Source organism: Companilactobacillus formosensis (assembly GCF_005405305.1).
GTDB classification, from domain to species: domain Bacteria; phylum Bacillota; class Bacilli; order Lactobacillales; family Lactobacillaceae; genus Companilactobacillus; species Companilactobacillus formosensis.
In genome coordinates this window covers 173,014-230,684 of record NZ_BJDU01000004.1, presented here as the reverse complement: position 1 = coordinate 230,684, position 57,671 = coordinate 173,014, and the positions used below count along the sequence as shown (strand labels likewise).

57 protein-coding genes and 1 pseudogene (2 of these 58 only partly in view) are annotated in these 57,671 nt (G+C 35.4%); 19 read left to right on the top strand and 39 right to left on the bottom strand.

Going from position 1 to position 57,671, the window contains the following annotated elements; translation table 11 throughout:
• From FFM65_RS06450 to ntdP, 12 genes and pseudogenes are all read right to left on the bottom strand, one after another.
• On the bottom strand, positions 1-564 hold the start of the coding sequence (locus FFM65_RS06450) for a glycoside hydrolase family 1 protein (protein ID WP_119318185.1). The gene continues 846 nt to the left of window position 1, outside the view; the window shows 564 of its 1,410 coding nt (coding positions 1-564); it begins with the start codon at positions 562-564; its stop codon lies beyond the left edge, outside the window.
• Positions 565-578: 14 nt separating this feature from the next.
• Positions 579-2,429, bottom strand: coding sequence for a beta-glucoside-specific PTS transporter subunit IIABC (locus FFM65_RS06445; protein WP_119318184.1), 1,851 nt, complete (start codon positions 2,427-2,429; stop codon positions 579-581).
• Between the two features lie 196 nt (positions 2,430-2,625).
• Positions 2,626-3,501: a MurR/RpiR family transcriptional regulator gene (locus FFM65_RS06440; RefSeq protein ID WP_119318183.1), complete on the bottom strand. Its 876-nt coding sequence runs from the start codon at positions 3,499-3,501 to the stop codon at positions 2,626-2,628.
• 28 nt (positions 3,502-3,529) lie between these two features.
• A pseudogene (locus FFM65_RS06435) lies at positions 3,530-4,117 on the bottom strand (histidine phosphatase family protein).
• Between the two features lie 2 nt (positions 4,118-4,119).
• A complete protein-coding gene (locus tag FFM65_RS06430) occupies positions 4,120-4,689 on the bottom strand; it encodes a histidine phosphatase family protein (protein WP_119318182.1) in 570 nt (189 codons plus the stop codon).
• An 11-nt stretch (positions 4,690-4,700) separates the two neighbouring features.
• A complete protein-coding gene (locus FFM65_RS06425; protein ID WP_119318181.1) occupies positions 4,701-5,612 on the bottom strand; it encodes an amidohydrolase family protein in 912 nt (303 codons plus the stop codon).
• Positions 5,603-6,244 (bottom strand): SDR family oxidoreductase, encoded by a 642-nt coding sequence (locus tag FFM65_RS06420; RefSeq protein ID WP_119318180.1) that lies wholly within the window; start codon positions 6,242-6,244, stop codon positions 5,603-5,605. Before FFM65_RS06420 ends, FFM65_RS06425 begins: the two co-directional genes overlap by 10 nt.
• A 9-nt stretch (positions 6,245-6,253) precedes the next feature.
• Positions 6,254-7,264, bottom strand: a complete 1,011-nt coding sequence (locus FFM65_RS06415; RefSeq protein WP_119318179.1) for an aldo/keto reductase — start codon at positions 7,262-7,264, stop codon at positions 6,254-6,256.
• 17 nt (positions 7,265-7,281) lie between these two features.
• Positions 7,282-8,238, bottom strand: a complete 957-nt coding sequence (locus FFM65_RS06410; protein WP_245954240.1) for an aldo/keto reductase — start codon at positions 8,236-8,238, stop codon at positions 7,282-7,284.
• Between the two features lies 1 nt (position 8,239).
• The gene (locus FFM65_RS06405) at positions 8,240-8,593 is read right to left on the bottom strand and encodes a MerR family transcriptional regulator (RefSeq protein ID WP_119318201.1); all 354 of its coding nucleotides are present in this window, start codon (positions 8,591-8,593) and stop codon (positions 8,240-8,242) included.
• Positions 8,594-8,680: 87 nt separating this feature from the next.
• Positions 8,681-9,565: a LysR family transcriptional regulator gene (locus FFM65_RS06400; protein ID WP_119318178.1), complete on the bottom strand. Its 885-nt coding sequence runs from the start codon at positions 9,563-9,565 to the stop codon at positions 8,681-8,683.
• 61 nt (positions 9,566-9,626) lie between these two features.
• Positions 9,627-10,160 (bottom strand): nucleoside tri-diphosphate phosphatase, encoded by a 534-nt coding sequence (gene ntdP / locus FFM65_RS06395; protein ID WP_119318177.1) that lies wholly within the window; start codon positions 10,158-10,160, stop codon positions 9,627-9,629.
• A gap of 464 nt (positions 10,161-10,624) precedes the next feature.
• Here ntdP and FFM65_RS12170 point away from each other — a divergent pair, with 464 nt between their 5' ends.
• The gene (locus FFM65_RS12170; RefSeq protein ID WP_162897944.1) at positions 10,625-10,786 is read left to right on the top strand and encodes a hypothetical protein; all 162 of its coding nucleotides are present in this window, start codon (positions 10,625-10,627) and stop codon (positions 10,784-10,786) included.
• Here the strand turns inward: FFM65_RS12170 and recX are convergent.
• A complete protein-coding gene (recX, locus tag FFM65_RS06390; protein WP_119318176.1) occupies positions 10,776-11,552 on the bottom strand; it encodes a recombination regulator RecX in 777 nt (258 codons plus the stop codon). The genes FFM65_RS12170 and recX overlap by 11 nt on opposite strands.
• Positions 11,553-11,617: 65 nt before the next feature.
• Between recX and rlmD the strand changes: the two genes are divergently transcribed.
• Complete coding sequence (rlmD, locus tag FFM65_RS06385) at positions 11,618-13,000, top strand: 23S rRNA (uracil(1939)-C(5))-methyltransferase RlmD (RefSeq protein ID WP_119318175.1); 1,383 nt, start codon at positions 11,618-11,620, stop codon at positions 12,998-13,000.
• Between the two features lie 59 nt (positions 13,001-13,059).
• On the opposite strand, the gene trhA is transcribed toward rlmD, so the two are convergent.
• The 6 genes from trhA to FFM65_RS06355 form a co-directional block, all read right to left on the bottom strand.
• On the bottom strand, positions 13,060-13,821 hold the full coding sequence (gene trhA / locus FFM65_RS06380) for a PAQR family membrane homeostasis protein TrhA (protein WP_245954239.1): 762 nt from the start codon (positions 13,819-13,821) through the stop codon (positions 13,060-13,062).
• Positions 13,805-14,641 carry a DegV family protein gene (locus tag FFM65_RS06375; protein WP_119318174.1) on the bottom strand — a complete coding sequence of 279 codons (837 nt, stop codon included), beginning with the start codon at positions 14,639-14,641 and terminating at the stop codon, positions 13,805-13,807. Before FFM65_RS06375 ends, trhA begins: the two co-directional genes overlap by 17 nt.
• A gap of 157 nt (positions 14,642-14,798) precedes the next feature.
• Positions 14,799-15,875, bottom strand: coding sequence for a sensor histidine kinase (locus FFM65_RS06370; protein ID WP_119318173.1), 1,077 nt, complete (start codon positions 15,873-15,875; stop codon positions 14,799-14,801).
• Entirely contained in the window at positions 15,872-16,543 is a 672-nt protein-coding gene (locus FFM65_RS06365) for a response regulator transcription factor (RefSeq protein WP_119318172.1), read from the bottom strand. Before FFM65_RS06365 ends, FFM65_RS06370 begins: the two co-directional genes overlap by 4 nt.
• Positions 16,544-16,658: 115 nt before the next feature.
• On the bottom strand, positions 16,659-17,639 hold the full coding sequence (locus FFM65_RS06360; RefSeq protein ID WP_119318171.1) for a LacI family DNA-binding transcriptional regulator: 981 nt from the start codon (positions 17,637-17,639) through the stop codon (positions 16,659-16,661).
• A gap of 11 nt (positions 17,640-17,650) precedes the next feature.
• Positions 17,651-19,078, bottom strand: coding sequence for a sucrose-6-phosphate hydrolase (locus tag FFM65_RS06355; RefSeq protein ID WP_119318170.1), 1,428 nt, complete (start codon positions 19,076-19,078; stop codon positions 17,651-17,653).
• 218 nt (positions 19,079-19,296) lie between these two features.
• Between FFM65_RS06355 and FFM65_RS06350 the strand changes: the two genes are divergently transcribed.
• A complete protein-coding gene (locus FFM65_RS06350) occupies positions 19,297-21,243 on the top strand; it encodes a sucrose-specific PTS transporter subunit IIBC (RefSeq protein ID WP_119318169.1) in 1,947 nt (648 codons plus the stop codon).
• 58 nt (positions 21,244-21,301) lie between these two features.
• Here FFM65_RS06350 and FFM65_RS06345 read toward each other — a convergent pair whose 3' ends face one another.
• From FFM65_RS06345 to FFM65_RS06335, 3 genes are all read right to left on the bottom strand, one after another.
• Positions 21,302-22,009, bottom strand: a complete 708-nt coding sequence (locus FFM65_RS06345; protein WP_119318168.1) for a GntR family transcriptional regulator — start codon at positions 22,007-22,009, stop codon at positions 21,302-21,304.
• Between the two features lie 121 nt (positions 22,010-22,130).
• Positions 22,131-22,481, bottom strand: a complete 351-nt coding sequence (locus FFM65_RS06340) for a VOC family protein (RefSeq protein WP_119318167.1) — start codon at positions 22,479-22,481, stop codon at positions 22,131-22,133.
• Complete coding sequence (locus FFM65_RS06335) at positions 22,471-23,337, bottom strand: DegV family protein (protein ID WP_119318166.1); 867 nt, start codon at positions 23,335-23,337, stop codon at positions 22,471-22,473. The genes FFM65_RS06340 and FFM65_RS06335 overlap by 11 nt, the downstream gene beginning before the upstream one ends.
• Before the next feature lie 148 nt (positions 23,338-23,485).
• Here FFM65_RS06335 and FFM65_RS06330 point away from each other — a divergent pair, with 148 nt between their 5' ends.
• The 5 genes from FFM65_RS06330 to FFM65_RS06310 all read left to right on the top strand — a co-directional run bounded on the left by FFM65_RS06330 (position 23,486) and on the right by FFM65_RS06310 (position 27,842).
• A complete protein-coding gene (locus FFM65_RS06330) occupies positions 23,486-24,670 on the top strand; it encodes a galactokinase (RefSeq protein ID WP_119318165.1) in 1,185 nt (394 codons plus the stop codon).
• Entirely contained in the window at positions 24,670-26,115 is a 1,446-nt protein-coding gene (locus FFM65_RS06325) for a UDP-glucose--hexose-1-phosphate uridylyltransferase (protein ID WP_119318164.1), read from the top strand. Before FFM65_RS06330 ends, FFM65_RS06325 begins: the two co-directional genes overlap by 1 nt.
• The gene (locus FFM65_RS06320; protein WP_162897950.1) at positions 26,112-27,104 is read left to right on the top strand and encodes a LacI family DNA-binding transcriptional regulator; all 993 of its coding nucleotides are present in this window, start codon (positions 26,112-26,114) and stop codon (positions 27,102-27,104) included. Before FFM65_RS06325 ends, FFM65_RS06320 begins: the two co-directional genes overlap by 4 nt.
• A gap of 70 nt (positions 27,105-27,174) precedes the next feature.
• Positions 27,175-27,402 (top strand): SHOCT domain-containing protein, encoded by a 228-nt coding sequence (locus FFM65_RS06315; protein ID WP_119318162.1) that lies wholly within the window; start codon positions 27,175-27,177, stop codon positions 27,400-27,402.
• 89 nt (positions 27,403-27,491) lie between these two features.
• A complete protein-coding gene (locus tag FFM65_RS06310) occupies positions 27,492-27,842 on the top strand; it encodes a DUF1516 family protein (RefSeq protein ID WP_119318161.1) in 351 nt (116 codons plus the stop codon).
• A 59-nt stretch (positions 27,843-27,901) separates the two neighbouring features.
• On the opposite strand, the gene FFM65_RS06305 is transcribed toward FFM65_RS06310, so the two are convergent.
• Entirely contained in the window at positions 27,902-28,753 is an 852-nt protein-coding gene (locus tag FFM65_RS06305) for an alpha/beta hydrolase (protein WP_119318160.1), read from the bottom strand.
• A gap of 188 nt (positions 28,754-28,941) precedes the next feature.
• On the opposite strand from FFM65_RS06305, the gene FFM65_RS06300 reads away from it, so the two are divergent.
• The 4 genes from FFM65_RS06300 (at position 28,942) to FFM65_RS06290 (ending at position 32,244) form a co-directional block, all read left to right on the top strand.
• Positions 28,942-29,973 carry a branched-chain amino acid aminotransferase gene (locus tag FFM65_RS06300; protein WP_010020698.1) on the top strand — a complete coding sequence of 344 codons (1,032 nt, stop codon included), beginning with the start codon at positions 28,942-28,944 and terminating at the stop codon, positions 29,971-29,973.
• Between the two features lie 423 nt (positions 29,974-30,396).
• Positions 30,397-30,570 carry a hypothetical protein gene (locus tag FFM65_RS12165; RefSeq protein ID WP_162897943.1) on the top strand — a complete coding sequence of 58 codons (174 nt, stop codon included), beginning with the start codon at positions 30,397-30,399 and terminating at the stop codon, positions 30,568-30,570.
• Positions 30,571-30,792: 222 nt separating this feature from the next.
• The gene (locus FFM65_RS06295; RefSeq protein ID WP_119318159.1) at positions 30,793-31,272 is read left to right on the top strand and encodes a nucleoside 2-deoxyribosyltransferase; all 480 of its coding nucleotides are present in this window, start codon (positions 30,793-30,795) and stop codon (positions 31,270-31,272) included.
• A gap of 183 nt (positions 31,273-31,455) precedes the next feature.
• A complete protein-coding gene (locus FFM65_RS06290) occupies positions 31,456-32,244 on the top strand; it encodes an SLAP domain-containing protein (protein WP_119318158.1) in 789 nt (262 codons plus the stop codon).
• Positions 32,245-32,285: 41 nt separating this feature from the next.
• Here the strand turns inward: FFM65_RS06290 and FFM65_RS12160 are convergent, their stop codons facing one another.
• The 4 genes from FFM65_RS12160 to FFM65_RS06275 all read right to left on the bottom strand — a co-directional run bounded on the left by FFM65_RS12160 (position 32,286) and on the right by FFM65_RS06275 (position 37,126).
• Positions 32,286-32,447 (bottom strand): hypothetical protein, encoded by a 162-nt coding sequence (locus FFM65_RS12160; protein WP_162897942.1) that lies wholly within the window; start codon positions 32,445-32,447, stop codon positions 32,286-32,288.
• Between the two features lie 1,133 nt (positions 32,448-33,580).
• Complete coding sequence (locus tag FFM65_RS06285; RefSeq protein ID WP_119318157.1) at positions 33,581-34,735, bottom strand: hydroxymethylglutaryl-CoA synthase; 1,155 nt, start codon at positions 34,733-34,735, stop codon at positions 33,581-33,583.
• Complete coding sequence (locus FFM65_RS06280; protein ID WP_119318156.1) at positions 34,735-35,976, bottom strand: hydroxymethylglutaryl-CoA reductase, degradative; 1,242 nt, start codon at positions 35,974-35,976, stop codon at positions 34,735-34,737. The genes FFM65_RS06285 and FFM65_RS06280 overlap by 1 nt, the downstream gene beginning before the upstream one ends.
• Positions 35,963-37,126, bottom strand: a complete 1,164-nt coding sequence (locus FFM65_RS06275; protein WP_119318155.1) for a thiolase family protein — start codon at positions 37,124-37,126, stop codon at positions 35,963-35,965. Before FFM65_RS06275 ends, FFM65_RS06280 begins: the two co-directional genes overlap by 14 nt.
• Before the next feature lie 94 nt (positions 37,127-37,220).
• Between FFM65_RS06275 and FFM65_RS06270 the strand changes: the two genes are divergently transcribed.
• A complete protein-coding gene (locus tag FFM65_RS06270; RefSeq protein WP_119318154.1) occupies positions 37,221-37,505 on the top strand; it encodes a hypothetical protein in 285 nt (94 codons plus the stop codon).
• On the opposite strand, the gene galU is transcribed toward FFM65_RS06270, so the two are convergent.
• The 3 genes from galU to map are packed head-to-tail and all read right to left on the bottom strand — an operon-like array spanning position 37,506 to position 40,187.
• Positions 37,506-38,420: a UTP--glucose-1-phosphate uridylyltransferase GalU gene (gene galU / locus FFM65_RS06265; RefSeq protein ID WP_119318153.1), complete on the bottom strand. Its 915-nt coding sequence runs from the start codon at positions 38,418-38,420 to the stop codon at positions 37,506-37,508.
• Positions 38,420-39,379, bottom strand: coding sequence for a YihY/virulence factor BrkB family protein (locus tag FFM65_RS06260; protein WP_245954238.1), 960 nt, complete (start codon positions 39,377-39,379; stop codon positions 38,420-38,422). Before FFM65_RS06260 ends, galU begins: the two co-directional genes overlap by 1 nt.
• Before the next feature lie 13 nt (positions 39,380-39,392).
• The gene (gene map / locus FFM65_RS06255; RefSeq protein ID WP_057812912.1) at positions 39,393-40,187 is read right to left on the bottom strand and encodes a type I methionyl aminopeptidase; all 795 of its coding nucleotides are present in this window, start codon (positions 40,185-40,187) and stop codon (positions 39,393-39,395) included.
• 130 nt (positions 40,188-40,317) lie between these two features.
• On the opposite strand from map, the gene FFM65_RS06250 reads away from it, so the two are divergent.
• Together FFM65_RS06250 and FFM65_RS06245 are read left to right on the top strand one after the other, a co-directional pair.
• Positions 40,318-40,773: a flavodoxin gene (locus FFM65_RS06250; RefSeq protein ID WP_119318151.1), complete on the top strand. Its 456-nt coding sequence runs from the start codon at positions 40,318-40,320 to the stop codon at positions 40,771-40,773.
• A 2-nt stretch (positions 40,774-40,775) separates the two neighbouring features.
• On the top strand, positions 40,776-41,237 hold the full coding sequence (locus tag FFM65_RS06245) for a GtrA family protein (protein WP_119318150.1): 462 nt from the start codon (positions 40,776-40,778) through the stop codon (positions 41,235-41,237).
• Positions 41,238-41,299: 62 nt separating this feature from the next.
• Here FFM65_RS06245 and FFM65_RS06240 read toward each other — a convergent pair whose 3' ends face one another.
• The 5 genes from FFM65_RS06240 to wecB all read right to left on the bottom strand — a co-directional run bounded on the left by FFM65_RS06240 (position 41,300) and on the right by wecB (position 47,798).
• Positions 41,300-41,953, bottom strand: coding sequence for a Crp/Fnr family transcriptional regulator (locus FFM65_RS06240; RefSeq protein WP_119318149.1), 654 nt, complete (start codon positions 41,951-41,953; stop codon positions 41,300-41,302).
• Between the two features lie 26 nt (positions 41,954-41,979).
• Positions 41,980-43,791, bottom strand: coding sequence for a DUF6568 family protein (locus FFM65_RS06235; protein WP_119318148.1), 1,812 nt, complete (start codon positions 43,789-43,791; stop codon positions 41,980-41,982).
• An 11-nt stretch (positions 43,792-43,802) separates the two neighbouring features.
• The gene (locus FFM65_RS06230; RefSeq protein WP_119318147.1) at positions 43,803-44,996 is read right to left on the bottom strand and encodes an NAD(P)/FAD-dependent oxidoreductase; all 1,194 of its coding nucleotides are present in this window, start codon (positions 44,994-44,996) and stop codon (positions 43,803-43,805) included.
• Positions 44,993-46,453, bottom strand: a complete 1,461-nt coding sequence (locus FFM65_RS06225) for a Na+/H+ antiporter NhaC family protein (protein WP_119318146.1) — start codon at positions 46,451-46,453, stop codon at positions 44,993-44,995. The genes FFM65_RS06230 and FFM65_RS06225 overlap by 4 nt, the downstream gene beginning before the upstream one ends.
• Before the next feature lie 202 nt (positions 46,454-46,655).
• The gene (gene wecB, locus FFM65_RS06220) at positions 46,656-47,798 is read right to left on the bottom strand and encodes a non-hydrolyzing UDP-N-acetylglucosamine 2-epimerase (RefSeq protein ID WP_119318145.1); all 1,143 of its coding nucleotides are present in this window, start codon (positions 47,796-47,798) and stop codon (positions 46,656-46,658) included.
• A gap of 391 nt (positions 47,799-48,189) precedes the next feature.
• Here wecB and fba point away from each other — a divergent pair, with 391 nt between their 5' ends.
• Positions 48,190-49,059, top strand: coding sequence for a class II fructose-1,6-bisphosphate aldolase (gene fba / locus FFM65_RS06215; protein WP_119318144.1), 870 nt, complete (start codon positions 48,190-48,192; stop codon positions 49,057-49,059).
• Positions 49,060-49,594: 535 nt separating this feature from the next.
• On the opposite strand, the gene FFM65_RS06210 is transcribed toward fba, so the two are convergent.
• Together FFM65_RS06210 and FFM65_RS06205 are read right to left on the bottom strand one after the other, a co-directional pair.
• Entirely contained in the window at positions 49,595-50,800 is a 1,206-nt protein-coding gene (locus FFM65_RS06210; protein WP_119318143.1) for a GGDEF domain-containing protein, read from the bottom strand.
• Positions 50,801-51,329: 529 nt separating this feature from the next.
• Positions 51,330-52,682 (bottom strand): FAD-dependent oxidoreductase, encoded by a 1,353-nt coding sequence (locus FFM65_RS06205; RefSeq protein ID WP_119318142.1) that lies wholly within the window; start codon positions 52,680-52,682, stop codon positions 51,330-51,332.
• A gap of 205 nt (positions 52,683-52,887) precedes the next feature.
• Here FFM65_RS06205 and FFM65_RS06200 point away from each other — a divergent pair, with 205 nt between their 5' ends.
• Positions 52,888-53,322 (top strand): GNAT family N-acetyltransferase, encoded by a 435-nt coding sequence (locus tag FFM65_RS06200; RefSeq protein ID WP_119318141.1) that lies wholly within the window; start codon positions 52,888-52,890, stop codon positions 53,320-53,322.
• 60 nt (positions 53,323-53,382) lie between these two features.
• Positions 53,383-54,066, top strand: coding sequence for an EAL domain-containing protein (locus FFM65_RS06195; protein ID WP_119318140.1), 684 nt, complete (start codon positions 53,383-53,385; stop codon positions 54,064-54,066).
• A 211-nt stretch (positions 54,067-54,277) separates the two neighbouring features.
• On the opposite strand, the gene FFM65_RS06190 is transcribed toward FFM65_RS06195, so the two are convergent.
• Positions 54,278-55,633 carry an FAD-dependent oxidoreductase gene (locus tag FFM65_RS06190; RefSeq protein WP_119318139.1) on the bottom strand — a complete coding sequence of 452 codons (1,356 nt, stop codon included), beginning with the start codon at positions 55,631-55,633 and terminating at the stop codon, positions 54,278-54,280.
• A 268-nt stretch (positions 55,634-55,901) separates the two neighbouring features.
• On the opposite strand from FFM65_RS06190, the gene FFM65_RS06185 reads away from it, so the two are divergent.
• The gene (locus FFM65_RS06185; protein WP_119318138.1) at positions 55,902-57,101 is read left to right on the top strand and encodes a GGDEF domain-containing protein; all 1,200 of its coding nucleotides are present in this window, start codon (positions 55,902-55,904) and stop codon (positions 57,099-57,101) included.
• 221 nt (positions 57,102-57,322) lie between these two features.
• Here the strand turns inward: FFM65_RS06185 and FFM65_RS06180 are convergent, their stop codons facing one another.
• Positions 57,323-57,671: the 3' portion of a DUF6198 family protein gene (locus FFM65_RS06180; RefSeq protein WP_119318137.1), read on the bottom strand. 299 nt of this gene lie beyond the right edge of the window; 349 of the gene's 648 nt are visible here — the last part of the coding sequence; the start codon falls outside the window, past its right edge; the stop codon is at positions 57,323-57,325.

The window sequence follows — 57,671 nt, the reverse complement described above, 5'->3', positions numbered from 1 at the left end:
ATTCTTCTTTGACGGCAATTTTGCTCCATCCGGATAAACAGCATTAGGATGATTTATCATTACGTTTTGTTCGTTAATAGTAAGCCAATATTTTACTCTATCCCCAAATCTTTCAAATAACAATTTAGAATAATTAACAAAAGCATCAATAGTTGATCTGTTATACCATCCACCATTTTTGTAAAGATTCAATGGCAAATCAAAATGAAATAAAGTAATAATCGGTTCAATATTATTTTTTAATAATTCATCAATCAAATCGCTATAAAATTGAAGACCTTTTTCATTAGCTGTCCCTGATCCATCAGGAATAACTCGACTCCATGAAATTGAAAAGCGATATGCCTTTAATCCTAATTCGGCCATTAAATCCACATCTTCCTTAAAGTGATGATAATGATCACTAGCCACTTTAAAATCAGTTATTCCATTTTCTGGTTTATGTAAGTCCTGAACTGAAAGTCCTTTTCCATCTTCATTATATGCACCTTCAACTTGATATGCTGAAGTAGATGCTCCCCATAAGAAATCTTTAGGAAAATCTTTTAATTTTTTGTAATACATTTTTTCTCCAATCATTAAACAGTTATTTCAAGAACATTATTTGTTAAATCAATAGATTTTGATTCGTCTACTTTGATATCAGAGTATTTATCAGTATTTGTAATAATTACCATTGTGTCAGTAAAGTATCCAGCGTTTTTAATTCCATCTAAATCACATTTAATCAGAAGATCTCCAGTAGTAACATGATCTCCTTGTTTAACAAAACTCTCGTAGAATTTACCATTAAGATCTACGGTATCAATGCCAATATGAATCAAAACCTCTACTCCGCTATCACTAATAATTCCAATAGCATGTTTTGTTGGAAATAAAGTTGAAACAGTTCCAGATACTGGAGCATATATTTTACCTTCAGATGGGTGAATAACTACTCCTTTACCTAATGCACCAGAAGAAAATACATCATCTTTTGCTTCACTTAAAGGTAGAACCTCACCTTTAACTGGTGATTTGATTGTTATTGCACCAGTAGTAATTTCTTTTGAATCAACACCTTTTTCAAATTTAAGGCTTAAGATATAAGTCAAAATTCCGGTTATTACAACAGAAATAATAATAGCGATTACAATATTAATTAAAAATGAAACCGTATTATTACCAATATAAAGTAAAATAGCTGGTAATCCAGACGATCCAGTAGCAAATCTATGTGTATGTGTTAATCCCGCATACAAGCCTCCAAATCCTCCGCCAATCATAGTAGCAACTAAAGGATATTTCTTAGGAAGACTAACACCATATAAAATTGGTTCAGTTATTCCCATATAAGCCGTAATAGAACCGGAGGTTGCAATTTGTTTAATCTTAGGATCTTTAGTTCTCCAAGCAACTATTGCTCCAGCTGTTGCTTGTGCCATATTAGAACAAACACATCCAGGTCCAAAAATACTATCAAATCCTTTTGAAGCCATTTGCATGATGCCTAGAGGTGCAACGGCATTATGTAAACCAAACATAACCATAATTGGTAAAAAGCCTCCTACAATTACTGAAGGAGCCCAACTAGCATTGGTACTCAAGAAGGTAAAGAATGCTGCTAAATAATTTCCTAAATAACTTCCAATTGGTCCTAAAACTGAAAATGCTAAAATTCCCATAATTAAGAAAACTAACATTGGTACAAAAACTAATTCAACTGATTCAGGAATAATTCTATGTAAATATTTTTCAACGTATGATTGTACAAAAATAATTAAAATAATTGGAATTACAGAATAAGTATAATTTGTTAATCCTAGTGGGATAATATCGAACAAATGAACAGGTTTGCCTGCTGTAACTAGCTGTGTCCAAGTCGGATTCAACATCATTGCAGCTATTCCCATAGCTAGGATAGAATTACATTTTAATTTTCTCGCTTCTGATGCTGCCAGAAGAATAGGTAAAAATGCAAATACTGTATCTGCAAACATATTTAAAACAATATAAGTTTGCGATTTCACAGTTATTAGATTAAAAACTACCAACAATGCTAAAACTGCTTTTACCATACCAGCACCTGATAAAGCTGGAATCAATGGTTGAAACGTTCCAGATACAAAATCAATAATTCGATTACCAATATTTTCTTTTTCTATTGATTTGTCGCTAGAAGTATCTTCAATTGCACTATCATCGACAAATTTTGCAATTTCTTCAAAAACATCTGCAACATTAGTACCAATAACGACTTGAAATACACCACCCTTTTCAACTATTTGGACCACTCCATTTAATTGTTTTAAGGATTCTCGATCTGCTTTAGTATCATCTTTTAAATGAAATCTTAATCGTGTTTGGCAGTGGTAAACATTAGAAACATTTTCTTTACCTCCAATATCTTTTACGATATCTTTGGCCAACTTATTATATTTCTTGGTCATATTTATTTACTCCTTACTTTGTCCTAATCTCTTAACGTTTTTACAATACCATCGTAAGTAAGCGCTTTCTACAATATATGCAACTACGAAACAAGGTTTCATTTTTAACACAAGAAAATATAAATATTATGAAACAATTTGAAACAAAAAAATAAGCAAAAAAAAACCGCAAAATCCTTCTTGATTTTACAGTCCCTCATTGCTCTATATTTTCATTTTCACGACCATGTTCCAATAAACTCGAACTTGTCAATCTATACTGTCTATTGGCATCGTAATCAATTTGAAAATACAAAGAAAATAATAAATTTAACACATAGATAATCGATACTTCAGTCGCAAAATTTTCTATTTTTTTATACATTCTTTCTCTTGACGAAATTTTTAAGACGTAATTTGACCTTTCAGTTAAATAGCTTTTTTCCTTACTCGTTATTGCCACCACAGGTGTTTTAGAAAATTTTAACAAATTAATATGCTGTACAGCCGGACTAATTTTACTCCCAGAATAAGAAATTATTAGTGAACAATCATTTGCAGTCAACGATCCCGCCATTAATCCCATTTCTCCATTAATGGCTATTTCAACGTGCCTGCCAATTGATAACATTTTTCTTTGAAAAGTTTTTGCTAAATAATCATTGGGACTAGCAGCAAAAATAATAATACGTTTCGAGTCATACATCAATTTTGCAACGTTTTTTAAATCACCATAATTAATCAACCCAACAGTATCTTCGATGCTTTGTATGTGTAGTTCTTTCATTTGAATAGCAATTTTTTCAACAGAATCATTTGCTTTAAATGGATAGTTTGCATCAACTCCATCTGAAACTTTATTCCAATAAGATAAATCGATATTAAAGTTACGCAAAAATTCACGCCATCCTGTATATCCCAAGGAATGCGCGAATCTTACAACCGTTGCCTTAGATGTATATGTTAAAAGTGAGATTTGTTCTACTGTATAATCATTTAAATTATTTTGATTATCCAGAATAAAATTACCTATAGCTTTTTTTGATTCCTTAGATTCATTAGTTACTTTTTTTATTTTTTCAATTAGATTCATAAGCCACACCAGTAAATTTTTATAATCTTTAGTTTACATTGATTGTTTCTAAATAAGTAAATTTCTTCGTCTCATCATCAAACGAAAACTTCAAAATTGCACAATTGCGCATTTCAATATGATTTAACAACTCATCTAACGGTATCCAATTTTTCAAAAATAAATAAGTTGAAGCCCCATGACCTACTACCAAAACACGATTATGATCCTTTTTAATCATAATACTTGTTAGTGTCTTTACCATTCGACTCTGAACTGCATCAGCTGAATCTCCACCATATTGAACATAACCATTGCCAACAGAGCCAATTTTACTGTCAAAAGGAGGGTTTAAACGTTGATTCTCACCTTCCAGCAAACCAAAATTCCATTCCTTTAATCCCTTTAAGCGTTGGTAAGGTTGGTCAGTCACTAATTCCAAAGTATCAATTGCTCGTTCTTGAGTAGAAGTATAAGCATGATCAAATTTAATATTATTTTGTTGCAAGTATTCATGAACCCTCTTAGCATCAGCAATACCTTGTTGTGTTAGTGGTGAATCACAGACTCCTTGGTTCTTATGTAAAACATTAAAAAGTGTTTAACCATGACGCATTAAATAAAGTATTTTGGTCATTTTTAATCGGCTTCTATCGTTTCTTCATATTTGAAAACACCATTGTCATAAGAAAATTTCATGGCTGAACAATTTGAAATATGAATTGTATGATCTCTAGCCCACTTCAAGACGAACGAATGAATTGCACCACCATGACTAACGGCCAAAACATTTTTGGCATCAGATTGTTCCATAATTTCAGTCAAAGTTTGATTTACACGTTGTTGAACGTCATCAACCGATTCACCACCATATTGAACAAAGAAATCACCATATGAACCAATTTTTGGATTTGGCTTCGGATTCAATCTCTCACTTTCGCCCTCAAAAACACCAAAATTCCATTCTTTAAGGCCCTTTAAACGTTGATATGGTTGCTTAGTAATCAATTCCAAAGTATCACTGGCACGTTCTTGAGTTGAGGAATATGCATGATCAAAAACAATCCCCTTATCTTTAAACATTTGTCCAACTTTTTTGGCATCATCAATTCCTTGTTGTGTCAAAGGCGAATCACAAGCTCCTTGAATCTTATGCAATTGATTGAATAAAGTCTGTCCGTGGCGCATTAAGTAAAGTGTTTTAGTCATTATCTTCCTCACTATCTAATTATTTTAAGAAAATTATTGGAAAAAATATCATCCCGAGTGGTTGTTGAAATTCTCATATCATTAATAGCGTCAACAATTTGTTCAGTCGCTCCGTTAGGCATCACTGCAAAAGGCGCATCCGTTCCAAATACCATATGTTCACTACCGAAAAAGTCAATTGCTAACTCTAAGGCTTTAGGATTACCCAAGATAGCTGTATCAACATAAAATTTCTTGAAATCACGATACTCTTGATCAGTCATCGTATATTTGATTCTACCTGCAAAGAAGGGAACCATAGCTCCAGCATGATGAACAATAATTTTTAAATTAGGATATTTTTCAAAATAACCAGCCTGAACGATTTGCATCATTGCTTGAGTCAACTCGTATTCCCAACTAAAAGTAATATTGTTATCTTTTTTACTATTATCAAAGACCGGATGTAAAAATATTGGCAAGTCAACTTTACTCATTTCAATAAAGATTGGCTCATATTTCACATTGGCAATTGATTTGTCCAATGCTTGCGTAAACAATTGAATTCCAACAAATTTATCATTAGGTACTACTTGTTGCTCAATTATTTCAATTGCTTTAGAAATATTATTCATCGGTACCATAGCCACTGCTCCAACAAAAACATCTTCGTTTTCGTTTACTAATTTCAATAATTCTTCATTAGCATCCCAACACAATTGAGCAGCTTTTTTACCATCAAAATAATCCTCAGGATTCAAATTTACATTTGAAATGACTTGTTTGACATCTTTAGGGAAATCTTTACGACGAATGTTTAAATCAGTCAATGCCGGAATTTTCAAGAATGGATTTTTCTCAATAACATCTGGAAAATCACTTCTTATATTATTTAATAAATCAACTGGCAATACATGAGCAAAAGCATCAATTTTTATATCCATGCGGGTTTATCTCCATCAGTATTAGGCTTATTTAACCCAACGCTTTCTCCAATATGAGTTTGAGGATTATTGATCAATTTAATCACAAAATCTGCGATACTTTTACGAGAAACTTCCGTTCCTTTGAATGGTTCATTTTTTTGTGTTGTCTCGTAATCAATTTCATCCTTATTATCCATCCAAGCAGGACGAATCATGGTGTAATCCAAATCAGAATCTTCAATCAATTTGGCTGATTCTCTAAATCCAGGCAAAAAGCTAGCAATGGCAGTTTCATTCCATTCACCAAATTTACCAGGAACTTCATGATAAGCTCCCAACGAACTAATAAAAATCAGACGTTTTTTGTCGGCTTGATCCATAGCTTTAATAATGCTCTTAGTTTGCTCAGCTAAATCAACTCCGCCAACATTTGAATAAACTAAATCGACATCTTGCATTGCCTGCATTAATTGTTCTGTATTTAAAACATCGCCTTCAATTAGTTCTACTCGTGGATTGTCTTGGTATTGATTAAGACGAGTACTATTTCTCAAAAATAACTTCAATTCAATATCAGAATTTTTTAATAATTCATCAGTAACGATTCGAGCTGTTTGTCCGTGAGCTCCCAAAATAATAATTTTAGTCATAAATTTCTCCTAACGTGTTAAATCATTTTCATCTTTAGTAAAAGCACCAACTAGCTTATGTGGTAAATAAGGTGCTTCCATATAATCAATGTCATCTTGTGACAATTTCAGATCAATGGCAGCTACTGAACTAGCTAAATGTTTAGTATTAGTAGCACCGATGATTGGAGCAACAACTTGTTTCTTTTGTAGCAACCAAGCTAAGGCAACTTGAGCCATAGTAGCATTTTCTCTATCAGCAACTTCTTTGACCCGCTTGATAATCTCTAAATCATTTTGTTCCGAAGCATCGTACTTACTTCTAGCAGCTGCGTCAGTTTGTGAACGTTTAGTATCCGCATTCCAAGTTGGGCGTGTTAAATGACCTGAAGCTAAAGGACTATAAGGTGTCACAGCAATATTTTCATCTTCACAAAGTGGCATCATTTCGCGTTCTTCTTCACGATACAAGAGATTTAAATGATTTTGCATCGAAACAAACTCCGTCCAATTGTGTTCACGAGCGACAGCTTGGGCTTTTTCAAATTGCCAAGAATACATTGCTGAAGCACCGATATATCTAGCTTTACCAGCTTTGACAACATCATGAAGTGCTTCCATGGTTTCTTCAATCGGCGTATTGTAATCCCAACGATGAATGATATACAGATCGACGTAATCCATGTCTAATCGTTGCAAACTTTTGTCAATATTGCTCAAAATATTTTTTCTCGATAGTCCCACTTGATTAGGTTTGTCAGAATGAGAAAAGAAAACCTTTGTAGCAACGACTACTTCATCACGATTAGCATTTTTCTTCAAAGCTTTGCCTAAGAATTCTTCACTGTCGCCGTATGAATAAATATTGGCTGTATCAAAGAAATTAATCCCTAAATCTAAAGCCTTTTGAACGACTTTTTCACTTTCATCGGCATCAATTGCCCAAGGAAACATTCCTGAATCAGGTCGACCGAACCCCATCGTTCCCAAACAAATTCTTGAAACATCCAATCCTGTATTACCTAACTTTGTATACTTCAAAATATTTACTTCCTTTACTACATATTTTGTTCCCATACACGTGTTGTATTAACGGCTGTCTTATTACCCAATTCGTCTAATTTAGCAACTTCTTTAGCAGTCAATTCCACTTCACTAGCTTCTGCAGCATCTTCAATATGTTTAACCTTAGTTGCTCCAATAATTGGAATAGTATTTTTAGCAACTGCCCAAGCGGTAGGAATTTGTGCTACATCAACATTATGCTTTTGAGCAATTTCTCTCATACCATTGATTAAATCTTCCAATTTATCTAATTTGTCGTTATAAACTTGAGCACGTTCACTGCCTTCTGGGAATGGATGCTTCGTATCATATTTTCCTGACAATGCACCTTGTTCCAAAACCATGTATGAGAAGAAATTAATGTCATTTTCCTTACAATAATCAATGATTCCTGATGTTTCTGAGGTTCTGTCCAAAATACTGAAATGATTCTGTATGGCTGAAATCTTAAATCCGGCTTCATGTAAAATTTCGTCAGCACGTTTGATTTCTTCTAAGTTGTGATTAGAAACACCAATATATTTAATCTTACCTTCTTTAGCTAAGGGAATAATTTCTTTAGTCCACTTATCGACATCAGCATCGTTATGAATCCAATAAATGTCAACAAAATTAGTATTTAAACGATTAGCACTGCCATCAAACATATTCTCAACAGCCTTATCACTGCCATCAGCAATTTGTGGAGTAAATTTCGTTGATAGAATTACTTGGTCCCGATCAATTTCCTTAACGAATTTTCCTAAAATTGCTTCAGAATCACCATCGTTGTATACAGCGGCAGTGTCCCAAAGATTCAAGCCTAATTCCATTCCTTTGTTAAAAATTGGTTCTAAGTCATTGGCAGTTAAACTATTGCCAAAAACTTTATTAGCTGACTTACTTTCACCCCAAGCCCAAGTTCCTAAGGCAATTTTTGGCATTTTCAAATCTTTTTGCATTAAATTCATATTATTTCTCCTGTGATTTTTTAATTTTATATCGTAAATAATCAATTCGTTCTAGTTGCTTCTCTTGAAAATGAATCTGGTCGAGTTTATTTTGACGTTTCTTAGTTAAAAGTTGAATTATCTCATCAGAAGAGTTCTTTGTTTCTAACAACAAACGCATGTATTTTTCAATCTCATCATTTTTAAAACCCATATCGTGCAAAGCCATGATTGTACTTAGGCGTTCAATATCTTGATCATCATATTGCCACTCACCCATAACGAATTTCACAACATTACATAAACCCCAAGATTCATATTCATCGAGGATACTAACTGGAATTTGATATTTTTGGCTAACTTCTTTTTTATTCATATTTGCTCTCTCAACAAAAAATGGTTGCCCCTTTAACGGAACAACCATATTATGACGCCTATTCTTTGATATGTATAATGCTTATTTTTAATTATTAGAAATGTTTTTAAGGTATTTCTTAGTGAAATCAATGAATGTAGTAACGGTTCTAGATGTAACTTCTTCTGACTTCCAGGCTAAAACTGAACTGTACGCCAATTCTGGTTTTAATGGCACAAAGGTCACATCATCATACTTTGCTTCAAGATTCAAACAAAGTGCAATCCCCAAACCACGTTTAACTAAGATTGCTGAATTATAGAGCAGATTATAAGTTGATAAATAACTAGTAGTTTTCTTGTATTCTCCTAACCAATGATTGATTTCACTTTGCATAGCCTGACTTCGCGACATTATCAATTCTTGATTCTTTAAATCTTTTGGTTCGATATGGTCGTACTTGGCAAGTGGCGAATCATTCCTAACTAAAATGCCCCAATTTTCCTTTTGAATTAAACGAACAAAATCATATTTACCCGTATCGACTGGTTCAATAAAAATTGCCATATCTAACAAGCCTTGTTCAATGCCTAAAGTAATATCTTCGGCATTGCCGCTTTGAATATTGAAAGTTACCAAAGGATATTTCTTGTGAAAAGCGACGATAATATCGCCCAATTCGTTCATTCCTTGTAACTCCCCACTACCAATCGAAATTTCACCGCTCAATTCTGTTTGATCAGACGACAACTCACTTTTAATTTTTTCGCTGAGCTGGCGCATTTCTTGAGCACGTCTTCGCAGTAACAAACCATCTTCAGTCAAAGTGATTTGGTGGCTGTGGCGAGTGAACAATTTAGTGCCCAATTCTTCTTCTAAGTTAGCAATTTGTCGTGATAAAGTTGGTTGACTGATGTGTAATAAATTAGCTGCTCTAGTAATATTTTCCTCACGGGCAACCATTAAAAAGTAATTCAAAACTCTTAATTCCATGATTTTCTCCTTATACAAAAAAAGACTACCATTACGGCAGCCTAATCAGGATATAGCAATCCTAATGGTGTGACAGTTCCTTATATCTTTGCATCCAAAGATCAACATAAGCCTGTGAAAATGGTCCTTTGCCTTTATCGATCCAATCAATTAAAACGTCGACATTATAATGTAAAATTGTATCTATTTCAGGTGGATAATTCCACATCTTACTATGTGCGGCATATTCATCCACATCAAGTAATCTTTTCTCTCCATCCGGGAAAACTTTAACATCTAAATCGTAATCAATATATTTGATGGCCTCTTTGTCTAGGGCAAACGGTGTAGCTAGATTACAGTAATAAGATACTCCACTATCTCTTATCATAGCGATAATATTGAACCAATACTTCTTATGAAAATAGACCAGTGCGGGTTCTCTTGTTACCCAACGACGTCCATCTGCTTCTGTGACAAGAGTATTCTCATTACAACCAATAATTTCGTTTTCACTTGTCTTTAGCACCATTGTTTCACGCCAAGTACGATGTAAATGACCATCATGCTTATAACTCTGGATTGCTACGTAATCCCCTTCTCTAGGAATCTGCATAACTTACCAGCTTTCTCAAATCTAATTCTTATCCAAAAAAATTATAACAGAGCTGTGAAACGATTGAAAGATATCGTTATTATTTTTAAGATGCCGTCGTCCGTTCGGCCCTGGAAAACGCTGGAACGCTGTGGCCACAACTTGGAGCCTTTGCTAAAACCAAAACCGGGCAAAGTCTTCAAGATTGAGCTTCTACTAAGCAACAAGTTGCTAAGTAGAATTTCACGGCTGAGCATTTTTCAGGGCCTCTCTCCCGACTAGATAGATTTTTCTATCTTTATATAAATTACTTCAAAAATTAATAGAAGGTATTATTAGAACTACAGTATATTGCTATGTTTCCAGTAATATTTTCTTTTTTTATCATAATATAAAAATGATGCTGTTATAAAAGAGGCCTATGTCTAATTCTATTTAAATAGAAATTGGACATTAGTCGGGAGCGAAAATCCTGTGGTGGCTCAATGGCTAAATTTTCCTTAGCGATTTATCGCTTAGGTAAAGACCGAGTTTTGAGATTTTGCGTCTTTGGGGCCATGCAAAAGCTCAAAATCGTGTCAGCCATGTTCCAGCCAGCCACAGGATTTTTGCGGACGACGACATCCTTAACCAACCCTAATCCTTAGAATCTTCAGACAAAACTTTCTTTATCTCATCAAAGTGAAAACCTTTGGTCATCAAATACTTGATCAATTTTTCTGGCTTATCATATCTGTGTTCGACCTTTTGAACTAACTTACGTAATTTTTCTAACTCGTCGTCTTCATCTGGCTCCAATTCCAAATCCTTAAGTGCTTCTTCGATAATTTCGTTATTGTAGCCTTTTTGATAGAGGCCTTGCTTAATCTTTGTCAGCATTTGTGAAAATGAAGCCCGCTTTTGTTTACGCGCTTGTTTCTTAGCAAATTCAGTCGCATTCTCAATCAAGGTGTCTTCATCGATTTCAAACAATTTATCCTGAATTACATTGTCTGGCACGCCTTTTTGATGAAGTTTTTGCTCGATAATTTTAGGACCATTAGCCGTTGTCCGTAATTGTGTATTGATAAAACTTTTAGCATAATTTCCGTCATCTAAATAATGCAACTTTTCTAGTCTAGCAATGACATCGTCGACGGCATCACGATGATATTCTTTTTTGTAGAGGTAATCTTTGATTTCTTTTTCAGTTCGTAATTGATAGCTCAAATAATTGACCGCATCGCCATAAGCTTTATTGATATTCTCACGATCTTTGATTTCTTTGATTTGACCGTCAGTTAATTCGACTCCATTCATTAGCCGAAATTCAATCAAAGTCGTCTCTGCCACTGGAAACGCATACTGTCCATCAAGAAAGACATTGTAGCGTCCTTTTCGTTTCTGTGCTTGAATCTTCGTTACTTTTGCCACTGTTTTTTACCTCGCCATGTTATACTCATTAGTAGTTTATCTCAAAATCATTCAAAGGAAAAATAATGCATACAAATAATATTACGCAAGAATTAAAAGTCGGCGATAGATTTCCATTAACTATCAAACGTATCGGAATCAATGGTGAAGGGATTGGTTTTTTCAAACACGTTATCGTCTTCGTTCCTAAAGCAGTGCCTGAAGATGTTATTGTCTGTGAAGTTACTGATGTTCACGAACGTTTCTTAAATGGTCGTATTCACAAAATCAGACAAGCATCTCGCTTTAGAAATCCTGATACTCCAAAATTGGCTGATGAAGTTGGTGGACTAGAATTTGCCCACATCAAATACAAAGAACAACTTCACTTCAAGGCTAACATTTTGCGCGAATCACTCGACAAGTATAAGCCTTACGCTTATCAAAAATACATGATCAAACCTACTGTGGCCTCAGTCCAACAAGAAAAATACCGTAACAAAGCCCAATTCCCTATCCAAGAAATCGATGGCGAAATTCGTTGTGGCTTGTACAAAACTGGTACTCAAGAATTAGTTGATCTAGAAGAAATGCCAACTCAAATGGACTTAACGATGTCAGCGATGAGAAAAATCGTTCAAATGGTCAAAGACTTAGAAATCCCTGTTTTCAATCCAGAAAATAAATCTGGTATCTTAAGCATGATCGTTATCCGTGAATCGGTTGAATTTAACCAATTGCAAATTACTTTCATCACTCGCTCGCCTAAGTTCATCAAGGAACACCAATTGATCGAACGTATTCAAGAAGAAATTCCTGAAGTTAGTTCCATTTCTCAAAACATCAACAAAGAAGACAAAGCCGGTGTTTGGGGCGATGAAACTAAACTCTTGTGGGGTGACAAATATTTGCAAGAAGATATCAATGGTTACTTATTCAACTTCTCACCTAGAGCTTTCTTGCAACTAAATTCACTTCAAACTGACCGACTTTATGACTTAGTCAATGAAGCCTTAGAACCTAACCAACGTGACGTTCTGTTAGATGCTTACTGTGGTGTCGGTACAATCGGTATCACAATGGCTAACAAGGTAAAACACGTCTACGGTATCGAAATTATTCCTGAAGCAATTGAAGATGCTAAAGAAAATGCCAAGTTAAATGAAGTCGACAACACTGACTATTACGTTGGTTCAGCCGATGAAATTTATCCAAAGCTTTTAAAAGAAGGCAAAGAAGTTAACGCTATTGTCGTCGATCCACCAAGAACTGGACTTGATAACAAGTTATTAACAACTTTGACACGCAACCCCGTTAACAAATTAGTTTACGTATCATGTAACCCTTCAACTTTGGCAAAGGATCTAGTTCGTTTGTCCGATTCATATCGAGTTGTTTACTTGCAACCAGTTGATATGTTCCCACAAACTCCTCACGTTGAAACAGTTGTTAAATTAATCAGAAGATAAAACTAAAAAATACGTTAAGTTGAGTAAAATCTCAATTTAACGTATTTTTTTACCAAACTCTAAACCAATACGAATCCAAAGATACAAATACAATGCAAGATACTACCTACCATACACAAAATATGAAAAATTGCATGCATTCCTTCTTTTCTAGTTCCTAGTCCATAAAATAACAAACCTACTAAGTATACCAATCCACCACTTAACAAAAAAGCAACACCTGTTGGCCCCATAATGTGGAGAAAACTGCTGGAACGACTGGCCAATACAACTCCCATGACAACATACATAACTGTCGTAATACTCTTAAATCTCTTTATATTAATAGATAGTAACAAAACACCTACTACGGCTAAAATCCAAATTAGAGAATAAAATATCCATTCAGACTCATCTGCTGTTTTAGCAATTTGTCTCAAAATCAATGGTGTACCAGTCCCAGCAATAAGAATAAATATGGAACAATGGTCCAATACTCTAAATCTTTTTTTCCAATTCACGAAAGTCATTGGAGTACCATGATAAGTCGCTGAAATACCATATAAAAGGATCAACGATATACCAAAGATAACGCCACTGAGTTTTCCCAGATTAGAATACGGTGCTACAAGACTAGTTATCACGGCTCCAATGCCAATAAAAATCCCAATGATATGAGAAATAGTATTAAGTCTCTCCTCAGAATTGGTATATTTCGGCAATCCATATTTGTTTTCTTTTGCTCTGCCAAAATATTTATCAGTATAAATAAATATATACTTATTCAAAAAATCATCCATGAATTTAATCTCCCGTCTATTTTTATTAGTTATAACTGACAATTAATCCTCCTTGTTCAGCATAGTAACTACACAGACCTCTCGTTGGTAACACAAGAATCTCCGCATTATGCCAAGAGTCTAAAATGTTCTGCTTTAATGTCTTTACAAATTTAGGATTTTCACAATGGCTGATGCATACTTTCCCTCCTGCAAAACCATCTGCTTTCATCAACTGAATCAAAATCTTAATGGCCTTTTTCGAACCCCTAGTCTTATCTTTAACAACTATTTCACCTTTTTCATTTCCATAGCCGATTCCTAAAACGTTAAAGGTTTGAGCTAACAGAGCTTTGATCCTACTCAATCTTCCATTCGCTATTAAATGATTGAAAGATCTCAACATAAACAATATGTGAGTTTCTTTAAGAAATTTTTTAGCCGCAAAAACTACTTCATCAAATGACATACCTCGTTGAATCCAAGTTTCCATCTGTTCCACACAAAGTGCTAATTCAGGACCGGCAGATTTAGAATCAATAATTTCAATTTTTTTATCAGGATTTTCTTCTAGAACCATTTGTCTGGCTACCGATGCACTATTCAAACTACCGGAAAGACTGGATGATATAGTTAGTGCAATGATATTGCCAGGCTGTCTAAATTGTTCTAGCCAATCCTCAGGTGCTGGACATGAAGTCTTGCCAATATCTCCTTCATTGATTAAATTCAAAAATTTTTTCTTATTTAAGAGTTCATCATCTCGAAAAGATTCTGCTCCTATTTGGATATTAAACGGTACGCTTGAAAATTTTATATCACCTTTTTGATAATCTTTTGAAAACAAATCACAACTTGAATCAGTTACAATATTCCATTTCATTCTTTATTTCTCCTCATTACTTGAACTAACAAAGTAACTTTAACTTACTCATATTTATGAACTTGCAATTTTTTGTTAATGAAATGTTAAATTTAAAAAAAATAGACTTAGCAACCACTATTTGATTGTTAAGTCTATTTTCATAATCATTATTTATTTAATTTTCAGCATCAAGCACTACAGTAAAAGTAGCTCCTTTACCAGGTGCACTGTCAACATATATCTTTCCATTTACTAAGTCCATAATTCTTTTTACGAGTGCCAACCCTAGGCCGTTTCCTTCAGAGGCATGCGAGGTATCTCCTTGATAAAACTTTTCAAATACACGTCGGCGAGTAACACTATCCATTCCATCCCCTGAATTGTATACGCTGATTGATACCTTTCCATCGACTACTTCAGAAGTAATTCTTATTTTCCCATCTTGATTGGTGTATTTAATAGCATTTGATAACAAGTTATTCCAAACTATTTCCATTAAGGAATCATCATAATCAACTACTACATCTTCAACATCAATATCAAAATCAATATTTTTAGCTTGCCACTTATTCATGAACTCCAATGAACATTTACGCAACTGTTCGCTCAATTGATATTTCTTTTTTCCCAAAGATGACTGCTGATTCTCCAATTTGCTGAGTCGCAAAATATCAGTTACGATTTTATTCAATCTTTCTGTCGCCTTTATTATAGTGTCTATATAGTTCCCTTTTTCATTCTCAGAATATACATTATCCTTTAATGCTTTAGTATAACTTTGAATGACTGACAAAGGAGTTTTTATCTCGTGGGATGCGTTTGAAATGAAGTCGCTTTTAAGCATTTCGTTGCTATTCAAATCATCCACCATCATATTAAAATCCTTAACTAAGACATCAATTTCATTCAATTTGTTCTTTTTGGGATCGACTGGTATTTGAACACTAAAATCCCCCGCCGCAACTTTTTGAGCCGATCTTGCAATTTCTCGCAGTCTAATTCCAATTACTTGGCGCCAAACTAACCAAATGATTCCCGTCAAAATTAAACAGACAAAAACCAAATAACTCATCAATCCAATTACCATTAGACCAATGTTATTTTCAAAGGCATCAACAATTACAGCTTGTACGGCAATCAAGATAGACATAAAACCCAAAACACTCAAAATGAGTGGCCATGAAATCATCGGAGCGGTAACACGACTATCCTTTGATCTACTAAACGATATTTTCGTACTTCCTAAGCTCATTCGATCACCGCCTTGTATCCAAATCCATGAACTGTAACTATCTTAAAACTATCAATTCCAGAAAATAATTTTCGTAATTTTGTAATGTAAACATCAACTGTTCTCAAACTATTATCATCCATCATCCCTGTAAATTCCCCCATCAGATCGCTACGTGTAAAAATTTTTTTAGGATGTGACAATAATTTAAAAAGAACTGTAAATTCTCTTGGCGAGATATCGATTTCCTTGCCATCGTTGTAAACAGCCATTTCATCACGAACTAAGATTAAATTTCCGACATTTAAGCGATTTTTATTCTCAATTCGGCTTCTTCTTAATAAGGCACCTACTCTTAGGACCATTTCATCCATATCTATCGGTTTGACCATATAATCGTCGATGCCTTCGTGAAAACCTCTTTGTTTTGAACCAAAGTCGTCCAATGCTGTTATGAACAAAATTGGAATTTCACTGTCCTTCTCACGAATATCTTTAACAAAATCAAACCCATTAATTTTGGGCATCATTATATCGGAAATTATCAAAGAATACTTATTAGTATAAAACTTATCAAAAGCTTCCATCGGATCTTGATATCCTTGTACACTATATCCATTACGTAGTAAATACGTACACATAATACGGTTAAATTCCGCATCATCTTCAACAACTAAGATATTTTCCATAAGTACCTCCAAATTCGTTTCTCATTGTATCATATAAGTTTTATAAGCATTTTCAAAAAAAATAAAGTACCCTACATTCACTTATAGATAACTAAGAAATGTAAAATACTTTATTTTATAAAGTGGTTTTACCCATGATCAACTTCACTGGCAAAACATAATTTTTCTCCAACTGACAATCTGGATCATCAATCCGCTTCAACAACAAGTCGATCATCATCGTTACGATGTCAGTAATTGGCTGCATGATGGTTGTCAATTCAGGATGGTAGTTTTGGATGAAATTAGTTCCATCATAGCCAACTAAACGAATATCCGTTGGAATTTGTAAATTCAAAGCTTGAGCTTGTTGTTTAACTAACAAAGCTGTTAAGTCGTCGGTACAAAAAATACCGTCGATTTTTTTATTGGTCAATAATTCTTTAATTTTGAGACTTTTGATATTTGGCGATGAACTGAATGGCAACTCAATCAAATTATAAGATAAACCATGCTTTTCTAAGACGTCTTTAAACCCTGTCAAACGAGAATTTGTTGGACTATTAGGACGATTAGAGCCGGTAATGATTTGAGGGTTCTTACTGCCACTACTGATCAATGATTGAGCAGCTAGTTGTCCGCCTTGATAATTATCGGAACTAACAATAGGAACATTATCTGACAAGTAGCGGTCAAAGGAAATAATTGGCAGCCCGACTTTTTGGTATTCCTCAATTCCCAAATTGTGCGAACCAGCGATTATTCCGTCAACTCGATTTGCCATCAACATTCGTAAGTAATCTCTTTCTTTTTGAGCGTCATTTCCAGCGTTACAAAGAATCATTTTGAAACCTTTTTTGAACAGTTGATCTTCGATTTCTTGCACCATCTGTCCAAAGAAAGGATTGCTGACACCAGGTAAGATTACACCAATCAATTGCGTTTTCTTACCTTTGAGTGAGCGAGCTAAACTGTTGGGTTGATAGTTGAGTTCTTTCATTGCCGAGAAAACCTTTGTCTTGGTCTTCTCTGATAAAGAACCATAATTATTGATTACTCGTGAAACTGTCGTTGCTGATACCCCAGCTAGTTTTGCAATATCATCTAGTGTCGCCATAACTTATCCTCTCAATAAATCTTCTTTAACCGCTGCTTTGTGACTGGTAAGTCAGATTCCACGAAGAATTTCTTCCCTTGTGGGAAAATTCTACCGGTGAAAACTAATTCGCCATTATTGACGTACAATTCAAAAACAGTATTATCCAAATACAAGTCTAATTGTTTGATTTCTTGCGTTACTTTCGCATTTCTCGTTGTGCCAAAGTCAGTCGCAAAAGGAATTCCTGCCTTGGTGCGATCAACTAATATTTTACCATTAGGAGCATCGATAATTATTTTTATTTCTTCATCCTCTTCAGTCGTAATTTTAATGGTTCCCTCTAAACCACTGACTGCGGCTGAAATCTTTGTCTGAGGTGAAATTTCTTTTGAGTCGATAGTTGCTTCGACTAATTGATTGTTTTCCACTACTGGTTGTTGATAAAGTCGTCCCCCCACAAGTTTTAGTTCCTTAACTAAGCTATAACAATGTGCCCAGCCTTCGACATCACTTGGATAAGTCGTATCTGGCAATCCAACCCAACTAATCGATAAAACCCGGCCATCAGGAGCATTGAATGCTTGAGTAGCATAAATATCGAAACCTTCGTCCAAATTTTTGATAGTTGAAGAATTGATGAATTCAAATTTATCCCAGTCAAAACTTTCTCCGACCACATAGGTATTGGGATAAATATTTTGATGTTTCAAAACAGTTTGAGAAATTCCTTGCGGACAAAAAATCAAAACTGGTTTGTCATCGATAAAGACTAAATTAGGACATTCAATCATGTAACCCATTGGTTCATCAGTAAACTTCAATTCCGTCTTGTATAACCAAGGACCAGTGACTCTGGGTGCTTGATAAACTAAAACGTGTCCGGTATCATCTTTTTTTCTAGCACCAATCAAGCAATAATACTGACCGTCATGTTCAATAATTTGGGGATCACGAAAGTGGTCAGTAAAACCTGCTTTAACTTGGTCGATCAATGGCGTGGTAATTTTTTGTAAATGATTATCTTTGTCCAACCAGGCGCCGTTTTGTTTGGGATGTCTGACCCATTCTTTATCCCTAACATTCCCGGTATACATTAAAAATAATTTGTCATCGACGACGATTCCGGAACCAGAATAGGCACCGTGACTGTCTTGAGCATCCCCAGGCAACAATATTGGTCCATGATCTTGCCAATTGACCAGATCTTTAGAAGTTAAATGGGTCCAATTTTTCAAACCATGCACGGGACCAAAGGGAAATGACTGATAAAACAAATGCCATTGATTATTGAAATAAGAAAAACCATTGGGATCGTTCATTAGTCCAGTACTAGGTTGAAGATGATAACCTAAGCGCCAATGAGAATTAGCGATGTTTTTTTTGATGTCAGCGATTTGTTCTGCTGGCCAATCCTTATATGGTAAGTATCTTAATTTTGTCGTCCATTCTGTAATCATTGTACTAACTCGACTTTCCTTGATTGATTATCATTGTAACCGCTTTTACCGCAAATTGTCAATCGTTTAACATTTACGATGATCGTTATTTTAAGTAGATATCTTGAACATTTAATTACCAAGCAAAATATTTTTTGTTAAACGTTTGACATTTTTTCAAAACCATGTATTATTAAATTACGAAAAGCGCTTACATGAATTTTTAGGAGGAACGCATCATGAATCATGAACAAGTTGCTGATCGAGTAATCAAATACGTTGGCAAAGATAACTTAATTGCTGCCGCCCACTGTGCTACTCGATTGAGATTAGTAGTTAAAGATGTTAAAAAAATCGATCAAAAAGGTTTGGATAACGATGATGACGTCAAAGGTACTTTCAGCATCAATGGTCAGTATCAAATCATCATCGGACCTGGGGATGTCGATAAAGTTTATGCTTTCTTCATCAAAAAAACTGGCTTAAAAGAAGTCACACCTGATGACTTGAAAAATCTCGCCACTGATGGCAAAAAAACTAATCCTATCATGGCTTTAGTAAAACTTCTTTCTGATATTTTCGTACCATTGATTCCAGCTTTAGTCGCTGGTGGTCTATTGATGGCTTTGAACAATGTTTTGACTTCTCAAGACCTCTTCGGAGCTCAATCAGTCGTTCAAATGTATCCCGGTTTAAAAGGTGTTTCTGAACTGATCAATTTATTGGCTTCAGCACCATTTACTTTCATGCCAATCTTAATTGGTTTCTCTGCTACAAAACGTTTTGGTGGTAATCCTTATCTCGGTGCCGCTATTGGTATGGCCATGGTTATGCCTAGTTTAGTTAGTGGTTATGATGTCGCTAACGTGATGGCTACCGGTAAGATGACTTACTGGAACATCTTTGGTATGAATGTTGCTCAGGCTGGATATCAAGGACAAGTCTTACCAGTTCTAGCTGTTTCTTGGATTCTTGCCACGATTGAAAAATGGCTCCACAAACACATGCCTGCTACACCCGACTTTATCTTTACTCCATTAATTGCCGTTATTATCACTGGTTTGTTGACTTTCATCGGTGTTGGACCAGTTATGAGAACATTATCTGATGCTTTGACTAACGGTATCGTTTGGATGTACAACACAACTGGTTTTATCGGAACAGCCATTTTTGGTACATTCTATTCACCTATCGTAGTTACTGGTTTACATCAAAGTTTCCCTGCTATTGAAACCCAATTATTAACTAATATTGCCAAAACTGGTGGAGATTTCATCTTCCCAATTGCTTCAATGGCTAATGCTGCTCAAGGTGCTGCCTGTCTAGCTGTTTTCTTTATTTCTAAAAATGAAAAGCAAAAAGGTCTCGCTTCTTCAGCTGGTGTCTCAGCTTTACTAGGAATTACTGAACCTGCAATTTTCGGTGTGAATTTGAAACTTCGCTACCCATTCTTCTGTGCCATGATTGCTTCAGGTATTTCCTCAATTATCATCGGTATTTTCCACGTTCTATCTAGTGCCTTAGGTGCTGCCGGAATTATCGGTTTCATCTCCCTACCACCTAAATCTTATCTACCATTTTTTATTAGTATCATTATTAGTATCGCCTTAGGTTTCACTTTGACATACGCCTATGGTAAGAAATTCGACAAAGTAACTACCGCTTCACCTGTTTCTGAAGGTAAAAATATTGAAGTTGCTGACGAAATGATTGCTGCTCCGGTCAGTGGTGAATTGATCAATTTATCCGAAGTTGACGATCAAGTTTTCTCAACTGAAATCATGGGTAAAGGTGCTGCTATCAAACCAAACGATGGTAACGTTTATGCCGTAGCTGACGGAACTTTGACGGTGGCTTACGAAACTAAACATGCCTACGGAATTCAAACCGATGACGGTGCTGAAATCTTGATTCACTTAGGAATCGATACCGTTGATCTCAAAGGACAATACTTCACTTCTAACGTCACACAAGGACAACACGTCAACAAAGGTGATCTATTAGGAACTTTCGATCTACAAAAGATTCAAGCTGCTGGTTATGATACAACCGTTATGGTCGTTGTAACTAACAGTGCCACTTATTCAGACGTTGACCGCTTGAATAAATCTGATGTCACTTCAGGTGATGACATCGTTGCTTTGACTAAACCAACACTTGAGGCAACTCCAGTTGCTACAGCTTAACCCTTCATATATCAAATAAGCGCAAAAAAAGATGCTGATCTAATTTTCAGCATCTTTTTTAATTTTCCAAATTATGTCTAACATGATAAGCAAACTCATCACTGCGAGCAATGCTCAAAGTAAATTCGATAATTTGTTTTTGTTCGTCATAGGTTTTTCTTTCTAAATGTAAACACGGAGTTCCTGGTTTTAACTTCATGAATTCACAGTCACAATTACTGATAACATCAGCTGAGAAATACTCATCGGCATAATCGATTTTTTCGTTAAATTCTTGTTCAAAGACATCATACATTGAATTATTTTCTAATATTTTTTTGGTCAAAGTCGGAAATAATTTTACTGGCAAGAAACTTCTTTCTAGCATCATTGGTTCATTATCAGCTAAGCGCAATCGTCTAACTTTAAACATCTTCTCACCAATTTCTAAATTGAGATTTTTAGCAAAATAAGCATTAACATCTTTTTCTTCAAAACTAAGAATTTTTGTACTAGGAGTTTTCCCTAACAAGCGCATTTGTTGCCCAAATTTATAGCTGCTGCCGAGGTCACTTTGAAGATTGATTCGATTGACGAAAGTCCCTTGTCCTTGAATTCGACGAACTAGTCCCGTTGATTCCAGATCCAGCAAGGCTAAACGAACAGTATTGCGTGAAACCTGGTATTTATCCGCTAATTGTCTTTCAGAAAGTAATCTAGCATTAGCCGGCAACGCTTGAACGTAATTAGTCAATTGATCCATCAATCGTTCACGTAAAGTATTCATAGTAGCTTCCTTTCTGACGCTTGATTAAATTGTATGGTCAGATGAAAACTTGTGCAAACAAAAGCTTTGATTATTGGCTGGACAAATTGTACAAAAAAAGGCGAATCCACAATGGAATCACCTATGCTTTTGCCATGACGAACATGTTGCCTTCAGGGTCTTGGAAATTAAAAGTCAAAACACCATTAACTTCACTGATCTGACTGGCACTCAAAATTTCTTCATGCATGTGATAAAAATCTTCTGAGAAAAACATCAACGATGGCACAGTCTCAGGAATCTCTGGGGCATAAATGTGAATATAGTCTTTGGGAAAAATCGACAATTCCATTTCTGCTGAAACTTTAACGATGACATTTTGATAACCACCATTAAGCGTTTGACGATCAGAAACTTCGCCACCAAATTCCATCGTCCAAAAATCAACACTCATATCAACATCATTGACGTACAATACAACTCTAGTTTTCATTTAAAAAGTCCTTATCCCAGACAACACCCATAGTCTTTTCACCAGTATGAACGCTGATAGCTGGTCCCAAATGACTCTTGGAAATTCTAGCCTTAGGAAAATCTGCTTGGAAGTCATTTGACCATTTATCCAGCATTTCACGGTTATTAGAATCAACAATCGTGATGTGTAAATTTCTATCAGGGTATTCCTCTGTATATTTCTTAATTTCTGAAGCAATCATTCTATAAGCACGATGCATAGTTCTTTCTTTAGCAATCGCATAAATTTTACCATCTTTAAAGGTCAACAAGGGTTTCACATTCAATAAGCTACCGATGATGGCAGAATGGTTGCTCAAACGCCCAGTTCTACTCAAATGTTTCAAGTCATCGACTGCAAACAAGATATGCGTAGAAGCCCTCAAATCCTCCAATTTTTTAACTATTTCATCTGGTTCGACACCTTGTTGTGCCAATAATCCTGCCATCATGACTAAATCGGCTTCTGCACCACTAGCTGCCATTGAATCAAATGGATAAACCTTAGCCTTGTCATAACTCTTAACGAACATTCTCAAATTGTCCATAAAGGAAGTAATTCCTAATGACAAATGAATTGAAATGATCGTGTCGTAGCCCTCATCAACTAGACGGTCATAGGCTTCTTGAATTTGTCCCATTGATACTTGAGAAGTTGTTGGCAATTCTTTTTCGTTACGCAAATAATCAAAGAATTCTTGATCAGTTAATTCTTCAGTTTCTTTGTACTGTTTGTTCCCCAAAATAACTGTAATTGGTAAAACAGTAATGTTATATTTTTTAATTTGTTCCGGTGTCAAATAAGACGCTGTATCAGTTACCACTGCCGTTTTCATTGGTTTCTTCCTCTTTTTTCCAGTATGGGCACTCATGCATATAATAATAACATTTTATAGGAATAATTAAATCTATACTACTTGTTTTAGTTGTCAGAAAGCGCTATCATTTTGTTAAGTAAATATTTAGTAAAAATGGAGAATGATTATGAATACGAAAGAAATTTTACAAGGCTATCAAGATATTTTTAACGAAACTGCTGAAAAACTCTTTTTTTCACCTGGTAGAATCAATCTAATCGGTGAACATACCGACTATAACGGTGGTAACGTCTTCCCTTGTGCTATCAGTTTGGGAACGTACGCTGCTTTTGGCAACCGAGACGATGAAACAATTCAAATGTATTCTGCTAACTTGCCAGATACTGGGATTATTTCAGTCACATTAAAGGATCTAACTTACAAAAAGGAAGACAACTGGTCAAATTATCTCAAAGGGATGATTTATTTAATTCAACAAGCTGGCTACAAAATTGACCACGGTTTCAATATTTACGTTCATGGTAACTTGCCAGATGGTGCCGGATTGTCATCTTCTGCTTCAATCGAATTATTGATGGGCAATATTTTAAACGATGTCTTCAAACTGGGAATCGACCAAATCGACCTCGTTAAAATGGGCCAACAAAATGAAAATAAATACATCGGCGTAAACTCAGGAATTATGGACGAATTTGCCGTCGGTATGGGTAAAAAAGATCAAGCCATCTTACTCGACACTAATACGATGGAATACCACTATGCTCCAGTTGAACTCGGCGACCACGTGATCGTGATTATGAACACTAACAAGCAACGTGCTCTAGCTGACTCCAAATACAACGAACGTCGCAGTCAATGTGAACAAGCCTTAGCCCTTCTTCAAACTAAACTAAATATCAAATCTCTAGGCGAATTATCAATCGATGACTTCGACCGCAATTCTTACTTGATCAACGATGATACTTTGATTCGTCGCGCTCGTCATGCAGTATTTGAAAATCAAAGAACTCTCAAAGCTATCAAATATCTGAAGGAAAACAATCTATCTGAATTTGGTAAACTCGTCAATGCTTCCCACATTTCACTCCACTATGATTACGAAGTAACTGGTATCGAACTCGATACTCTAGTTGAAGCTGCTTGGCAACAAGATGGCGTTCTCGGTGCTCGTATGGTCGGTGCTGGATTCGGTGGTTGCGCAATTGCCTTCGTTCAAAAAGACCAAGTTGAATCATTCAAGAAAAACGTCGGTCAAATTTATCAAGAAAAAATCGGCTACAAAGCGGACTTTTACATTGCTGAAATTGCTGACGGACCAAGTGAAATTAAAATCTCTGAGGTGGAAAAATAATGTCCTGTGTTGACCAATTTGTCGACTTGATCGTTAATTCTGACAATGACTATCAAGAACTCGACAAAACTTATTTATACAATCGTATCTGCGCATTAGTTGGTGACGATAATCATCAAACTGACGATGACGTAAAGAATGCCTTAATTAAAACAGCTATCAAAAATGGCAAAATCGAAGATAATCAAACTGATAAGGAAATTCTCAATGACCAGTTGATGGATTTTGTGACGCCATTGCCTTCTAAAGTTAATGCTAAGTTTTGGAATCTTTATCAAAAAAGTCCTGAAACAGCTACTAATTATTTCTACAAATTGAGTCAAGACAATGACTACATCAAAGTCAAAGCGATTGCTAAAAACATCTCTTATCAAGTTAAGACTGATTATGGAAATCTCGAAATTACTATCAATCTATCCAAGCCAGAAAAAGACCCCAAAGCTATCGCTCTAGCCGGTAAACAAAAGCAAACTGGTTATCCTAAATGTCAATTATGCATGGAAAACGAAGGTTATTTAGGACGACTGGGATATCCAGCCAGAAGTAACCATCGTATCATCCGCTTCACTCTCGGTGGACAAACTTGGGGCTTCCAATATTCGCCTTATGCTTATTTCAGTGAACATGCTATCTTCTTAAACAAAATTCACCAGCCAATGATCATCAACCAACATACCTTCAATAACTTGTTGGAAATCATTCGTATCTTCCCACAATACTTTGTCGGTAGTAACGCTGATTTACCAATCGTTGGTGGTTCAATGCTCAGCCATGACCATTATCAAGGTGGTCGTCACCAATTCCCAATGATGAAAGCTAAAATCGATCGTGATATTTCACTTCCAATAAGTGGTGTTAAAGCCGGTATCGTCAAGTGGCCCCTTTCAACAATCCGTTTAACTAGTGCTGATCCAGAACAATTAGTTGCCGCTGCCACTTTGATTCACGAAAACTGGAAAAATTATTCTGATAAATCAGTTGATGTTAGAGCCTTCACCGATGGAGTTCGTCACCACACAGTCACACCGATTGCTTATAAAGACGGCGAAAATTATGTCCTAGATATCGTTTTGCGTGACAATCAAACTTCAAAAGAATTCCCTGATGGCATTTTTCATCCCCATCAAGATGTTCAACACATCAAGAAAGAAAATATCGGTTTAATTGAAGTCATGGGGCGGGCTATTTTACCAGCTCGTTTGAAAGACGAATTAAAAGAAGTCGAACGTTACTTACTCAAGCAACCTAACCAAATGGCAGATTATCACAAAACTTGGGCTGATCAACTTCAGAAAAAATACAATTTCAATGAAGATAACGTGTCAGAAATCGTTGATAAAGAAACTGGTTTAGTCTTTGGTCGTGTACTTGAAGATGCCGGAGTTTTCAAATGGAACACTCAAGGTCAAGAAGCTTTTGATAAATTCATAGGAAGTCTTTCATAATGGCTACCTTACGAGATATCGCCAAAAAAGCTCACGTTTCTGCAGCTACCGTTTCACGAGTTTTAAATAACGATTTGACTTTATCAGTCACCGACCAAACACGAGCTAATATTCTAAAAATTGCGACTGATTTAAACTATCAAAAAGCTAATCATAAGAATTCTCACTTTCAAAAACACATTGCTTTAGTTCAGTGGTACTCCGAATCTAAAGAACAAGATGATTTGTACTACATGACGATTCGTGAAGGCATTGAACAACAGGCTCCCAAATATGGCTTTGAAATTCTCAGAATCTTTCACAATGACTTGGAACAAATACCAAATGATATCGATGGAATCATTGCGATTGGAAAATTTAGTTCAAATCAAGTAATGACCATGAAACGTATCAGCTCCAATTTAGTTTTCATTGACGATGACCAATTCGCCAAGGGTTTTGATACAGTTTTGCCTGATTTCAATTATGGTATCGAACAAGTTATCAACTACTTCGTTGGCCAAGACATCTCTGATATCGGTTTGATCTATGGTGAAGAAACTTCTACTGACGACAAACGAATCATCCCTGATTTTCGCTTTAATAGTTTTCGACAGGTTATGAACAAGCACAGTATTTTTAAACCCGAATTTTGCTTCAAAGGTGATTTCACAAAGGAATCTGGTTATCAGCAAATGAAACACGCTATTAAAACGCTGCCTAATTTGCCAAAAGCTTTCTTCATTTCTAACGATCCGATGGCTAGTGGTGCTCTGAAAGCTTTGCAAGAAGAACAAATTTCTGTGCCTGATCAAGTTCAAATTTTCAGTTTCAACGACACTTCCATAGCCAGTTTAGTCAATCCCGAACTTAGTTCAGTTGCCGTGGCTACAGTCCAAATGGGCGAAACAGCTGTCGATGCTCTTCAAGATATCTTGACTAACCCTCGACACGTTGCTAAAAAAGTCGTTTTGGCTACCAAACTAGTCTTTCGCCAAAGTACCAACTAAGCAGTTTGATTGCTCCTAAGATACTTCTTCCTTACAATTAAAGTAGAAATATTTTAAGGAAGTGATAACTATGATGGGATTGGCTAATTGTCGTGGTTTCGGTGGTGGTTTCATGGGGAGTGGTTTTTGGTTCTATGGAATTATCATCCTATTAGTTGCTTTAGTTGTCTTGTACTTACTCAATAATAATCGTAATCATTCAAAAACTAGTGCCTTGGAAATTCTTGATCAAGAGTATGCTAAAGGTAACGTTTCTGATGATGACTATCGCAAGAGAAAAGAAAACTTACTGAAATAAAAAAAAGTAGCAATCCAAAACTGCAGTTTGGAATTGCTACTTTTTTTCATCGAAATGCTAAGATTGAAAGTGTATCAAGGAGGCAAAATATGGTTTGGTTATGGACACATTTAATCACTTGGTTAGTCATGGCAATCATGATTCTTTTAGCATTATTTACTAATTCACACACGAAAATCTACGAAATGATCACGCGTGTAGGTTATATTGTTATCATCGTTACTGGTATCAAATTGGCAATCAGAGCTTGGTCAGTTGAACCAATGTTACTGATTGTAAAAATCATCGTGGCCTTAATATTTATTGCACTAGTGGAAATTGCTTTTGCTCGAAAAGCACAAAAAACTATCAGTAAGTCACTGATTTGGGCAGTCATTGTCTTTTGTATCGTTACCGCTTTAATCGGTTTTGCACTTGCCGGATGGTATCCATTTGCTTAAAAAAGAACTATTAAATATATTCTCCCTATAGAGTTTAATAGTTAATAGTTCTTTTTTTATTATTTTTTAAATAGAAAATTAATCAATATTTTATCAACTTGTTTATTCTCATGTAACTTACTATGTGCTGCCATTTTTCCGACGATTTTCTTTTCTTGATAAGACTTAGCACGTCCGGAAACTAAATACTTTAAAGACTTAGAAGAAGCATTGGTTACCGCTCCGTCAGAATGAGTCCCATCATCCTTGTCACCATAGATATTTAATACTTTAATGTTTGTAGGATATGTCTTTCTCAATTCCATTAGTTCTTTATAAAAAGAATTCATTCGATCCGGTTTGCCATTTTTATCAAGCGTTGTTTCATTAGGTTCATCATCTTCATCGATTATGCCATCAAAATGACCAGCAATATCGACGACTTTATTTATCTTAGGTAAGCCTTTCAAACCGGGATTGTCCAAAATATAGTAATTGATTGCCATGTTCCCCATCGAATGCCCAACTAGATTGACTTTCTTACATTTGTAATCTTCTTGAACGACTTTGATAACATTTTTGGCCCACTGACCTTGAGTGTGGTAATCGCCATTGCGACTGTTGTCAAAATTCACTTCTACAACAGGATTTTTAGCTTTTTTCGGAATTGAACCAATCATCTTGGCATAACCATTAGGACTGACATTGACACGCACGATAGTCTTCGTTACACCGGCTTTTTTAATAGCCCCGGTCATTTGTTCTTCCGCATGATAACTGCTGGCATAGCCGTGGAAAAAGATGGTTGGAATCGATTCTTGAACGTACTCCTTTTTAGTAGCAGCTTGAGTCGAATTACCGAAGCTAAAGACTCCAACAATCAACAACAAGGAAGCTATAATCGTAGCGATAGTTATTTTCTTTTTGTTCAAATTAAATCACTCCTAATCTATATCATCCTTATTGTACCTAGTTTTCATTTTTTTGCTTAATTAAACGGATTATTAAAAAAATTCCAATTTACCATTGACACTCTTTGGCATGTTAACTATTATGAATCTAATAAATTTAATAATGTTATTAATTTATTAGATAAAATTTAACAAAGGAGATATAAAATATGGCAAAAGCAGATGCAACAAAAATTGATTGGAACAATCTAGGTTTCAATTATATGGACTTACCTTACCGTTTTACTGCACATTGGAAAGACGGCGCATGGCAAGATGCTGGACTAACAGAAGATAGTACACTTCACATTAGTGAGGCTTCCCCAGTCTTGCACTACGGTCAAGCAGCTTTTGAAGGTATGAAAGCGTATCGTACCCCAGATGGCAAAATTCAATTGTTCAGACCTGACCGCAATGCTAAACGTTTAAAGGACTCATGTGAACGACTCTTGATGCCTGTTTTCCCAGAAGACAAATTCGTAGAAGCAGTAAAATCAGTTGTAAAAGCTAATGCTGACTTCGTTCCACCTTATGGCAATGGTGCCACACTTTATATTCGTCCTTTGATTATCGGTACTGGTGAACAAATTGGTGTCCACGCTGCCCCAGAATACATCTTTACCATCTTCGCAATGCCAGTTGGTAATTACTTCAAGGGTGGACTTACACCAGTTAACTTCACTACATCACAATACGACCGTGCTGCTCATAAAGGTACTGGTCAAAGTAAAGTCGGTGGTAACTACGCTGCCAGTCTTTACCCTGGTGAAAAAGCTCATGATAATGGTTTTGCCGATTGTGTTTACTTGGATCCTATCGAACATAAGAAAATTGAAGAAGTTGGATCAGCTAACTTCTTTGGTATTACTAAAGATAACGTCTTTGTAACACCTAAATCACCTTCTATCCTTCCAAGTATCACTAAATACTCACTACTTTGGTTGGCTAAGAACCGTTTGGGACTAGAAGCCGAAGAAGGAGACGTATACATTGATCAACTAGACAAATTTGCTGAAGCCGGTGCTTGTGGTACTGCTGCTGTTATTTCACCTATTGGTGGTTTGGAACACAACGGCAACCTTCATGTCTTCTACAGTGAAACTGAAGTTGGTCCCGTAACCAAGAAATTGTATGACACATTAACTGGAATTCAATTCGGTACTGTTGAAGCACCTGAAGGTTGGGTTCAAGTAGTAGAATAATAACTAATCAAAAAGGCCGCAGAAAAATTTCTGCGACCTTTTTTCATATATTGTTGAGAAGTGAGGTAGTAGGATCCAAAACCACAGCCCTCAAATCCGACCCCGTCCCCCTGGTGGAAACTAGAACAAATCGGATTCTTGTGCTTTTGAATCTCACAGGTAAATTGTATATACAAATTGGTTATTTAAAATTTCTATTTTAGTAAAACTTTCTATTAAATATTGGAATATTTCATTTTACAAAAAATGGTATATTGCGTATGTTTCACTATTAAAATAATGTATTCAACATTCAAATAAAAACAGTTTAGTCGGGAGCAAAAATTCTGTGATGGCTCAGCCGGCAAATTTCACTTTGCGATTTATTGGTTCTTACTAAAAGTTGGTTAGTGTTAATTGCCGTCTTCCACACAAGCCCTGTGATTGGCTGGAACGCTGCCGACGCAACTTGGAGCCTTTGCTAAGCCCAAAACCGGGCAAAGTCTTCAAGATTGGTCTTATTCTAAGCAACAAGTTGCTAAGAATAATGTGGCGGCTGAGCCATCACAGGGCTTGTGCTCCAGACTAGATCCTAGTTTCATTATTTACTTTGTTTAATTCAAAAAATAAACTTACATACAACTAATACATTGAAAATGGAACTTCTCTGCATTTTTATATAACCAAACTATAATAAGAACCGATTTATCGCTTACGTGAAAGACCAATCACAGGATTTTTGTGGACGACGGAATATTTTCACCAAACTAAATATCTTTTATCTATTTATCCATGCTAAACTATTACAGAACAAATAAAAGAAAGAAGGATTTTATAATAATGAAAATCTATTTTGCCAACGGATTGTTTGCTTTAGCTGACCGTATGTTTAATGAATTTGTAGTTGAAAAGATCAGAAAAATGGACAGCAATATCGAAGTCTACCTTCCCCAAGAAAATGGCGACATCAACGACAAAATGAATTACGCTGATTCAATCAAAATTGCTCAAGAAGACAACAAAGAACTTCTTTCTTCTGACTTAGTAGTAGCTATCCTAGATGGTGACACAATGGACGATGGCGTAGCCTCAGAAATTGGTCTGGCCTTCGGTAAAGAAATACCTGTTATCGGTGTTTACACTGACCTACGTCAACACGGTTTTGAAAACCCTGAAAAGCTTGAGGCTGTTAAGACTATCGGTGAAAATCCTTTTGCTTATATCAACAATTACACAATAGGTTTGATCAAAATGAATGGTATGATGGTCAACAATATTGATGACATGCTTGAAGGAATTAAAAAATATCTCAAAAAATAATTAGTGTTTTTTGACCATTTTGTGTTTCAATACCATTACGTCCCTTTTACAGTTCAGTTATAACTAATTTACAGTTGGGTTATATTCAACATTTCTTGGTCTAGACGTTATATGATTATTTCCGTTGAGAAAAATTAATAAAAACAAATACAAGTTTTTATAATTCGGGGGAATCATTTTATAATGAAGATCAAAAAAATTGCAGCATCCATACTAACAGTTACAACACTTGCACTAATGGGAATCAGTACACAAACACAAACTGTTAATGCTGCAGTTGCATCAATCGATACTAGTAGTGTTATCTATATTACAAATAACAATGGGGCGCAACTTTACTCATTGTCAAATGATACAATGTCCACAACAAGTCGTAGTCTAGCTAATAAGTCAGCTTGGATTACAAACAAAATTACTAATGTTAATGGCGTAACATATTACCAAGTAGCCACAAACACATGGGTTGCAGCTACTGACCTATCTACTGAAGCTCCAGCAGTTTCTCTAGACAAAGATATGTACGTTAAAAATAATGGTGGCGTAAACCTCTATGATGCACCAAATGGTAACTATGTTGGCTCAGTAAACGGTGGCTCTACAGTTCACGTTTACGAAAGCAAAACTGATGCTAACGGTACTACTTGGTATGATGTTGGTAAAAATCGTTGGATCAATGGTGAATACCTTTCAAATGACAACGTTAAACAAACTTTAACAATGTCAGCTACAGCTTATGATCCTGCTGTTTTAGGTTCAAGTATGGGTTACAGCGGCGTTGCTGCTAACCTTTCAAAATTCCCTAAGGGTACACATTTGAGAATTACTGACGGTAATGGTAATACTTATGACCGCGTTGTTAATGATACAGGACTATTTGCTTACAGCAATCCTAACCAATTAGACATCGCCATGCCTAATTCACAAGCATTACAATTTGGTCGTCAAAACGTTACTGTTCAAGTAATTGGCTAAATTTAAATAGACAAATAAAAAAGATTGAATCTGTGAGGGGTTCAATCTTTTTTTGTATGCTCAGCTTTTTCTTCAAAGTCAAAAATGTAATGAAACAAGAACAACATCCCTATAACAAAGGCAATTATTGCCACAACTAATGGTGCAGTAATCATTATGCAAAGATCAACGATAATCAAAACCAATCGTAATAGTTTTTTCATCGCTACTCACCCCTTTTGATATTTACCATATTCTAAGGCGAATTTTATCTTTGAACCAATGATTATTGCTTGAGGTTGCTGATTCGTATATTTAAGCAATAAAAAAAGAACCCCCACACTCTGGGAGTTCTCAGTTAGATATAAGTGGCAAGATGAAATTTACTGTAGTTTCATCAACTTTAAAACTTAAACATTGAATCTAAATTCTAAATCTTACTACTTGCAACATATCTTACTTTATTAACACATGTATATTGTTCAACTAATGGATCCTAATGCAACATGTATTGAGTTTGCGCGACTACTTTTTAGGTCGATCTTATGTTAACTTTTGGCACTAGTCCCAAAAATGTCGTTGAACTGTACTGACTCTAACTTTCATTTGCTTTGTACTAATCTTACCAAACTTCAGAGATAAAACTTTCTTAATCAAAATCACTCAGGGCTACAGTTCCTGACACTTCATCTTTACCACATCTATAATATAGCACCTTCAGTAACCGTTTACAACTTTGATGCTGTAGACGTTAAGGATTATATAATTTGCCCTATTTTTGTAACGTTTCATTGTACTCCTAAACGGGTTCTGCAAGCTAATTTCTTCCGCTTTTCTACACTTTTCAAATTACCCATATGAACCAGAAACCATGGGTAATTTAAAAAGTTACGAAAATGCTCGGAAATTCTCAAGCTTGCGCCACCCTCTGCACTAAAAAAGGACCTCCGTGTGTTGGAAGTCCCTAGTTAGATATAAGTGGTAAGATGAAATTTACTGCAGTTTCATCAACGTTAAATGAATCTAAACTTTAAATGAATCTTACTACCTGAAACATATCTTACTATATATGAATATGTACTACTTATGTTAGTTCAACTATAGGATCCTAGCGAACTATGTATTGAGCTTGCGCGACTACTACTAATTAGGTCGATCTTATGTTAACTTTTTTCGCTAGTTCCTAAAATGCCGTTGAACTGTACTACCTTAACTTTTATTTGTTCTAGACTAATCCTACCATCTCCTGGAAAACGATAACATTTTCTGAATCAAAATCTTTTTAGGGCTACAGTTCTTGACACTTCATCTTTACCACGTCTTTAATATAACATCTTAAGAAAGCGTTTACAACATTTTATTTTAGCTTTTTATAAATACGTTCATTTTCTTTGATTTCACTCAAATAGAACTTGTCGTTAATAGTTGATGGATCAACAATTGTGTCGTTTTTATATTCAATTTGGTAAATTTTTTCATATTCATCGATACTGATTTTTTGACGATTATTTAGCATATCAATCAAAGCTTGCTTGTCGATAACTTGTTCAAACTCTGGTTGAATTTTGGCACTGAACAATTCACCAACAGCACCTGAGCCATAACTAAACATCAAGACGTCTTCATTAGCTTTGGCACCGTTAACTAGGTATGACAATAAACCTAAATAAAGTGAACCTGTATAGAGATTACCCACGTCACGACTGAATTTGACACTATTTTGATAATGTTCCGTCAATTCAGCGTATTTTTCATCAGAAACTTTTCCTTCAAGCGTACGTAGAGCTTTAGTTCCCATCTTTGTATAAGGGATGTGGAAAAGCATCGTTGAGAAGTCATCGGCTGTTACCGAGTATTTATCTTGGAACTTACTCCATAGAGTTTGGAAGAAATTAACGTAAACTTCATTAGAGAATTTTCCTCTAGCAAAAGCTGTCTTTGAGAACGTTGGACGCCAGAAATCGCCGACATTTTTCGTCATGTAAACTGATTGGTGATTTAACTTCAAAACTCGGGGATTTTGACTGATCAACATAGCAACTGAACCCGCACCTTGAGTAACTTCTCCGGGCGTCTTGATACCATAGCGAGCAATATCAGTTGCGATGACTAGAACCTTTTTATCAGGATTTAAACTGACGAAGTCATAAGCAGCTTGCAATCCGGCTGTAGCTCCGTAACAAGCTTGTTTGATTTCATAAGCACGAATGTCTTCTGGTAGATCCAACAAGTCCATCAAAAAGGCAGCAGTTGATTTAGACTCATCGACACTACTTTCAGTTCCGACAATCATCATCCCTAAATTTTTCTTATCGTCATCTGTCAAAATACTGTCAGCTGAACTAGCAGCCATTGTTACAGCATCTTGATGAGGTAATGGAACAGCTTGTTTGTCTTGGCCAATTCCAATTGTAAATTTATTAGGATCAACGTCTCTTCTCTTAGCTAATTCAACAATATCAATATAATCTTTTGGGACATAAAAACCTATTTTATCAATACCTATATTCATTATTTTTCTCTCAACTCTTTCAAAATATTTTCAGCATTCTTGATTGTATAATCTTTAGTTTGATTCAATTTTTCAGCAACTGCATGAATTTCTAAACCAACCGCTCCTGCAGAAACTGCCAAAGATTTACTTTGTAAGCCCATGTGGCCAGCCTGAATACCTGTCGTAACTAAAGCCCTAATAGCTGATAAATTATTAGCTAAACCTACTGCACCAACGACTGACTGCAATTCTTGACTGTTTTTGATTTTCATAATTGCTAAACTCAATTGAGCCATTGGCAATGCTCTGATAGCACCACCGACACTACCTAGTTCAACTGGCATCTTCAAAGTTCCAACCAATTGATCATCTTCTATATGCCACTCGCTGAATGGTTGATATTGCCCTGATTCAAAGGCAAAACTGTGAGCAGCTGCTTCTTGAGCTCGAAAATCATTTCCAGTTGCCAACAAAACTGCATCGATTCCATTCATGATGCCTTTATTGTGCGTAATTGCTCGTTTAACCGACTTTTGAGCGAAGCGGGACAACTGAACGATTCTATTAGCAACTTGCTCACCAGTCATGTTTTTCGTCCCTAATTGGGCAAAATCAACTTTAGCTTCAACAATGATAACTTGATCTTGACCACTGTTAGATAAAATACTGCACAAAACATCATCATTAGTTAACTCAACAATTTTATGAGCCGTCTTTTCTAGGATCGTGTTGACCATATTAGCGCCCATTGCATCGACGGTATCAATTCCTAACTCAACCTCTGTAAATTCATCATAGCGATTGAATTTCAATGACACAACGCCGCCACCACGTTTAAGTAAACTAGGATGAGCATTTTGAGCAAAACTAAAAATTTTCGAATTATTTTGTTCCAATTGTTCAAAATCAGCATCAGTGATTTTTTCCAAAACAATCTGTCCATAAATGATGCGCTTAGATGGGAAAGCTTTGAAACCACCACTGTTCTTGATTCTTTTGGCACCATTTGAGGCCGCAGCGATAACTGACGGTTCTTCGATCGTCATTGGCACCAAATAATCTTTGCCATTAACTTTAAAATCAGTAGCAAAACCATAAGGCAAACTAAAACTACCGATTTGGTTTTCACTCAAACTATCAGCTAAATCTTTTGAAATAGTCTGACGTTTCAATAACGAATCAGCTTGCCGTTGATTAATATACTCATTTTCTAGCAAGTATTTGATTCTTTGTTCAAGAGTTAACTCATAGATTTTCATTTAGTTTGACACCCATAGCCATGCCCATGCCGCCACCAATGCAAAGTGATGCTAAACCAGTCGTCTTATTCTCTTGTTGTAATGAATTGATCAAAGTAGCAATCATTCTCGTTCCGGTTGCACCAAGTGGATGACCTAAGGCAATTGCCCCTCCGTAAATATTTAATTTATCAGTTGGAATCTCTAAATCACGACCAACAGCAACTGCTTGAGCTGCAAAAGCTTCATTAACTTCAAATAAGTCGTAATCAGCTAGGTCTGTTTGATAACGTTTGAAATACTTTTTGATTGCATAATAAGGCGCATAGCCCATATAGTTAGGGTCGATACCAACTTCTGTATAACCTGTGATTTGAGCCACATAATCTAAGCCTAATTCTTTAGCACGACTAGCTCTCATCAAAATCAAAGCTGCTGCTCCATCGTTGATTGGTGAAGAATTACCTGCTGTAACAGTTCCCTTCTTGTCAAAAACGGTTCGCAAGTTGCCCATTTGTTCTAAAGTCGTAGTTGGACGAATTGATTGGTCGGTGGTGATTTCCTCGCCATTGACTTCGATTGGAATAATTTCTTTAGCTAATTTAGCTTGAGCTTTAAAAGCTCTTTGATGTGATTGGTAAGCAAACTCATCTTGTTGTTCTCTAGTAACGTGGAATTTTTTAGCAACATTTTCAGCTGTCAAACCCATTGGCAAGTGATTGAAAGCATCATTCAAACCATCGTTGAACAAAGCATCTGACAATTTAGGCGAAACTTCCATCTTGCCAGTTCTTGGTGCGTAAAATGGAGCGTTCGACATGCTTTCGACTCCACCACTAACGACAATATCAGCGTTACCCATTGTGATAGCAGAAACACCTTCATAAATAGCTTTCATACCTGAACCACAAACTTGATTGATTGTCATGGCTGTAGCATCGACACGTCCGCCAGCATTTAATTCAATTTGTCTGGCTGTATTTTGTCCCATACCAGTCTGATAAACATTTCCAAAAATGAATTGATCAACTAATTTGGGGTCGAGATGGTTCTTTTTTAACAATTTAGAAACTAATTGTGTTCCTAATTGAACTGCAGTCATATCAGCGAATTGACCTCTGAATTTACCGATGGCAGTTCTCTTTGCGTCTATAATTACTATTGGATCCATATTTCATGTCCCTTCAAACTTGGTAAAATATCCTTAAGCCTTAATAATAATTTAATTAAGCCAGAAAAACAAATAAAAGTGGTGGAAATTTCTTATGCTTACTATTGATTTAATCTTATTGTTAAATGATTTCAAAAAAAATAATCGAATCTTTGTCGAAACTTCCGATAAAAATTTACCTGTCGTCGATATTGAAATTATTGATGACGAGGTAATTTTGAAGACAGCGACTAACTTGCACGGTCTTAAGAACTGGGAATTCTTAGTGCTCCTCAATAAAAAGGAATACTATGAAATGCCAGTTTTCTTCAACAATAAAAACAGCCATCAACAACTCTTTGGTTTCAGAGTTGCTAATGACTGTTTGTTACTCGGTTAATTATTTTGAAGATTTCTTAGTTGTAGGTTTTGTTTCGGCTTGAAGTTTCTTAGCAAGGTCAAGGATGTATGGCTTCAATTCACCTTCAACTTCGGGATGAGTGAGTCCATATTCAATATTAGTCTTAACGTAGCCAAACTTGTTACCGACATCGAATCTTTCACCCTTAAATTCATGAGCGAAGACACGTTGAGTCTTGTTCATACGGTCAATAGCATCTGTTAATTGAATTTCGTTACCAGCACCTGGTTTTTGAGTTGCTAGTAAATCAAAGATTTCTGGAGTTAACAAATAGCGACCAATAATAGCTAAATTACTTGGGGCATCTTCAACCTTTGGCTTTTCAACGAATTTCTTAACATTGAATAAGCCTGGTTCGTTTTCGCCTTCAGGATCAATGACACCGTATTTTGAAACATCTTTTTCTGGAACTCTCATAACGGCAATCGTTGAAGCATGAGTCTTTTCATAGTCTTCAATCAATTGTTTTGTCAAAGGAACCTTATCTTTCATCAAATCGTCACCTAACATAACTACGAAAGGTTCGTCGGCGATAAATGATCTAGCTTGGGCAACCGCATCACCTAAACCATTTGGATGAGCTTGACGACTGTAATACAAGTTAACACCAAGGTTAGTTGTATCTTGAACTACCTTTAATAGTTCTGTCTTATTCTTAGATTCAAGGTTTTGTTCCAATTCTGGTACAGAATCAAAGTGATCTTCAATAGAACGCTTGTTTTTACCAGTAATAATTAAAATATCCTCGATACCTGAAGCTTTAGCTTCTTCAACGATAAATTGAATAGTTGGCTTATCAACGATTGGTAACATTTCCTTAGCCAAAGCCTTAGTTGCTGGTAGGAATCTTGTTCCTAAACCTGCGGCTGGGATAATTGCTTTTCTGACTTTCATTAATTATTCTCCTTTTCATGCGACTGCAAATAACTAGTTAATCGACCAGTACTTTTCCTTAAATATGGACCGCCGAGTGATTCAGCGAAAGCAACGTTAATTGCATTTCCAAATAAAAAGATCGTCACTGACATATTCACCCACAACAAAAACACAATAATGGCACCAATTGCACCGTAGTTGTCCCAGGCTGACCCAAAGTATTTCAAATAATATGAGAACAATTGCGATAAGCCTAAAAGACCAATACTAGTGATGATGGTTCCAGTTATTATGTAATAAAATTTTAGACGAATATTAGGTAAAAAATAAAATAAAGCAAAAACGATCAAAATCATTATAACAATAGCGAACGGCCATTTCCAACGCGCAAATTCATCTAACCAGCGTGAATTCACGTGTAGCAACGGAATTAGCCAATTCAAAAAAACTTGTCCAAATGTAAACGTTACAATTGCTGCTACCCCAACGAGTAATAACATCAAAGTCGTAAAGAAAGCTAATCCACGACGAATGATGTAGTTGAGGAAAGTTTTTTCAACAAACAGACTGTTTACATCCAAACCGTAAGCTTCATTCATGGTCATTTGTACAATATTCAAGCCTCGGGAAATAGCCCAAAGAGCCACAACAATACCAACTGACAAGATACCTCTATTAGAATTAGACAAAACCTTTACGATTGTCGGCAATAAATAGTGATGAAGATCGTCTGGCAAAATGAATTCAATGTAGCTGATCACGGTTGGTTTATCTAATCGTAATAGTGGAATCAAATTTCCAACAATAATAACTGCTGGAAATAACGACAACAGGATATAATATGTGATTGCCTTTGAAGCCATGGGTACATTCGAGTCGCTCATTGCTTGGGTAACATATTTAATGAAACCGATAAATTTCTCTCTTTTTTTTACCGATTGCTTAAATAATGGCACCTGCTGTTTATTATCATCCATTATTTCACCAACATTATAGTAAATATTTAGCATCGTATTCTGGATCTTGTGATGTCAAAATCTTAGGACCATCTTTAGTAATAGCAATAGTGTGTTCATATTGAGCAGAATCGGTACCATCAGCAGAAACAAAGTATTCCCAACCGTCGGCTTTGACAAATTTATCTTTGATTTCCCAAGTACCTAAATTAACCATTGGTTCGATTGTAATCGTCATACCTTCACGCAACCTTAAACCTTGACCTGGTTCTCCGTAGTGAGGAACATTAGGAGCTTCGTGCATTGTAGGTTGGATTCCATGTCCAATCAAATCTCGAACGTCTCCCATGTGGTTTTCATCTTCAACATAGTGTTGAATAGCATAACCAATATCACCTAAACGATTGCCAACTACTGCTTGGTCAATTCCTAAATATAAAGCCTTGTGAGTTACATCCATCAATTTTTGGTCTTCTGCTGAAATATCCCCAACAGCATAAGTCCAACAAGAATCACTTTCGTAACCATTTAAATTGACGGTCATATCGACTTTTAAGACATCCCCACTCTTTAGAATCAAATTCTTACGTGGAATTCCATGAGCAACTTCATCGTTGACACAGACGCAAGTGGCATATTTATAACCTTCAAATCCCTTTTCAGATGGACGACCACCGTGAGATTCGATATAGTCATTTGCAAAATTTTCAATTTCCATTGAGGAAATTCCTGGTTTGATAATATCGCGCAAACCAATGTGTGTGTTAGCAAGCAATTCTCCAGACTTTTGCATTCCTTCGATTTCTCTTGCAGATTTTAATGTAATCACGTTTTAACATGTCCCTTCAAAAATGTTATTTTCATTATAACATTGTCGTAGTTTTTTTAATTGGATAGCTGTTAAATTCAATATTTGCTATAATATCCCAAGATATAAATAAATGAGGCGACAATTAATTATGACAAAAGTAAAAATCGTATTTGCCAGTATCACTGGTAATGATGAAGATATCGCATATGTTTTAACGGAAAAATTTGAAGAATTAGGTTGCGAGGTCGATATGAGCGAAGTTTCTCAAACCGATGCAGCTGACTTCGAAGATAGTGATATTTGTGTGGTAGCTAGTTACACCTATGATCAAGGTATCGTCCCTGATGAAGCTTTAGACTTCTACGATGACATGCAAGATCTTGATTTATCAGGTAAAGTTTATGGCGTCTGTGGTTCTGGTGATACTTTTTATGAGGACTTCTGTCGTGCTGTTGATGAATTTGGCAAAATCTTCGAACAAGTTGGAGCCACTAGAGGCGCTCAGTCGGTCAAAGTTGAATTAGATCCCGAACAAGATGACATCGATAATCTGGATCATTTTGCGGAATCAATCTATAAAAAGGCTCAAGAAATGGATCTTTAGTCATGGAATTAATTAAAAAATATCGTAATTTTTGGGTGTATTGCTTCTTTGGATTTTTAGCATCACTGATCAATATCGGTATCTTTGATCTATCACACAACTATTTCCACATTACATTATGGATAGCTAATACTATTGCTTGGTTTGTCTCCAACTTCTTTTCATTTTTCGTAACTAAATTGTATGTATTTAAATCTGAAATTGAAAATCCTAAAAAATTAATCAAAGAAGGCTTTTATTTCTTAGTCTCAAGAATCTTCTCATTGATTTTTGACGATGTTTTTATGATCGTCGCAGTTTGGATCTTCCCTTGGAATAATTTGATTGTCAAGGCAATTGATCAATTGATCGTAGGTTTATTCAACTACTTCTCTTCAAAGCTGATTTTCAATTATCAAAATCGTCATTTGATTGAACGCCTGAAGAATCTTAAAGAGAAACGAAAAAGTCGAAACGAAATTTAAAAAGCAGAAAAGCTCCACTAGAATCATTTACCAATTTGGTAAATAAATTTCTAGTGGAGTTTTTATATTTCTTCCATCAATTTATTTTTATCAATGTGTGAGAGAACATTATGATTAATTTTAAAGAATCCTTCTGAACTCATCTTGTGCAGTTCTTGATTCAAAGATGAACGAGTGACATGGAGTATTTCGGCAAAAGCTTCTTGTGACACAGGGAATTCAACTTTTAAATCATCATTTTCTTTTGTCGACAAGACACTATCACTCAAAATCCAATAAGTAATCCTTTCTCGTACTGTTTTGTAACCTAAGCAAGCTATTAACCGTTGATTTTCTAAACCTCTTTGCGCCAATTGCTGAATATAGACTTTGGAAAATTCCTTATCGTCAAAAACAATTTTTGAAAAGATATCAATTGGCAACCAACAAATTTTACAATTATTGATCGATGACAAAGTATAAGTGTAATACATATCTCCTGATAAATAGAGATATTCCAAAATAATACTGTTGGGAACGAATAGGCTATCACACATCTCTTTGCCATATTTAGAATAACTTATAGCTTTTAAGTAACCTTCTATTACAATACCGACGTGGGTAATTGGAGTCCCAGGCGTTTTGATGATCGTATTGCGTTTATAGCTCTCAATCCGATAGTTATCTTTTACCAAGGGATGATGCAAAACGTTTTCAATAAAAGTTGATTTTTCCATCGCTTACCTCCAATTACAACTTTATTTTACTTTAGAGCATCATCTAAGAAATCGCAAACATCGTCGTAATCTCTTTCACCGTGGAATCTCTGAATTTCTTTTCCATTTTTAAAGATGATGACAACTGGGATTCCAGTAATCTTATAACTTTCAGATAATTTAGTATTGGCATCGACGTCAACATAACCAATCTTAAATTCATCCTTGAAATCTTCTTTCAATGCTTCTTCTAGGACTGGATGCAATGCCTTGCAATGAACGCATCTTTCAGCACCAAAGAGAACTAGCACTGGTTTATCCGTGACATCTTTAACTTCAGCGTCAAAATTATCTTTAGTCAAAGGCTTGAAGAAATCTTTATCCACATCAAAGACTTTTTCTTTGTTAACAACATCTTCTTCATCATCAGTTGCAACGCACAAAGCGACATCTTTGTAATATGGCAAAGTTCCTTCAACATCAACGACCGTCTTAGCACCGAATTTACCTGCTCCTGGAAGACGATATGTCGTATTGTCAACTGGTTCAATCGCAACTTCTTTTGGCTTTGGTTCTTGTGGAACGTAATCATAAGGATAACGATAAGCACGATAAATCATATTATTCGTAGGTTGACCTGGATCATTGTGTGAATAATATGGTGAAATCCATTCCCAAACAATTTCCTTTTCTGGAGTTACTTCAATCAAGCGACCATCGGAACCTTCATCAATCAAAGTATTACCATTTGGCAAACGTTGTGCTGATGAAACGTATGGACTATAAAACTTGCTTGCATCAACTGGAATTGCATTGCCAAAATCTTTTGGTGTTACTTCCCAAACTACTTTGAGCGTTGTTGGATCAAATTCGATTACACGGCTGTAGTCACGAGTAGCATTTTTACTACCAATTTTTGAAGATGGATTTGGCGTACCGTATCCAGCCCAGCCACCATTATCGAAGACCATCAAATTGCCTTCACCAGGTAGACCTTTAGGAATCATGTGGAAATGATGTTGACCGACGATCCAACCGAGTTTTCTCAATTCCGGAGTAGCGTTGAAATCAGGACCAATCTTCCAAACTAGATGACCCGTATCTTTATCGAGAATAGCCAAAATATTAGCTTCACGACTATCAAAAATAATATTAGTTGGTTTAAATCTTTCATCCCCAGCATCGTACCATTTGTTTGATCCAAGGTAACTCATGCAATTGACGTGCATGTAATCACCAACACCGCCATCGGAAGAACGCATGTTAGGATCACGGAATAAGACATTCTTGGCTGCTTCATCAAAGCCTAATTCATCAAAGTGCTCACTCAAAGACCATTTCCAAACGATATTGCCTTCCCAATCGACTTCATACATAACATCGTCTAATAATTTTTTATCAGAAATTTCCGGATTGTGAATTGTTTGATGTCCCAAAATCAATGTATTGCCTTCCAATGGTTTAGCTTCTTGACCTGGAACGTAATAGCCGACAGGATTGCCCTCTCTTTGGAAATCATGATGTGTTCTAGCCATCCAACGATGATCACGTCCGGGATCGTCAATTTTTTCCAATTTATCGAATTGCCAAACGATATTGCCATCATAATCAATTTCAATTAAATTAACGCCATCTTGCATACCATAATCGGGATGTCTAAAACCTGATGTTCCCATAACGTAGCCACCCTTTAATAGCTTAGGAGGCATTGCTTGCATATTCCAACGTCTGACTTCATTCCCATTCATATCAAATAACAAAACGCCATCATTGATCAAAGGAACGATTGTGTATCCGTTATAACATTTGTCTGGTTTATAAATTGTTGTTCCATGTGGAAATACTGTTGGTTGACCCATTTTTATCACTCCTAATTTTTAATTAAATTCAATTCTGAAATATCATTAACAATTTTTTGACACGTACCATTCTCAAACAAAGCTGCACTGACAGTTTGGGTGAGTTTTAATTTTTTAAATAATAACGACTGTCTCGAAACATCTTGCTTGTAAACTTTGTAATCTGCTAAATCCTTTTCGAACTCGCTTGCTAAATCTATGTCATTTGTTTGATAAGGATCATAAAAGACAAACGCTACTTTCTCATCAGCATCGTCTAAAATATTTTTGATCTGCTTTTCTTCAGCAATATATCTTTGTGCCGCTACCAAAGCTTTAGCCCCATCGCCACAAGCCGTGATCACTTGTTTCAAGAAATTATCAGTACAATCACCAATTGCATATAATCCTGGGACATTAGTTTCTTGCTTGTCATTGACGCAAATATAACCACGTTGATCACGTTTTACTAAATCAGAAACAATGCCTGTCTGTGGTGTCATCCCAATAAAGAAAAAGACGCCACTTGTCGAATGTTCAGTAATTTCACCTGTATTGACATTTTTGATTTTTACTTTTTCGACTTTGTCACTGCCCTCAATTGCTGATAAAGTTGAATCCCAAATGAAATTGACCTTAGGATTATTTTTTATACTTTTAGCTGCTACCTCATTACAATCCAAAACGCCAGGATCATGTAAAACAACGATATTAACTTTTTTAGCAAATTTGGCTAAATATTCTGATTCCTCAATTGCTTGATCACCAGCACCAACAACATAAATTTCTTGATTCTTGAAAAATTCAGCATCACATGTGGCGCAATAAGAAACTCCTTGTCCAGCAAATTCTTTTTCTCCGGGAATATTGAGTTCTCTAGGGACAGTTCCCAAATCCAAAATTACTGTTTTAGCCTGAAAGTCCCCCCGACGCTTCGTTGAAACAATGAATCCATCTTCAATTCGTTGAACACCTGTAACAGTCGTCCGCTTTAAGCTAACTGATTGATTGGCTTGCGCATGTTGTTTGAAAGATTCCATTAAATGTTGTCCTGAATCTAATTGAACTCCTGGATAATTTTTTACTTCGGCAGTTTCAGTGATTCGGCCACCATAACCACCCTTTTCAATTAATAAAGTTTTTAATTCAGCGCGACCTGCATAAATTGCGGCTGTTAATCCACCAGGACCACCGCCAACAATCACAGCATCATATTGTTCGGTCATACGCCCACCTCCTCAAAGTTAGCTTTTCTAGAACTTTTTTTATCTTGTAAGACCCAAACGAAACAAACGACAGTCAATAATAAGCAATAATAACTAGATGCAAAAATCTCAAATGGGTTTATCGATATATTTTTGACACCGCTTACTTCAATCTGATTGATCAGCGTCATCGAACCCATTACAAAAGCACTGTTAATTGGTACGATAGCTGTAAAGGTTGTCGCCATTCCAGTAAGCAAGTATGAACGCTTATTAGCAGAAATATTGACACTTTGGCCAATTTTATCAGCTACTCCGCCAAACAAAAGAATTGCTGGCAAAACGCACCCTGATAACAAAATATTAATCAAAGCAATACTTAGAACCAAAACCATTTCTGCTCCTGCTTTAGTTTGAATAGCTTTTTTACTCAAAATCCAATCACACAATAAATCCAAACAACCAGAATCTACCGCGATGGCAATCATTCCAAATAGTAGTATGGAAGAAATAATAATATCGGTCATACTGTACATGCCATCCATTAAAATCCCCGTTAATTCCAATTTAGGCGTAATCATAAAAATTTCTCTTAAAGTGAAATTGCCAAAAACTACTCCTAAAATCAGTCCCAACACTGTCGCATACGACAATCCCAAGAAAAGATCTTGCTTAATGAAACTAATTACCAATAAAACAGCAATCGGAATTAACATAATCAATCCAGTACCATCGGAATCTGCCGCTACTTGAGCTAATTGCTGAGCACTGACTTGCGCCCCATCAGCCCCAAATAAATAAAACATGATTGCACTGATAACGGCTATTGCCAACAAATATGGGGTTCTTTCCTTCATAACGGTTTGCAATTTTGCTGACTGTTGCGTAGCTGCATCATGCTGTGTATCGATCGTTGTATTAATGACCTGTGAACTTGGTGACATTGCATCGCCAAAAAATACTCCGCTCAAAATTGCGCCCACTAAAACCGAAGCCTTCGCGCCTAGCATAATCCCCGGCGGATAGAAAATCGGTACGACCGCAAACACTGCAGCAATCGGAGCACCTGTTCCCATAGAAATAATCGTTGAAGCTATAAATGTGAAGACAACAAAAGCACTACCAGTAATACTTAATTTTGTACTCAGCCAAACAAAACCACTTCCAATATTGCCAACAGTTAATAACTTAGTAAAAATCCCAATCATAATAAAAGTAAATATTAACTTTGAATTACCAAATTGAGCTAAGCCACCAATAACTGATTTCCAATATTTAGATTTATTTTTCACAAAGAAAAAAGCAAATAATAAACCTATAATTGAAGCAAAGACTAAACCTTTCATTGAATAAACTTGAAAGAACACTGCCAATCCCGCACTGACGACAATGTAGATTGCAATAGGGATTATCCCCATTATTCTTCCACCATAAAATTCTATTTTATACTTTTTTTCACCATCCTCTTTTGTTTTCACTGATCCGTTCCCTCTTTTCATTCAGAAATAAATCTTTGATTTTTGTTATCTTCTTCACAATTTAATTTAGCAAATAATCAAAAAAAAGAATGTCATCTTTCTAACACTTTGCTAAAAAAGTTCAAAATTTACACAAAAAAAATCTCATTGAGAATGTAAAATACATTACACTCTAATGAGATTCCTTTTTGTTATAAAAATATTATTTAAATTCATCCGGTTTTTGATTAGTTTGTTTGAAGTAATAACTAATTGAATCAAGGATTCTTTCAGATGCTTTACCATCACCGTAAGGATTTTTAGCATTAGCCATACGATCATACTCATCTTTATTAGTAATTAAGTTAGTCATTTCCTTTTCGACAACATCGGCATCAGTTCCGACCAACTTCAATGTACCAGCTTCGACACCTTCAGGACGTTCTGTCGTATCACGCAATACTAAAACAGGTTTTCCTAATGAAGGTGCTTCTTCTTGAACACCACCGGAATCAGTCATGATAAAGTAACTTCTGGATGCTAAGTTGTGGAAATCAACGACATCGAGTGGTTCAATCAAGTGAATTCGATCAACGCCACCTAAAATATCTTTGGCGGTTTGTTGAACGACTGGATTCAAGTGCACTGGATAAACTAATTCAATATCATCATGTTTAGCAACAACTTTCTTCATTGCTTTGAAGACTTGCTTCATTGGTTCGCCTTGATTTTCACGACGGTGCATGGTAATCAAAATCATCTTCTTATTAGGATCGATGACATCCAAAATATCGTGGTGATAATCTTTATGAACAGTGCTTCTCAAAGCATCAATAGCTGTATTACCAGTTACAAAGATATTTTCACCATGATGATTTTCCTTCAACAAGTTAGCTTTACTCTCATTTGTTGGAGCAAAATAAAGATCAGTCAAATCATCAGTCATTTGACGATTCATTTCTTCTGGCCATGGTGAGTACTTATTCCAAGTTCTCAATCCTGCTTCTACGTGTCCAATAGCTGTTTGGTGGTAAAATGCTGAAAGAGCTGCACTGAAGGTCGTCGTTGTATCACCATGAACTAGAATAATATCAGGAGTTTCTTTTTCGATGATACTATCCAATTCCTTCAAAACTAACCCTGTGATTCCACTTAGAGTTTGACGTTCTTTCATAATGTTCAAATCATAGTCTGGCTTAATCTTAAAAATTTCCAAGACTGAGTCGAGCATTTCACGGTGTTGTGCCGTAACTACGGTTACAGTTTCAAAACGATCACTATTTTGCTTTAATTTCAAAACTAGTGGTGCCATTTTAATTGCTTCTGGTCTTGTACCAAAAACAGTCATAACTTTAATTTTCTTCAAAATTATCACCTCAATAAATTAGTTCCAGTATATCAAAGATATCTGTATTAATATAGGTAGTTAGGTTTTCTCTTATTTTCTGAAAAAAGGTCGGTTATCCCAACATGATAAATTTACCAGTTTTAATAATTTTAAGCATTCTTACCACCCTAGTTGCATTTTTTGTTGTTATTGCAATTTACAACACTCTCATTAAATCAAAGGGGAAAAAATACTGGTGGTATATTTTAATTTTTTTGATTATTCTCTACTTAATAGCATTTTACTGTTATTTTCATTTTAGGTAAGCGTTTACTGAAATAGTTTGTTAAAAATTGTAGGAATTTTTCGGCTTTTGAGTTAGAATTATTAATGTATTCAAATAATGAATGGAATTTTTGGAGGATTATCGATGGTTTTAACAAACGGTAACGAAATTTTCAACAATGCCCGTAAAGGCAAATATGCTGTTGGTGCTTTTAACATCAACGACTTGGAATGGACACGTGGTATTTTAGCTGCTGCCCAAGAAACACAAACACCTATCTTGGTTCAAACATCAATGGGTGCTGCTAAGTACATGGGTGGTTACGAATTATGTCTACACCTTGTACAAGACACAATCAAATCAATGGGTATTACAGTTCCAGTTGTAATGCACTTGGATCATGGTAACTACGAAGCTGCCAAAGAATGTATCGAAGTTGGTTACAACTCAGTTATGTTCGATGGTCATGACTTACCATTCGACGAAAACCTTGAAAAGACAAAGGAAATCGTTAAATTAGCTCACGCTAAGGGTATGTCTGTTGAAGCTGAAGTTGGTTCAATCGGTGGTACTGAAGATGGTATTACTGGTCTTGGTGAACTAGCTGACGTTGAAGAAGCTAAGACACTTGCTGCTACTGGTGTTGACTACCTAGCTGTTGGTATTGGTAACATCCATGGTGTTTACCCTGACAACTGGAAAGGTCTAAGCTTTGACCGTCTACAAGAATTAGCTGCTGAAATCTCAACACCACTTGTATTGCATGGTGGTTCAGGTATCCCTAAGGAACAAATCGTTAAGGCTATCTCAATGGGTATTTCAAAGGTTAACGTTAATACTGAATTACAATTGGCCTTTGCTAAAGCTACACGTGAATACATCGAAGCCGGACATGACCAAGATGTTGACGCTAAGGGTTATGACCCACGTAAGTTGCTTGCACCTGGTACAAAAGCTATTACTGATACAACTATCGAACGTATCAAGTGGTTCGGTACACCATCAATCAAGTAATAAACCTTTATTAAGACGAAGATTTAAATCTTCGTCTTTTTTTATACTCTAAAACTTTGTGAAATATTCAACAATAATTAAAAAAAGTTTCTAATGAGTTCAAAACCTCTAGATTGCCCGTTATTTAAGTATTTTTTGTAATTTAACCATCTACATGTCATGAGCTTTTGAATTGTGAAATAAAAAGAAACTTGCTATAATGACTTTGTACCAATGAGAGAAAGCGCTAACATAGAGGAAGGAGGGGCTAAAATATATACTTTGCCAAGTCTAGAATAAGCTTTTCAAAGTTTATTTTTTGCCTCCCATATAGAATAAATTGTCTATGCATAGATGCTTATTCTAGATATCAAGTTGATAAGTTGTAACTCCCAATTACAACGCGATAGGAGAAAAAAACTCATTTCTTAAATTTGCCCAAAAATACAACGGATCATAATAATCTCCCCGATTCATTGAATACCCCATCATTCAATGACGTAAATTAATTTCTTGCTCCTATCGATCAACCTAAAAAACCAGTCAGGTACCCCACCTACTGGTTTTTTTGTTTGCCTTCATTTGACTGTGTTTGCCCTTCAACAGTAAAAGAATTCCGTCCACTATTCTTAGATTGATACAAATAGCGATCGGCTCGTTTGAAAACATCACTGAAGGACTTATCCGTTGATTTTAAAGTTGTTACGCCAAAAGATAAAGTAATGCTCAAACTCATATCCTGCGTAAACAGTGGCACATTTTTCAAAGTCTTATTGATGGATTTAACTAACTTAATGCTCTCATCACCATTTACTCCCTCAATGATAATGAGAAATTCTTCTCCACCATAACGAAATAACTTACCCCCATCATTGTCTAGATGAAGCTCTCTCTCGACTAAATGTGACACGTACCGAAGCACCTGATCCCCTATATCGTGTCCATAACGATCGTTGAAACTCTTGAAACCATCAATATCAAAGATAATGACCGTCAGAGGTTTCCATAAATCTTTACGATGCTCATCATAAACTACTTTTGAAAACTTATTTAAATTACCCCGATTTCTAACCCCCGTTAAGGCATCATAATTGACCTTCTTTTTCAATCGATTAAAAGCATAAAAGTAATTTTGCATCTTTATCTCAATAGTCCGGGCTATAAACATATAGACCTCGAATAATATCAACATGCTAATAATATTAATCAATGGCCAACGAAGATCGAGCCATAACAAACACCACCAACAAGCTCCAAATAAAATTTGTCCAAATATATACTTATAATCAAAAATATATAATTCATCCTTATGACTGTATAAATATTCAGTGACAATAGCTAACAAAACATAGGCGCTAATGAATATAGGCCATACTATTTGTTGATGTTGTTGCGAATCAGAAACTAAATGATACAACAAAGGCAATGCAATGTTTAAAATGACTATTAATCGATTATTAAAAATAAACATAAAATAAAAAAACAATGTCAATTCTGCATTAATGAACAAGCTACCTAATTCAATCTGACTACCTACTGTCAGACTTTCAAAAACTTTAATAATGACAAAGCTAGCTGTAAAAAGCAAAATGACTTCTGATAATCCAGAAACCATTTTTTTTGCCCAATCTGAAGATAACTCAATATCCTTTTCAAAAGTAAGTGCAATATAGGTGATGATGGTTATTAGCCCGACCGTCACGATTCCGGTAACTAAGGCATTAGTGCTCAAGCAAATCCGAATGATTTCACCTAAACCCATATGATCACCCTCAAAGTATTCTATTAACTACAAAAATTCTAGCATTCGAAACGCCTTTTTTAATATACATTTTGACAAAGGAAAAAGCTATTCAAAAAAGTAAATTTATATTTTAATTTTTTTATATGAAAATGAAACTTTAAAAAACAAAATATTCGCTAATTCATCTAACAAAAAAAAACTACAAACTAATCGGGTTCTTTCTTAAAAATTAAGGTCAAAAATAGCGTCTATTCAGATTGCAATAATCTAAATAGACGCTTTTAGTTTGTTGTTATTAAAAATAGAATCACTATCTAGTCCGGAATAGCGAAGAAAATTGGCTCAGATGTGAAATTTCTCTTGGCAATTTATTGCCTAGTGAAAGGTCGAGCTTGAAGACTTTGCCCGCACTTGGGCTTAGCAAAGGCTCCAAGTCGTGCCCACATCGTTCCAGCCAAATTTTCTTCGCTATGGAGGACGAAATATTTTCACTAACCAACGTTAAGAGAGAACCCTAATCGCAATTAGTAAGATTCTTCTTTAAAAATTACTTTTTATCAATTTTATCTTCTTTATCAATTGCCATTTGTGCAACCAAATTCAAATAATTAAATGGATTATCATAATTTGGTTGGAATAACATATCGACATAAGCTAAATCATCAATCGTATTATCATTTTGAATACAAATTGAAACGGCATTAGCGGATTGAGCTACTTCATGTTTGCTGAATAACTGTGCGCCTAAAACTTTACGCGTATCTTTATCGTAAACTAAGTAGATCGTCAACATATCAGTCGTTGGCATGTAATTTGGACGATAGTAATCTTTATAGACTACATAATCAGCATTGATACCATTAGCAATGGCTTTCTTATAAGTTAGTCCCGTTTCAGCTAAAGTATAACCAAAGATTTCCATCGCAGTTGTAGCTTGTGTGCCCATATACTTACGAATATTGCCGAAAATATTAATTCCTGCTAGAGTTCCTTGACGAACGGCACTAGATGCTAGTGGAATGTAACGATATTCGCCAGTTGGATTAAATTTAACCACACAAGAATCTCCACCCGCATAAATATCAGGATTTGATGTTTGCATGTAATCATTAATAATAATTGCTCCGTAGCCATCCATTTGAACTTGTCCACGCAACAAGTCAGTATTGGCAAAGAACCCAGTGCAAACAATTACTAAATCGGCTTTATACTCGTGACCAGCTTTAGTCTTAATGGTTAACTGTTCGCCATCTTCAATCTCAGCCACTCTTTCGCCAAGATGAACTTTCACGTCATGTTCCTTTAATTTATCAATGATTTCTTTTGACAAACCATCATCCACGTAATTATTTAAAATTTGATCACGGGATTGAATCAAAGACACTTCGTGAACTGTGTTGGCATAGCTTTCAGCTAGTTCAACCCCAACGTATCCAGCACCAACAATGGCAATGCTTGGATAATTTAAAGCTGATTCATAAATTTTTTTAGCTTGTGCATAACTCTTACACAATAGAACTCTTTGATTATCCATACCTTTGATTGGAGGTACACCAACTTCGGAACCAGTTGTCATAATCAACTTATCATAAGTATCTTCAAAAATTTCTTGAGTTTGTAGATCTTGAACAACAATTTTTTTGTTTTTTGAATCGATTTTCAAGACATTGTGCTTCATATGAACTTCGGCACCATAGCCTTCAAGTGTGGTAGGATCCGCATAAAACATGTCTTCAAGACGGTTAACGATTCTCCCCAAATACAAAGCAATTCCACAAGATAGAAAAGCAATGTTATCATCACGTTCATAGACCGTTACCTCAGTCTCCGGATGCTTCGTTAATATTTGTTCAACTGCAGCTGTTCCAGCATGTGTACATCCGACAACAATAACTTTCATTCGTCGGTTCCTCCTCTACTGTACATTTGTATACTCATTCCATTCTTTTAAGCATAACACAATATATACGTAAATTATATCAAGCATAAATTTAGCCTCTTTTTTAAAAATTGTATTTTTTTATATCAAAAATAGAACAAAAATCGAGCAGTATTTGTAATATAATTATCTTGTGTTGACTTTTTTATTTAGGGAGCTGAATAAGATGCATCAAATAAAATCTACAAATGATATAAAATCTGAGATTTATCACGATAGTTTAAAAATAAGAACAACGGTCTTCGTGAAAGAACAAAATGTTCCTGAAAATATCGAAATCGATAAACTAGAAGACCACTGTACCCATTTTGTCCTATATGATGATCAAACTCCAATGGCAACCGCTAGATTCTTTGTAACTGAAGACAACGGAATTCATGTTCAACGTGTAGCAGTTTTAAAAGCATATCGCCAAAAGCATATCGGTTCAGAATTATTAAAATATATTTTCGATTTTGCTAAAAAACACAATTATCAATATGTTATTCTAGGTGCACAGGATCACGCCCAAATGTTTTATACTAAATTAGGTTTTAAAGTTGTTGGTGAACAATACAAAGAAGCCGGTATCTTGCATCATGACATGAAACTGGACTTGTAGTACCATTACCATAGATTTAACATGACTTTGGGAATTAGACGATGTCAAAAGGAGTTTGTTATGTACAGATTTTTTATTCAGCCTCAGCTTGACAAATTTAATAACTCTTTAATAGGTTATGAGTTATTGATGAAGAAAAAGACTGAGCAAGGATGGAGACCACCCCATAACTTTTCGGATATCCCCTCACATACGATGGCCTCAGTCTTAATTGCAACAACTAAATTATTATCACTCAAAATTGGTTCTGTCTCGGTTAATATCAATCGTAATCAATTGATGGATTCAGAAGTTCGTACGGCTATTATAGAAGCACAAAGAATTTTGCGGCCTTTGCGTTTAGTCGTTGAATTGACTGAAGATACCCCTGATCAAGACTGGCCTAATTCACAATTAATTCCCTTAATAAAAGATTTCATTGATTATGGTATGGACTTTTCTCTAGATGATTGCGGAACTGGTGTCAATCAACTAGAGAATATAAAAGAATTAGTTCCCTTAGCCTCTGAAATTAAATTTGCCATTCAAAACTTTGGCGAAAAATTACGAGACCCTGATATTGAAAAAAAGGTCATCTTTTGGCGCGATTTTAGTAGAGAGCACAACTTGCGCTTTATTCTAGAAGGTATTGAAGATGACCATGACGATCAATTAGCTGATTCTTTAGACATTGATTTGCGTCAAGGATATTATTATGGCAAACCTCGTTTACTTAAATTAGAACCTGATGACGATAAATTTTAAATGAAAACAAAAAGGAATTTCCTCATTCAAATTTAGTTCTTACTAAAAGTTGGTTAATTCAAAAAATAAACTTACATACAACTAATACATTGAAAATGGAACTTCTCTGCATTTTTATATAACCAAACTAAAAGCATCTATTTAGATTATTGCAATCTGAATAGATGCTATTTTTGACCTTAAATTATATGAAATAAAAGAAATTCCTCTTTTATTTTGCTTTGGCTTCTCTTTCCTTAGCCACTGCTTTTTGGGCAACTAAATTTAAATAGTTAAACGGATTATCATAATTTGGTTGGAATAACATATCCATGTAAGCCAAATCATCAATCGTATTTTTGTTTTGGATGCAAACCGACAACGTGTTAGCTGATTGAGCTACTTCATGTTTGCTAAAAAATTGTGCGCCTAAAATCAAATGATTGTCCTTGTTGTAAACCAATTTAACCGTCAACATATCGGTCGTTGGCATGTACTTAGGACGATAATAATCGTGATAAGTTACCGTGTCAGCATTGATATCACTGTGCAAAGCATGACGTAAAGTTAGACCTGTTGAAGCAATCGTATAGCCGAACAATTCCATAGCAGATGTAGCTTGCGTACCCATATATTTTTTGATATTGCCAAAGACATTAGTTCCCGCTAAAGCTCCTTGACGAATAGCATTAGTAGCCAATGGCATATACGCATGTTTGCCAGTTGGATTGAAAATTACTGTACAAGCATCACCTGCCGCATAAATATCAGGATTAGATGTTTGCGTATATTCGTTGATAATAATAGCCCCATGGCGATCCATCTCGACCTGCCCCCGCAATAATTCCGTATTAGCGACAAATCCCGTACAGACGATGACAAGGTCTGCTTTATGATCATCTTTAGTGGTTTCGATTAAAACATTATCGTCATCATCTCTAGTAAATCCAGTTACTCGTTCATTCAGATAAATATTAACCCCGTGCTCTTTTAATAAATTGATAACATTTTGTGACATATCTTTGTCCAAATAATTATTTAAAACTTGGTCACGTGATTGAATCAAAGAAACTTCATGATCAGTATTAGCATAGCTTTCAGCCAGTTCTACACCAATATAACCACCACCAACAATCGTAATATGCTTATATTCTTTGGCAGTTTCATAAATTGCTTCTGCCTGTGCATAACTTTTGCACATCAAAATCCTTGTATCAGAAATCCCCATGATTGGTGGCACTGCGACAGTTGATCCAGTAGTCATAATCAATTTATCGTAAGTATCGTTAATAATTTGGTGAGTCTTCATATCTTCACACATGATGGTTTTGTTCTTAGAATCTACTTTCAAAACATCATGCTTCATATAAACCTTAGCACCGAGTTTTTCCAAATCTTGAGGGTCTGCATAAAACATGTCTTCAAGATGTTTTACTTTATGCCCTAAATAAAGTGCAATCCCACAAGATAGAAATGAAATATTATCGTCTCTTTCATAAACTGTAACTTCTGTACCAGGATGTTCTGCTAGAATTTGTTCCACAGCAGCGGTCCCTGCATGAGTACAACCTATAACTACTACTTTCATTGCTAATCCCTCATTTTATAAAAAATATTCATTCAAAAATTTGAATTTAAAACATAATTTTGTAATTATCTATTTATATTATAATAACTCATTTTTATCAATAAATGTTTAAATATCTTTTTTACTAATTATTTTTTCGATAAAATAATAATTTAAATTTACCTTATACATCTCATGATTTATCTCGTATAATGTAAAGTATGTGATAAAAAAAACATGCTAAATATCAAAATAGTCATGCTTAAAAAATTAAAATTGAGGGGTAATCGTGTCAAACATTATCTTAGAACGCATTATGAATAATTATCTGAATATCAATTCAGCAATTATCACGCTTGTTACGATTGGATTAATTACAATAATCACAATCGTGGCTTACTCACTCGAACGAAGAATCAGTGGTTCTTCTCCACTTTATCAAAGATTGGTTGCTCATTTAATTGAGGGATTCGTCTTAGCAATTAGTATGATAATGTTGCAACAAATTTTCCACATTTTGAACAATGGTTCAATCAACAATGGTTGGTTATATGCCAATGCCCAACTGACAATCTTATTATATTGCATGTATTTGATTAGAAACCAAATCACTCTGTGGATAAATATTCTAATGCCCTTTGTTTATTACAATTCAATGAATATTGAACGTCTGGAAAATAAAGATTTACCATTTTTTATCGCATCATATATTTTCCTAGTAGCTATAGTCGTTTTTATTTATCTACAAACAGAAAAACTTCAAAATTCAGAATGGAAATACTTGATCTTACAAATACTTTTTGGTTTATCATGGTGGATCTTGCTATGGGTCGACCACAGTTTCTCAGTTTATGAGATTGCCAATATGTTAGTTGTCTTCTTGATCTACATGTCGATTATCCGATTTTGTGCCAGAAAGGTTCAGGAAACAATGCTAACCTACAACGACTTACAAGTACAAGTCAATTATGACGAACTGACAGGTGTTAGAAACCGTGCCAATTTAGACAGAACTGCTCAAGAGATTTATCAAACTTACCATAGTGAAGAGGTTCCTTTAACAGTAACAATGTTTGACATCGACCACTTCAAACAATTCAATGATCAATATGGTCATTCTACAGGCGATGAAGTACTTAAGCATGTTGCTCATACGATGGAACGTGAGATGTTTTTGACGGACACTAAAGGTCAATTATTCCGATTCGGTGGCGAAGAATTTATTATCGTCTTCCGTGGCAAAACTCCTGAAGAATGCATCCCTATTGTTAAAGATCTGCGTGATTCTTTAGTCAATACACCACTTTTCTTAAAAGGACAAAAATTAAACGTCAGTATCTCTTTTGGTATCTCACAACTAAAAAATACTGACTCAAGTTTCAACGACTTATTCAATCGAGTCGATAAATACTTGTATGAATCCAAAAATTCTGGTCGTAATCGTCTAACGGTTGAAGGTCAAACGATGGACTTCGATGAGAAAAAATAGAATCATAAACAATCAAAAAACTCGTCAAAATGTAATTTTAAACATGCATTTTAACGAGTTTTTTATTTAAATATTTTATTGAATTCTTCCTTAAGCCCAAAAAAAATAGTGAGAAATTAATCTCACCGTCGGGAAGGAATCAGTTGTTTTTAAATCTGGTAGTCCCTACTAGTCATAGTAAACCATGTGGGCTTCTATCGCAAGACAATTGTACAATTTTTCTAAAATGAATAGTGATGCTTTAATGAAGGCACAACAATTTTGTCAGAAATACCAATGATGACACCTTGGAAAAACATTGCCAGAATAGTCCCAATTCCAACTGACAAAATATTGCCTGTCAAAATAAAACAAATAATCATAATCACAACCGGTGGCGTATAACTTAACAACTGACCCCAACCGGCTGATCCGTGTAAATATTTGAAACGTAATAAGTAAGCTAGTTCATCATTAGGGTGTTGAATCAAATTACATCTTTGATAAATTGAAGTTCCGATTGAGACGCCAATCAATCCCAAAATATTGATTAGTAACCTAATCACAAATGGAAATTGATTTAAATTCAAC

Excerpts from the sequence above, each read along its gene's own strand:
- FFM65_RS06195 (WP_119318140.1), top strand. The coding sequence starts at position 53,383 with ATGTACAGATTTTTTATTCAGCCTCAGCTTGACAAATTTAATAACTCT.
- FFM65_RS06420 (WP_119318180.1), bottom strand. The coding sequence starts at position 6,244 with ATGACTAAAATTATTATTTTGGGAGCTCACGGACAAACAGCTCGAATC.
- FFM65_RS06375 (WP_119318174.1), bottom strand. The coding sequence starts at position 14,641 with ATGAAATGGAATATTGTAACTGATTCAAGTTGTGATTTGTTTTCAAAA.
- FFM65_RS06295 (WP_119318159.1), top strand. The coding sequence starts at position 30,793 with ATGAAAATCTATTTTGCCAACGGATTGTTTGCTTTAGCTGACCGTATG.
- FFM65_RS06430 (WP_119318182.1), bottom strand. The coding sequence starts at position 4,689 with ATGACTAAAACACTTTACTTAATGCGCCACGGACAGACTTTATTCAAT.
- FFM65_RS06205 (WP_119318142.1), bottom strand. The coding sequence starts at position 52,682 with ATGAAAGTTATTGTTGTCGGATGTACACATGCTGGAACAGCTGCAGTT.
- FFM65_RS06285 (WP_119318157.1), bottom strand. The coding sequence starts at position 34,735 with ATGAATATAGGTATTGATAAAATAGGTTTTTATGTCCCAAAAGATTAT.
- FFM65_RS06200 (WP_119318141.1), top strand. The coding sequence starts at position 52,888 with ATGCATCAAATAAAATCTACAAATGATATAAAATCTGAGATTTATCAC.
- FFM65_RS06350 (WP_119318169.1), top strand. The coding sequence starts at position 19,297 with ATGAATCATGAACAAGTTGCTGATCGAGTAATCAAATACGTTGGCAAA.
- FFM65_RS06325 (WP_119318164.1), top strand. The coding sequence starts at position 24,670 with ATGTCCTGTGTTGACCAATTTGTCGACTTGATCGTTAATTCTGACAAT.
- FFM65_RS06315 (WP_119318162.1), top strand. The coding sequence starts at position 27,175 with ATGATGGGATTGGCTAATTGTCGTGGTTTCGGTGGTGGTTTCATGGGG.
- FFM65_RS06275 (WP_119318155.1), bottom strand. The coding sequence starts at position 37,126 with ATGGATCCAATAGTAATTATAGACGCAAAGAGAACTGCCATCGGTAAA.
- galU (WP_119318153.1), bottom strand. The coding sequence starts at position 38,420 with ATGAAAGTCAGAAAAGCAATTATCCCAGCCGCAGGTTTAGGAACAAGA.
- FFM65_RS06260 (WP_245954238.1), bottom strand. The coding sequence starts at position 39,379 with ATGGATGATAATAAACAGCAGGTGCCATTATTTAAGCAATCGGTAAAA.
- FFM65_RS06355 (WP_119318170.1), bottom strand. The coding sequence starts at position 19,078 with ATGATTACAGAATGGACGACAAAATTAAGATACTTACCATATAAGGAT.
- FFM65_RS06235 (WP_119318148.1), bottom strand. The coding sequence starts at position 43,791 with ATGGGTCAACCAACAGTATTTCCACATGGAACAACAATTTATAAACCA.
- FFM65_RS06425 (WP_119318181.1), bottom strand. The coding sequence starts at position 5,612 with ATGGATATAAAAATTGATGCTTTTGCTCATGTATTGCCAGTTGATTTA.
- FFM65_RS06360 (WP_119318171.1), bottom strand. The coding sequence starts at position 17,639 with ATGGCGACACTAGATGATATTGCAAAACTAGCTGGGGTATCAGCAACG.
- FFM65_RS06245 (WP_119318150.1), top strand. The coding sequence starts at position 40,776 with ATGGAATTAATTAAAAAATATCGTAATTTTTGGGTGTATTGCTTCTTT.
- FFM65_RS06400 (WP_119318178.1), bottom strand. The coding sequence starts at position 9,565 with ATGGAATTAAGAGTTTTGAATTACTTTTTAATGGTTGCCCGTGAGGAA.
- FFM65_RS06230 (WP_119318147.1), bottom strand. The coding sequence starts at position 44,996 with ATGACCGAACAATATGATGCTGTGATTGTTGGCGGTGGTCCTGGTGGA.
- fba (WP_119318144.1), top strand. The coding sequence starts at position 48,190 with ATGGTTTTAACAAACGGTAACGAAATTTTCAACAATGCCCGTAAAGGC.
- FFM65_RS06440 (WP_119318183.1), bottom strand. The coding sequence starts at position 3,501 with ATGAATCTAATTGAAAAAATAAAAAAAGTAACTAATGAATCTAAGGAA.
- FFM65_RS06210 (WP_119318143.1), bottom strand. The coding sequence starts at position 50,800 with ATGGGTTTAGGTGAAATCATTCGGATTTGCTTGAGCACTAATGCCTTA.
- FFM65_RS12170 (WP_162897944.1), top strand. The coding sequence starts at position 10,625 with ATGGCTAAATTTTCCTTAGCGATTTATCGCTTAGGTAAAGACCGAGTT.
- FFM65_RS06365 (WP_119318172.1), bottom strand. The coding sequence starts at position 16,543 with ATGGAAAATATCTTAGTTGTTGAAGATGATGCGGAATTTAACCGTATT.
- FFM65_RS06345 (WP_119318168.1), bottom strand. The coding sequence starts at position 22,009 with ATGAATACTTTACGTGAACGATTGATGGATCAATTGACTAATTACGTT.
- ntdP (WP_119318177.1), bottom strand. The coding sequence starts at position 10,160 with ATGCAGATTCCTAGAGAAGGGGATTACGTAGCAATCCAGAGTTATAAG.
- FFM65_RS06330 (WP_119318165.1), top strand. The coding sequence starts at position 23,486 with ATGAATACGAAAGAAATTTTACAAGGCTATCAAGATATTTTTAACGAA.
- FFM65_RS06340 (WP_119318167.1), bottom strand. The coding sequence starts at position 22,481 with ATGAAAACTAGAGTTGTATTGTACGTCAATGATGTTGATATGAGTGTT.
- FFM65_RS06445 (WP_119318184.1), bottom strand. The coding sequence starts at position 2,429 with ATGACCAAGAAATATAATAAGTTGGCCAAAGATATCGTAAAAGATATT.
- FFM65_RS06240 (WP_119318149.1), bottom strand. The coding sequence starts at position 41,953 with ATGGAAAAATCAACTTTTATTGAAAACGTTTTGCATCATCCCTTGGTA.
- FFM65_RS06410 (WP_245954240.1), bottom strand. The coding sequence starts at position 8,238 with ATGAATTTAATGCAAAAAGATTTGAAAATGCCAAAAATTGCCTTAGGA.
- FFM65_RS06250 (WP_119318151.1), top strand. The coding sequence starts at position 40,318 with ATGACAAAAGTAAAAATCGTATTTGCCAGTATCACTGGTAATGATGAA.
- FFM65_RS06300 (WP_010020698.1), top strand. The coding sequence starts at position 28,942 with ATGGCAAAAGCAGATGCAACAAAAATTGATTGGAACAATCTAGGTTTC.
- FFM65_RS06190 (WP_119318139.1), bottom strand. The coding sequence starts at position 55,633 with ATGAAAGTAGTAGTTATAGGTTGTACTCATGCAGGGACCGCTGCTGTG.
- FFM65_RS06290 (WP_119318158.1), top strand. The coding sequence starts at position 31,456 with ATGAAGATCAAAAAAATTGCAGCATCCATACTAACAGTTACAACACTT.
- FFM65_RS06310 (WP_119318161.1), top strand. The coding sequence starts at position 27,492 with ATGGTTTGGTTATGGACACATTTAATCACTTGGTTAGTCATGGCAATC.
- FFM65_RS12160 (WP_162897942.1), bottom strand. The coding sequence starts at position 32,447 with ATGAAAAAACTATTACGATTGGTTTTGATTATCGTTGATCTTTGCATA.
- FFM65_RS06335 (WP_119318166.1), bottom strand. The coding sequence starts at position 23,337 with ATGAAAACGGCAGTGGTAACTGATACAGCGTCTTATTTGACACCGGAA.
- FFM65_RS06405 (WP_119318201.1), bottom strand. The coding sequence starts at position 8,593 with ATGAATAAAAAAGAAGTTAGCCAAAAATATCAAATTCCAGTTAGTATC.
- rlmD (WP_119318175.1), top strand. The coding sequence starts at position 11,618 with ATGCATACAAATAATATTACGCAAGAATTAAAAGTCGGCGATAGATTT.
- FFM65_RS06280 (WP_119318156.1), bottom strand. The coding sequence starts at position 35,976 with ATGAAAATCTATGAGTTAACTCTTGAACAAAGAATCAAATACTTGCTA.
- FFM65_RS06270 (WP_119318154.1), top strand. The coding sequence starts at position 37,221 with ATGCTTACTATTGATTTAATCTTATTGTTAAATGATTTCAAAAAAAAT.
- FFM65_RS06370 (WP_119318173.1), bottom strand. The coding sequence starts at position 15,875 with ATGAGCTTAGGAAGTACGAAAATATCGTTTAGTAGATCAAAGGATAGT.